The following is a 55,615-nucleotide window of genomic DNA, read 5'->3' on the forward strand; positions in this document are numbered from 1 at the left end:
GTCGTGTTCGGGTGGGCGAGGGCGGCCAAGCGTCACTTTTCAGTGTCGACCAGACCCTTGACGAACCATTTCTGCATCAGGATGACGACCAGCGCCGGCGGAATCATGGCCAGCATGGCGGTGGCCATGGTGATGTTCCATTCGGTCACGCTGTCGCCGCCGCTGATCATCCGCTTGATGCCGATGACGACGGGGTACATGTCTTCCTGCGTGGTAATGAGCAGCGGCCACAGGTATTGGTTCCAGCCGTAGATGAACTGGATCACGAACAGGGCGGCGATGCTGGTCTTGGACAACGGCAGCAGCACGTCGAAGAAGAACCGCACCGGGCCCGCGCCGTCGATGCGCGCGGCCTCGATGAGCTCGTCCGGCACCGTCAGGAAGAACTGGCGGAACAGGAAGGTGGCGGTGGCCGAGGCGATCAGCGGCAAGGTCAGGCCGGCGTAGCTGTTGAGCATGCCCAGGTCTGCCACGACCTTGTAGGTGGGCGCGATCCGGACTTCGACGGGCAGCATGAGCGTGACGAAGATCATCCAGAAAAAGAACATGCGGCCGGGGAAGCGGAAGTACACCACCGCGAACGCCGACAGCAGCGAGATCGCGATCTTGCCGATGGAAATCGACAGCGCCATGATCAGGCTGACGTACATCATGCGGCCGACGGGGGCGCCCGACGAACCGCCGGACGAGCCGCCAAACAGCGCCTGCATGTAGTTTTCGACAAAGTGCGGACCGGGGATCAGCGACATCGGCGCCTGCGCCACTTCCTGAGCGGTCTGGGTAGACGCCACGAAAGTGATGTAGAGCGGAAATGCCACCATCGCCACGCCGCAAAGCAGAATGAAGTGGGCCAGAATATCCAGCCAGGGACGGCGTTCAACCATTGTTATCAGCCTCGAACAAAATCAATACTGCACTTTGCGGTCGACGTACCGGAACTGTACGACCGTCAAGGCAACCACAATGAACATCAGGATCACGGACTGGGCCGCGGACGAACCCAGATCCAGCCCACGGAAGCCGTCGCTGTACACCTTGTAGACCAGGATGGAAGTCGCCGTGCCCGGACCGCCTTGCGTCGTGGTGTCCACAATGGCGAAGGTGTCGAAGAAGGCATAGATGATGTTGACGACCAGCAGGAAGAACGAGGTGGGCGACAGCAGCGGGAACACAATGGTCCAGAAGCGGCGCGCCGGGCTGGCGCCGTCGATGGCGGCGGCTTCGATGAGCGAACGCGGAATCGATTGCAGGCCCGCCAGGAAGAACAGGAAGTTGTACGAGATCTGCTTCCAGACGGCGGCCGCCAGCACCAGCATCATGGCCTGGTTGCCGTCCAGGCGCGGGTTCCAGTCAACGCCGGAGTTGCGCAGCGCCACGGCCAGGATGCCCACGGAAGGCGAGAACATGAACAGCCACAGCACGCCGACGACGGCGGGCGCCACGGCGTAGGGCCAGATCAGAAGGGTCTTGTACAGCCCTGCGCCGCGAATCACGCGGTCGGCCATGACGGCCAGCAGCAAGGACACGCCCAGACCCACGGCAGCCACCAATATCGAGAAGACAGCGGTGACGCGGAAGGAATCGAGGTAGGCCTGTTGCGAGAACAGTTCCATGAAGTTGTCGAGCCCGACGAACTCGGACGACAGGCCGAAGGCATCTTCAAGCCGCATGGACTGCCACATGGCTTGTCCGGCGGGCAGGAAAAAGAAGACCACGGTAATGATCAGCTGCGGCAACAGCAGCAGATAGGGCAGGGTCTTATGCCCAAAGACAACGCGTTTTTCCATAGGGGGTACCCAAGGTACAGAAAAGCGGCGGTTGGAGTAACCGCCGCTTGAAACCGCTTCATAAAAATACGACAGGCTTGAAGCCCCTTTATAACCAGGGCTTCAAGCCTTGCGCTCGTATCCGGATTGGCCGTTAAGTCATTGTCACGCTTGAGAAATGCCGTGAAGCAATCACCCGACGGAGTCCCGGAAAGGGCGCTACTTTACACTCTTCTCAAACTTTTCCAGCAACTCGTTGCCACGCTTGACGATGTTGTCGGCGCCGTCCTTGGCCGCAACCTTGCCGGACACGATGCGTTCGATTTCAGCGTCTTCGATTTCACGGATCTGCGGCAGGAAGCCCAGGCGCAGGCCACGCGATTGCGCGGTGGTTTCCACGTTCAATTGCTTCACGCCGACTTCGGTGCCCGGGTTCTTGTCGTAGAAGCCTTCTTTCTTGGTCAGCTCGTAGGCAGCCTTGGTGACCGGCACGTAGCCGGTCTGCTGGTGCCAGCGGGCGGCGATTTCAGGCGAGGCCAGGAATTGGAAGAAGGCGGTCACGCCCTTGTAGACTTCCGGCTTCTTGTTGGCGAAGACCCACAGCGATGCGCCACCGATGATGGTGTTCTGCGGCGCGCCCTTCACGTCGGCGTAGTAAGGCAGGGTCGAGGTGCCGAATTCGAACTTGGCGTTCTTGGCGATGTTGGCGCGCAGGCCGGACGAGCCGGTGATCATGGCGCACTTGCCGCTGATGAACAGCGAGTTCGGCTCGTCGCCGCGGCCGCCGTACATGAAGATGCCTTCCTTGCCCAGCTTGGCCAGGTTTTCCAGGTGGCGCACGTGCAGCGGGGTGTTGATGGCGATGCGGGCGTCCAGACCACCGAAACCGTTGTCCTTGGTGGCGTAGGGCACGTTATGCCAGGCCGAGAACGTTTCCAGTTGGGTCCACGACGGCCACGAGGTGGTGTAGCCGCATTCCTGGCCGGCGGCCTTCAGCTTCTGGCCGGCGGCGGCCAGTTCTTCCCAGGTCTTGGGCGGATTGTCAGCGTCCAGGCCTGCCTTCTTGAAGGCGTCCTTGTTGTAGTAGAAAACCACGGTCGAGCTGTTGAAGGGCATCGACACCAGCTTGCCGTCCGGCGACGAGTAGTAGCCGGCCACGGCGCCGATGAACGCCTTCGGGTCGATCGGGTTGCCGGCTTCTTCCGACATCTGCTGCACCGGCTTGATGGCGCCCTTGGCGTACATCATGGTGGCGGTGCCCACTTCGAACACTTGCAGGATGTCCGGGGCGTTGCCGGCGCGGAACGCGGCGATGCCGGCATTCATGGATTCGCCGTAGTTGCCTTTGTAGATCGCCTTGACCTGGTAGTCAGGGTTCTTCTTGTTGAAATCTTCGACCAGACCATTGACGCGGTCGCCCAGGGCGCCTTCCATCGAATGCCAGAACTGGATCTCGGGGGCGGCATGCGCGGACGCGCCCGCGAACGCGGCCATGACGGCGGCGAAGGTTAAAGCAATACGGTGGGATCGCATGATGAGGTTGCTCCTGATGGGCGTGTTGTGACCGGGTTGTCCGGACACGGAAAACACGACACCTTATGAATTGTTTGTGACAAAACCGTGACTTTCACATCACTGCAAACGCCTGTCAAATTGTGCGTTTCAGGCGCGAACGAACATTTTCTTTTTTTTCCCCGGCGGATCCGACCGACTACAATGCCGGCCTATGAAAAACGAACTTTCGATTGCGTTCATTGGCGGCGGCAATATGGCGGCCGCTTTGGCCTCCGGACTGGCTGGCAAAGTATGCCCCGCCAAGAGCATCCATGTCATTGACATTAATAAGGATAGCCACGCGGCCTGGCAGGCGCGTGGCATGACCACTGCGGTGGCCCCGGACGAAGCGCTGGCCCGGTGCCGCGTTTGGGTGTTCGCGGTCAAGCCACAGAACATGAAAGATGTTGTGGCGTCCGCGCGTCAGTGGCTGCAAGACGACACCTTGGTGGTAAGCGTGGCGGCGGGAATCCGCGCGGACACGCTGGCGGGCTGGCTGGGATCTCCCGACGCGCCGTTCAAGCGCCTGGTGCGTTGCATGCCCAATACGCCCGCACTGGTGGGCGCGGGCGTGACGGGCCTGGCGGCGCTGGATGGCGTCAGCGAAGCCGATCGCGCATTGGCCGCAAGCCTCTTGGAAAGCGTGGGGCAGGTGGTGTGGGTGGCGGACGACGCCGCGCTGGATGGCGTGACGGCATTGTCCGGCAGCGGCCCGGCGTATGTGTTCCTGTTTCTTGAAGCCCTGGTGGCGGGTGGCGTGAAGGTTGGCTTGACCGAGGCGCAGGCCAAGCAACTGGCCTTGGGCACGCTTGCCGGCGCGACCAAGCTCGCGGCCGAATCGTCAGACCCCTTGTCGGTGCTGCGCGAGCGGGTCACGTCCAAGGGCGGTACCACGGCCGCGGCGCTGGCTGCGTTTGGCGAGGCAGGGTTTGCCGGCATCGTGGAAGACGCCATGGCCGCCGCGGCGCGCCGTTCGCGCGAGTTGGCCGAGGAATTCGGGCAATGACCAAGGCAAGCCAGCTCTTTCCGCCAATGAGCCGTGCGCAGTTCGGCATTGCCGTGCTGTGCATGTTGCTGGTGGTGGTGGGCTCGAACATTCTGGTGCAGGTGCCGCTTAACGATTGGTTGACGTGGGGCGGCCTGTCGTACCCCGTCGCCTTCCTGGTTACCGACGTGTTGAACCGGCGCTTCGGCCCGTCGGCCGCGCGCCGCGTCGTCTGGTTCGGCTTTGCGGCGGCGTTGGTGGTGTCGTTTTGGGTGGCGTCGCCGCGTATTGCGCTGGCGTCGGGCCTGGCCTATATCTGCGCGCAATTGGTGGATATCCAGGTGTTTGACCGTCTGCGCGACCAACGCTGGTGGCGCGCGCCGCTGGTATCGGGCGTGCTGGGCGCGGTGTTGGACACCGCCGTGTTCTTCAGCGTGGCCTTTGCGGCCACCGGCGCACCCTGGACGACCTGGATGCTGGGCGACCTTGCGGTCAAGCTTGTGGTCAACATCAGCATGCTGGCGCCGTTCCGGGCGCTGATGTGGAACCTGGCCAAGCCGGCCAACGCCTGACACCGGGCATCAAAAAAGGACGCGCATCGTGGCGACGTGGTCGCCCGATGCGCGTTTTTTTTAGGCAGGGGATTATGCGGAAATCATTAACTCAATAATCATTAATCGTAAGTCCGGTGTAAGCACTGTATTTAAATGCGTATTCGAACAGTGTATTAATGATTATTCATATATCTGGCGGTGCACACATCATTAAGTTGCGCCAGTCGGAACCGAAGGCAAATTCAGCAAATTTCCCGTATTTTCATGGGCTTGCAAAGCTGATGCGTCACGATTAAAGGTTTGCCGGGAAATATTGGGGATTACACGCAGTGACAGTATGACGGCTAGCTCCCAGAATACCGCCCACACCGTGTTTTTGCCCAAGAAGCCGGCGACGCGCGATACGGATGGCGGGGTATCCACCCGACAGCCCGTTTCAATCAGAGCCGCTCAAAACCTCGCTGGAGAACTCCGCATGAAGTTTCTGAATCGCCTTACCCCGGTAGCCATGGCGCTTGGGGCACTTGCCTTGGCTGGCGCCGCACACGCCGCCGACACCATCAAGATTGGCATTCCCCAGCCCATGACCGGCCCCAACACCCAATATGGCGACCAGATCCAGGCCGGCGCCTTGACCGCGATCGAAACCATCAACGCCAAGGGCGGCGTCAAGGGCAAGAAGCTTGAGCCGATCCTGATCGACGACGGCTGCGAACCCAAGCAGGCTGTTCCGGCCGCCAACCGCGTGGTCAACTCCGGCGCCAAGTTCGCCGTGGCCCATGCTTGCTCGGGCGTCACCGTGGCCGCCGTGAAGGTGTACGAGGAAGAGGGCATTGTCGGCATCACCCCGGGCGCCACGTCGCCGCTGGTGACCGACACCATCAAGCCGCACTTCTTCTTCCGCACCATTGGCCGCGACGACCAGCAAGGCCCGTACGCCGCCAATTACATCGCCAAGACCCTCAAGCCCAAGAACGTCGCCATCCTGCACGACAAGCAAACCTACGGCTCGGGTGTTGCCACCCAGGTCAAGGACGCGCTGGCCAAGCAGAACGTCAATGTGTCGATGTTTGAAGGCATCAACGTTGGCGACAGCGATTACTCGGCCATCATCACCAAGCTGAAGTCGGCTGGCGTGGACCTGGTTTACTTCGGCGGCTACCACCCCGAACTGGGCCTGCTGCTGCGCCAATCGCGTGAACAAGGCCTGAAGGTGCAGTTCATGGGTCCGGAAGGCACGGCCAACCAGGACTTGGTGGCCATCGCCGGCCCGGCCATCGAAGGCCTGCTGGTCACGCTGCCGGCTGACTTCACCAAGCTGCCGGGCAACGAAGGCATTGTGAAGGCCTTCAAGGACGCCAAGCGCGATCCGGACGGCGCCTTCCAGATGCCGGCGTATGCCGCCGTGCAAATCCTGGTCGACAGCATCAACGCCGTGGGCGAAGACCCCGCCAAGGTCGCGGACTACATGCACAAGACTACGTTCAACACCGGCATCGGCAAGGTCGAATACGACGCCAAGGGCGACTTGAAGAATTTCGAGTTCGCCGTCTACAAGTGGGATAAGGACGGCAAAAAGACCCAGCTGTAAACTCGCGATCCGCCGGCGCGGTGCCGGCGTGTAGGGCCTGTTGTCTTCGTTGTGCCGTAATCCGCGTAGCGAAGCGCCAAAAGCGCTGTGCGGCCGGCAGGCGGTGACCACAGGCCCTTAGAAAAACCGCCCAGGTTTCCGGCTCCGGGTCTCTTCACCGGGGCCGGAACCATTTGGAGCAATAGATAATGTCTGACCTCATACCCCAACTTACCCAGCAATTCTTCAACGGATTGTCCCTGGGCGCGATCTACGCGTTGATCGCCATCGGCTACACAATGGTCTACGGCATCATCGGGATGATCAACTTCGCCCACGGCGAAATCTATATGATCGGCGCCTATGTCGGCCTGGTCACCTTGACGGCCATCGGCACCAATAGCGGCTTGCCGATGCCATTCATCATTGCTTCCATGCTGCTCGTCGCCATTGCCGTGACCGGCGTGTATGGCTTTTCGGTCGAGCGGGTTGCCTATCGGCCCGTGCGAGGCAGCCCCCGCCTGGTGGCGCTGATCTCGGCGATCGGTATGTCGATCTTCCTGCAGAACTGGGTGGCCCTGGGCCAAGGCGCGCGCGACATGGCCGTGCCCTCGCTGGTATCCGGCGCCGTGCAGTTCCACATGGGATCCGACTTCGACGTGACGGTGCCGTATTCGCGCATCATGATCATCGTGGTGACGGTGGTGCTGATGATCGGCCTGACGCTGTTCATCAAGTATTCCCGCATGGGCCGCGCCTCGCGCGCCTGCTCGCAAGACATGCACATGGCCAATCTGCTGGGTATCGACACCAACCGCGTGATCTCGTTCACGTTCGTGATGGGTGCAATCCTGGCGGCGGTGGGCGGCGTGCTGATCGCCATCACCATCGGCAAGCTGAATCCCTTCATCGGCTTCCTGGCCGGCATCAAGGCCTTTACGGCGGCGGTGCTGGGCGGCATCGGCAGCATCCCCGGCGCGATGCTGGGCGGCGTGCTGCTGGGCTTGGCCGAGACCTTTGCGGCTGCGTATATCTCGTCGCAGTACAAGGACATCGTGGCGTTCTCGCTGCTGGTCCTGATTCTGCTGTTCCGTCCCACCGGGCTGCTGGGCAAACCTGAGGTGGAAAAAGTCTGATGTCTAAGAACAATCTTAAAAACGCCACGATGGCGGCCGTGCTGACGGCGGTGATCGTTACGCCGGTGTTTGGCCTGCAACTGATTCGTCAGGGTGCGCGCACATCGATGGAACCGAACTGGGGGCTGGTGGCGCTTGCCGCCGCCGTGGTGTTCGCTTTCCAGATGCTGCGGCCCTGGATCGCCATCCCGTTCCGCAAGCTGAAGACGGCGCTGCCGACCTTGCCGGCGGCGCCCGCCAAGACCCACAAGGGGCTGATGCTGTTGCTGCTGGCGATAGCGGTGGTGTGGCCATTCTTTTCGGGCCGCAGTTCGGTTGACATTGCCACGCTGGTGCTGATCTACGTGATGCTGGGCCTGGGCCTGAACATTGTGGTGGGTTTTGCCGGCTTGCTGGACTTGGGCTTTGTCGGCTTCTATGCGGTGGGTGCGTACACGTACGCGCTGCTGTATCACTGGGGCGGCTGGAGCTTCTGGGAAGCGCTGCCGTTTTCGGGCGCGATGGCGGCCTTGTTCGGTTTCGTGCTGGGCTTTCCGGTGCTGCGGCTGCGCGGCGACTATCTGGCTATCGTGACCTTGGGCTTTGGCGAAATGATCCGCCTGCTGCTTATCAACCTGAACACGCTGACGGGTGGCCCGGACGGCATTTCCGGTATTCCGAAGCCCACGGTGTTCGGCCTGGAAATGACGCGCCGCGCCAGCACGGAAGGTGGCACGACGTTCCATGACTTCTTCGGGCTGACGTTCAACAACCAGCACATGGTGATCTATCTGTACCTGATGGCCTTGCTGCTGGCGCTGATTACGCTTGCCGTGTCCACGCGCCTGATCCGCATGCCGGTCGGCCGCGCCTGGGAAGCGTTGCGCGAAGATGAAATCGCGTGCCGCTCGCTGGGGCTGAACCCCACGCGCATCAAGCTGTCGGCGTTCACGCTGGGCGCCACGTTCGCCGGTTTCGGCGGCGCGTTCTTCGCGGCCCGCCAGGGCATGGTGAACCCGGAGTCGTTCACCTTCATTGAATCGGCGCTGATTCTGGCCATTGTGGTGCTGGGCGGCATGGGCTCGCAGGTGGGCGTGATTCTGGCGGCCATCTTGCTGACCGTCTTGCCCGAGCTGGCGCGCGAGTTCGCCGAATACCGGATGCTGATGTTCGGTCTGGTGATGGTGTTGATGATGATGTGGCGTCCGCAGGGGTTGTTGCCCATGAAGCGTCCCCACGTGGAGCTGTCTAAATGAGCGAGGCATTGCTGAAAGTATCCGGACTCACCATGCGGTTCGGCGGCCTCTTGGCCGTGGACAGCGTGGGATTCGAAGTCAAATCCGACGAGGTGTTCGCCATCATCGGCCCCAACGGGGCAGGCAAGACCACGGTGTTCAATTGCGTGGGCGGCTTCTATGCGCCCACCGCGGGCGAGATCATCATGGACGGCAAGCCGATCAACGGTTTGCCCAGCCACAAGGTGGCCCGCCACGGGCTGGTGCGCACCTTCCAGAACGTGCGCCTGTTCAAGCAGTTGACCGTGCTGGAAAACCTGCTGGTGGCCCAGCACACTCAGGTGGAATCCCGGCTGCTGCCGGGCCTGCTGAAGCTCAAGGGCTATCGGCAGTCGGAAGCCGACGCGCTGGCGCGCGCGGCGCAGTGGCTGGATTTCATGGGGCTGCGTGAATTTGCCAACCGCGAGGCGGGCAACCTGGCCTACGGGCACCAGCGCCGCCTGGAAATCGCGCGCTGCATGATCACCAAGCCGCGCCTGCTGATGCTTGACGAACCGGCGGCCGGCCTGAACCCGCAGGAAAAGCGCGATCTGCAATCGCTGATCGACCAGCTTCGGCGCGAGTTCGGCGTTGCCGTGCTGCTGATTGAGCACGACATGAGCCTGATCATGGGCATTTCCGACCGTATTCTCGTCATGGAACACGGCAAGCCCATCACGACGGGCACCCCCGATGCGGTGCGCAACGACGAGCGCGTGATTAAAGCGTACCTGGGGGAGGAATGATGCTTAAGCTGGAAAACATACACACGTACTACGGCGCCATTCAGGCATTGAACGGCGTGTCGGTGGAAGTGAACCAGGGCGAAATCGTTACGCTGATCGGCGCCAATGGCGCCGGCAAGACGACGCTGTTGATGACGGTGTGCGGCAACCCCCGGGCGCGTGAAGGCAAGATCACGTTTGATGGCGAAGACATCACCCAGAAGGACACGCACCACATCATGCGCAGTGGCATCGCCATTTCGCCTGAAGGCCGGCGGGTGTTCAAAGACCTGACGGTTGCCGAAAACCTGATGATGGGCGGCTTCTTTTCGAAGCGCTCGGAGATCGACGCGGGCATCGACCACGTCTATGGCTTGTTCCCGCGCTTGAAAGAGCGCGCGGCGCAACGCGCGGGGCTGATGTCGGGCGGCGAACAGCAGATGCTGGCCATCGGCCGGGCGCTGATGACGCGGCCGCGCTTGTTGTTGCTGGACGAACCCACCTTGGGCCTGGCCCCGCTGGTGATCGCGCAGATCTTCGACATCATCCGCGAGATCCGCGAGCAGGGCGTAACGGTGTTCCTGGTGGAACAGAACGCGAACAAGGCGCTGGGTGTGGCCGATCGCGGTTATGTGCTGGAAAACGGTCGCGTCGTGCTGCAAGACACGGGCGCCAATTTGCTGGTCAACGATCAAGTCCGCAAGGCCTACCTGGGCGGATAAGCATTACGTTGACGGCTTCCCCGCGAAGGGAAATTCGGGCGCATCGGAAGATGCGCTTTTTTTTCGCCCTCGCGTGGAGGTTGCGCGTTGCCGTTCAGGCGGCGATGCGTTGCTTGGCCAGGTCCGCTTCGTAATGCGCGAGGGCCGCGCGGGCCAGCGCGTCGATCGAATCCGTGAGCGTCACGCCCAGGCTGGGGCGCAGCGCATGCGGCACGGCCAGCGGCAGTTCGGTGCAGCCCAGCACCACGGCGTCGGCGCCGCGCGCCGTCAGGCGGGCAATGCACTCGGCAGCGGGGGCGAAGGCTTCTTCCAGGCGGTTGCCCTTGACGGCGCGTATGGACCCCATGCAGTAGCGTTCGACCTCGTCGTCGTCGGGCACGATGCACTCGTAGCCTTGCGCTTGAAGGTGCTGTTGGTACAAGCCCAGTTTCAGCGTGGCGGCCGTGCCCATCAGGCCGATGCGGCCACGCGGCAGCCCAAGGCGGCGCAGGTCGTCGATGACCGCTTCAATGATGTGCAGCACCGGCACGCCCGTGCTGGCCGCGATGTCGGCGTACCAAAGATGGGCCGTGTTGCACGGGATGGCGATCAGTTGCGCGCCGGCTTCCTCAAGAAAGCGCACGCCTTGAACCATATGGGGCAGGGGGCTTTCGCCGCCGGCCATATAGGCGCTGGAGCGGTCGGGAATACGGGGGTCGTTGCGCAACAAGGTGGGGATGTGTTGCTGGTCAATCGCGGCGGGCGTCAGCGCCGCCAGGCGTAGGGCAAAGGCCGCGCCGGCCATGGGCCCCATTCCGCCCAATACACCCAGGTAGCAGCCCTGGGAAAACGTGTTCACTTTATGTACTCCGAACTGATGCATCACCGGGCGTCAATACGTGGCCCGGGCGTTGCGTGCTGGTTTGTTCCCCGTCCCAGACCTGCTTGCCGTTGACCCACACCGCGTGGATGCCCTGGCTTGCCTGAATGGGAGCTGAAAACGTCGCCGTATCCGTCACGGTGGCGGGGTCGAACAGCACCAGGTCAGCATGATAACCCTGGCGCAGCAGGCCGCGCCCGGCGATGCCATATTGGTCAGCCGCCAGGCCGGTCATCTTGTGGATGGCCGCTTCCAAGGACAGCAGTTGCTGTTCGCGCACCATCGTGCGCAACACATTGGTGAAGGTGCCCCATTGGCGTGGGTGCGGGTGGGGGTCAAAAGGCAGGCCGTCAGAGCCGACCATCGTCAGCGGATGCGCGAAGATGCGCTTGACGTCGGCGGGGTCCATCAGAAAGTAGATGGCGCCTGCGGGCGCCAGGCGGGCGACGGCGGCTTCGTCGTCCAGGCCCAGCTCCTGCATGACCTCGGCGAAGGCGCGGCCGGTGGCCTCGGGGTAGCCTTTGGACCACGTGATCATCGTGCGGCTGGCCAAGCGCGCGCGGTCCAGCCGCAGCATGGTGGACGTGGCGGGGTAGGGGTGGCAGTCCAGGCAGACGGGTTGGCTGGCGGCGGCGCGGTTGATCAGGTCCAGCGTTTCGCGGGTGCGGCCGTGGTTGCGTTCGCCGGCCAATTTGTGATGCGAGAACACCACGCGGCAATCGAGTTCGCGGCCAATTAGCAGCGCCTCTTCCATGGCGGGCACGATGTGATCGGCCTCGTCGCGCAGGTGGGTGGCGTACAGGCCGGGGCGGCCCGCTTGCTTGGCTGCCTTCAAGGGCAGGCAAACGTCGATGATTTCATCGGTGGGCGCGGCGCTGGCGGGCGGGTAGAAGGTGCCGGTGGATACGCCGAAGGCGCCCGCGTCCAGCGCTTCTTGCAGCAGGCCGCGCATGGCGGCGCGTTCGCTGTCGTTAGCGGCGCGCGAGGTGTCGTCCATGACGGCCACCCGCAAGGTGGTGTGGCCCACCAGCGGAATCACGTTGACCGCGGCGGGCGTGCTGCGCAGCGCGTCCATCCAGGCGCGGAACGTGGCAAAGCGGAACAGCTCGGCGGGGCCGAGCAGGTCCAGCGGCTGCGGAATGTTGTCGCGCTGAAGCGGCGCGAGGCTGATGCCGCAGTTGCCGGTGACGACAGTGGTGATGCCTTGCGACACCTTGGGCAGCATGTCGGGATGCGCCAGCAGATAGCCGTCATCGTGGGTGTGGGAATCAATGAAGCCGGGCGCCAGCACCTGGCCGCGCCCGTCTATCACCGGCACGCCCGCGGGGTGGGCAAAGCTGCCCACCGCCACGATGCGCTCACCCAGCACGGCCAGGTCGCCCGGCTGGGCGGGGCCGCCCGAGCCGTCGATAAGCGTGGCGCCCGCCACGATGAAGTCAGCCTGCAAGGTGGGCAAGGTCATGAGTGCTTAGTCCAGCTTTTCGATGCCAGCGGTGTCGATGATCTTTTTCCACTTGGCGGTTTCGCGATCAATCAATTGCTTGAATTCCTGCGGCGAGCCGGTGGCGGGTTCAGCGCCCAGCGTGGCCAGGCCGGTACGCACTTCGGGAGCTTGCAGTGCTTTCTGGATGGCGGCATTCAGCGTGGTCACGACTTCGGGCGGTGTGCCCTTGGGGGCGACAACACCACCCCAGGCCACGGTTTCGTAGCCCTTCAGGCCGGACTCATCCAGCGTGGGCACGTCGGGCATCAGCGCCAGGCGCTTCAGGCTGCTGACGCCAATGGCGCGCACCTTGCCGCTGGCAACCAGCGGCGCGGCTTCCGAGGTGTTGACGAACAGGTAGTCCAGGCGGCCGCCCAGCAGGTCCTGGATGGCGGCGGGGCCGCCGTTGTACGGGATGAACATGACGTCCACCTTGGCCATGCTCTTGAAGAGTTCACCGCCCATGTGGCCGGTGGTGCCCACGCCCGATGCGCCGTAGGACAGGCGGCCGGGTTCCTTCTTGGCGCGGTCGATCAGGTCTTGCACGCTTTTGACGGGCGATTCGGCCGGCACGATCAAGGCGTTGTACAGGTCGAACATATGCGCGACCGGGGTCAGGTCCTGGTCCACGTCATAGGGCAGGCGCTTGAACAGCGAGCGGTTCACTGCCAGCGTGTTGATGTTGCCGTAGCCCACGATGTAGCCGTCGGCGGCGGCGCGCTTGATCAGCGAGATGCCGATGTTGCCGGCCGCGCCCGGGCGGTTTTCAATCACCATCGTGGCGCCGGTGTCTTTGGCGATTTGCGTGGTGATCAGGCGCGACAGCACATCGGGCGAACCGCCCGCGGCCGAGGGCACCACGAAGGTGATGGGCTTGTCGGGATAGGTGCCGGCGGCCGAGGCGGTGCCGATCAGGGCGGCGCTGAGCGCCAGCGCGGATACGCTGCGGAAGAAGGTGCGATGCATGGTGGTATTCCCCTTGTTTTGTTGTGGTGACGGGCGCAGATTACACCCGCGTTGCGGCACTGCATCATCGAAAAATGTGGCAATCCTATAATCCGCCGTTATTGGTCAAGGGGAATAAAAATGGATGTGGAAGGCTATGCGGATGAGGTCGGCCCCAGCGCGGGGCGGCCGTTGAACCTGCGTCAGATCGAGGTTTTTCGGGCCATCATGATGTCGGGGTCCATCAGCAGCGCGGGGCGCATGCTGCATGTGTCGCAGCCAGCTGTCAGCCGGGTGCTGGCATTGACGGAAAGCCGCCTGGGCTATCGCTTGTTCGAACGGGTCAAGAGCCGTTTGTCGCCCACGGCCGAAGCGCGCCGGTTGTATGCCGAGGTGGAGCAGGTGTATGGCGGTATCCAGCGCGTGAACGATCTGGCCGCCAGCCTGGGGCAGTCCGGCGCGGGCATGTTGAAGATCGTGGCCAGCGCCAGCTTCGGGCAGCGTCTGATTCCGATGGCGCTTGAGCGCTTCCGCGGTCGCAACGCGGGTGCGCGGGTGGACTACCGCAGCGTCACGTTCGACGAGTTGGCGGCGTACTTCCTGTCGGGGCAGGCGGATATCGGCATTTCGATGCAGCCGCCCGATCATCCCAACCTGACGTCGGTGCGCCTGGCGCAAGTGCCCGTGGTGTGCGTGATGCCGCCGGCCCATCCCTTGGCCAGCCACAAGGTGGTGCAGCCCGAGGATTTTTCGTCCGCCGCCTGGATCGGCTACCCGCGTGACACACCATTGGGACGCGCGCTGCAACCGTTTTTTGGCGAGGGGCCGCGCCATGCCGCGGCGATCGAAGTGCATTCACCGGTCACCGCGTGTTCGTTCGTGCAGCAAGGCCTGGGGCCGGCCTTGGTGGACACCTGGTGCGTGTCGACCGAGCAGTCGGCGCACATGGTGTTGCGGCCCATCGCGCCCGAAGCCAGCGTCGAGGTATGGGCCACGTATTCGAACCTGAGCGCGCCACCGCTGTTGGCGCGCAGGTTTCTGGCAGCGGTGAAGAAAACCTTGGAAGGGGAAGCAGAGGCGGGCTGAGCCTGGGCTGGTCCGCCAGTAGGCTTCCCCCCGTTTGGCTTACCCCGCTTTACAGCCCTTCGGCCTTCAACGCGGCCTGGACGCCCTTGTCGGCTTCCATGCGCTTTTGGAATGCCGCCAGATTGTCTTGGCCGGCCAGATCCACTTCCTTGGCGCGCGCCCAGCGCAGCACCACGTACAGATAGGCGTCCGCGATCGACGGCGCGTCGCCCGCCAGGTACGACTTGCCCGCCAGTTGCGCATCGATTTGCGAGAACAGCTTGGTCAGCAGCTTGGAGGCCGAGCCGGCCAGTTCCTTCTGCGCGCCTTCGTCGCCCAGGAAGCGGGACGCGCCGAAGATCATCGAGAACGTCTTGTGGATGTCGGAATTGATGAAGCCCAGCCAGCGGCGGACTTCGGCGCGCGAGCGGGCGCTGCCGTCGCCCAGCAGCTTGCCTTGCGGCGCTTGTTCAGCAATGTATTCCAGGATGGCGACGTTCTGCGTCAGGGTCCAGTCGCCATCGGTCAACGCGGGCACGGCGCCCAGCGGATTCACCTTCAGAAATTCAGGGCCCTTGAGCGCTTCGCGGCTGAGCGCGTGCGTTTCGTAGGGCTGGCCAACCCACTCCAGAACAATGTGAGAAGCGAGCGAGCACGCGCCGGGCATGTAGTACAGTTTCATGCGATGGGGTCTCCGGAAAGGAAGAACGGGGGGCTCCCGTCCCTGGGCGCTATGGTACGCCACCCGCTGGGGGCTTCGCGCCAGTTTGTCATAGCCGCCGCACCCGCATTCAGCCCTTTGCCGCCGGAGATGTCCATGCAGTCACGCACCGCCGCGAGCACGCGCGCGATCTCATTTTTTTCGGTTTCAACGCTGGTCATGGCGGGCGCCATGGTGTGGGCCAAGCCTGCACATGCAAGCCAGGAGCCGCCCTCCGTTGCCGCGCGTGTGACGCCGGTGGTGGGTGGGCTGGACCATCCCTGGGCCATGGCGTTCCTGCCGGACGGTGGGATGTTGATCACGGAACGGCCGGGCACGCTGCGCTTACTGCGCACGCCGGGCGGCTTGTCCAAGCCGCTGTCCGGGGTGCCGAAGGTGGCCGCGCGCGGGCAGGGCGGCTTGCTGGATGTGGCGCTGTCACCCGACTTTGCGAAGGACCGGTACGTGTACCTGTCGTATGCCGAATCCGATGGCGACAAGAGCGGTACGGCGGTTGGCCGGGGCAGGCTGTCGGACGATGCCAGCGGCCTGGAAGATTTCAAGGTGCTGTTCCGGCAAATGCCGAAGCTGTCATCCGGCCTGCATTTCGGTTCGCGCCTGGTGTTCGACGGCAAGGGCCATCTTTTCATTGCGCTGGGCGAAAACAACCAGCGTCCCACCGCGCAGGATCTGGACAAGCTGCAAGGCAAGGTCGTGCGCCTGAAGCTGGACGGCTCGGTGCCCGAAGACAACCCCTTTGTGGGCAAGACCGGCGCGCGGCCCGAGATCTGGTCCTACGGCCATCGCAACCCGCAGGGCATGGCGATCAACCCGTGGTCGGGTGATCTTTGGGAAAACGAACACGGCCCCCGTGGCGGCGACGAAATCAATCTGGTTCAGGCGGGCAAGAACTATGGCTGGCCGTTGGCCACGCATGGCATCAACTATTCGGGCCTGCGCATTCCCGAGGCCAAGGGCGAAACCGCGCCGGGCACGGAAGCGCCGCTGTTCTGGTGGGCAAAGTCGCCCGCCATCAGCGGCATGGCTTTCTACGATGCCGACCGTTTTCCGTCTTGGAAAAACTCGGTGTTCATCGGCGCCTTGGGTAATCAGAACCTGATTCGCCTGACGCTGGACGGCAACCGTGTCGTGGGCCAGGAATGGCTGCTGGTAGACCGCAAGAGCCGGATACGCGACGTGCGGCAAGGGCCGGACGGCTATGTGTATGTGCTGACCGACGCCTCGCCCGGCCAATTGCTGCGGGTAGCGCCGGCGCAATCTGGAGGGTAAGCGATGAAGACCTACGAGTTGATCGGATCGGCCGGGTGCGGGTCGGCCATTGTCGAGATGGCGCTGGTGCTGGCCAACGTGCCGCACACGCTGACGGACGTGCCCTATCTGAAACCCGGCCCCGAGCGCGACCGCCTGCTGCAACTGAACCCCTTGGGGCAGGTGCCGACGCTGATCACCCCGGAAGGCGAGGTCATGACCGAAAGCGCGGCGATGATCCTGCACCTGAACGACGTGGCGCCGCAGGCCGGCTTGGCGCCATCAGCCGACAAGCCTGAACGGGCGTACTTTCTGAACGTGCTGCTGCGTCTGGTCGGCGCGGTGTACCCCACGTTCACGTACGGCGATATTCCGTCGCAATGGGCGGGCGAGGGCGCGGCGGCGGACTTATTGCGCGAGCGCGTGCATACCCGGCGCGCGGAGCTCTGGAAGGAACTTGAGCAGCAGGCCGGGTCGCCCCACATGTTGGGCCGGCGATTTTCCGCGTTGGACCTGTATGTGACGGTGATGACGCGCTGGCGTCCGGGGCAGGCGTGGTTCCAGGCGGAATGCCCGGCCTTGGCGGCGGTTGCCAGCCAGGCGGCGCTGGAACCAAATGTGGCGCGGGTATTGGCCCGCAATTTTCCCGCGCCTACCGAATAGCCCTTTCCGCAAAGGGCGCAAGGTCCGAGCCGCGGCGCGCGGCCTTAGGCCTTGCCGCGGCGCTTGCTCTTTGCGCGGGCCTCGCGCACGGCGATGTACACACCGCTGCCCGCAATGAAGAGCGCACCCAGATAGGCATAGGCGTCAGGCGCTTCACGCCAGAAAATCCAGCCCAGTATCGTGGCCCAGATCAGGCCGGTGTAGTCGAACGGCGCCACGACCGACGCAGGGCCGATCCGAAAGCCCTGCGTAATCAACGCCAGCCCCAGCGTGCTGAATAGCGCGATGCCGCCGAAGTAAGGCAGATGCTCGACGGTGGGTGTCTGCCATACCCAGGGCAAGCCGACCGCGCTGCACAGCAACTGCCCAAACACGATGTAGAACGTGGTCGTCAACATGCCTTCGCCCCGGCTGATGCCGCGCGCGGTGATCATCATGACCGCGTAGAGCAGGGCCGTGGTCAGGGGATACAGCGTGGCGGCCTGGAATGCCGCCGAGCCAGGGCGCACCACGATCAGCACACCGATAAAACCGGCCAGCACGGCCAGCCAGCGTTTGCCGTCCACGCGCTCTTTCAGGATCAGCACCGACAGCGCCGTCACGAACAGCGGCGCCGCGAAGGCGATGGCGGTGGCTTCGGCCAAGGGCAACGCGCGCAGGCCCAGATAAAAGCAACAGGCCGACACGACGTTGATGGCGCCGCGCACCAGATGCAGCCCGGGATGCGTGGTGCGCAGCACGCGCCGGCCGCCCAGCCACAAGGCCAGCGCCGTCACGAAAGGCAGCGCGATCAGTGCGCGCAGGAACAGGATTTGAAGCGGGTTGTAGTGCTCGCCCAGCCATTTGGCGTTGGCGTCGCTAAGCGTCAGAAAAAAGATGCCGCCCACCACACAGGCGATGCCTGCGAAGGCGGAGTGGTCCCGGGCGGCGGGCAATACAGATGAGGAAGACATCGGAAACCTGCAAGGGCGGCGGTTCCTGCCGCCGTGGGGAAAGGGGACGCGCGAATGAGGTGAGGATCAGCCCTGGGCGCGATAGGCCGCCAGCGCGACCATGGCCCAGGCGGCCAGGAAGGCGGTTCCGCCTAAGGGGGTAACCGCGCCCAGCCAGTGCACGCCGGTCAGCGACAGCGTGTACAAGCTGCCTGAGAACAGCACGATGCCCACAAACATCACCACGCCGGCGGCGGATAGCAAGGGCGAACCGAAGCGGGCGCCCAGCAGTGCGATGACGAACAGGCCCAGCGCGTGGATCAGGTGATACAGCACGCCCGTCTGCCAGACGGACAGCAGCTCTGGCGTCAGCATGCGCTTGAGGCCATGCGCGCCGAAAGCGCCCGCGCCTACCGCCACCATGAGATTCAACGCCGCAAGTATCGTCAACTGCCGGTCCGTCATTGCCAGTCCTTGTAAGTGATCGTGTGTAACGCCGCCTATGATATGCCCAATTTCGGTGCACGCCCGGGCGAACAGACGCGGCTTTGCAGCTTGCGGCTCGATTTCCAAATGGGATATCATAAATTCTGTTTGGTACAGGGTCTCTGGATCCCAGGAGCGCATGATGACCATCGCCATTCCCGGAAAATCGGCCGACAAGCGCGGCGCTGCCGCCACCCGCCCGCCACGCCGCGCAACGGCGCGCGCCAAGCAGTTGTTCCAGGAGCTGGTGGACAGCCCGCTAAGCGATATGGCGCGCGACGTGCGCCGGGGCCTGCCCGCGCAGATGGTGGACGACGCGGCCGATTTCCTGCAAGTGCCCAAGTCCGAAATCATGGCCATCACCGAGGTCAAGGCCGCATCGCTGTCGCGCTGGACCCGGGAAGGGCAGATGCTGCCGCTGGGCGAATCCGATCGGCTGGCGCGCGTGGCCCGCGTAGCGCGCGTGGCGCGTCAGGTGCTGGGCAGCGACGACGAGGCCGTGCAGTGGCTAAACACGCCCGTGCCTGCGTTGGGCAACGTCAAGCCCTTGTCTTTGCTGACGTCGGACGCCAGCAGCCGCATCGTGGAAGACACTCTGGCCCGGGCGGCGGCCGGCGTGTACGCATGAGTGATTTCATTTCCCTGTGGCGCAGCGGCACCACGGCCGGCACGTACCGCGCCGATGACTTGAGCGGGGCGGGGGCGGCGGCGGTGGGCGGGCGCTACAACAGCCCGGGCACGGCGGTGGTGTATACCTCATCCAGCGTGGCGTTGGCGGTGCTGGAAACCGTGGTGCATTTTGCCGTTCGGGCGTCCGAACAAGCCAATCGTTATCTGATCGAAGTGGCCGTGCCGCGTGCCATTCATGATGCCCGCCAGGTGTTGACGGTGAACCAGTTGCAGCGCGATTTCCCGTTCTGGGAGGCGGTGCCGTTTGCCGAAGCCTCGCAGGCGGTGGGCGACAACTGGGTGGAATCCGGCGTGTCGGCGCTGCTTGAATTGCCCAGCGCCATCGTGCCTTATCGCGGCGTGCCCGACTGCAACCTGCTGATCAATCCGGCGCATCCGGATGCGGAACATATCGTGGTGGTGCGGCGCGAACGGTTTGTGTACGACCCGCGCCTGAAAGCCGCATGAACAAAAAAGGGAGCCCCAGAAGGCTCCCTTTGTACCGCCTGGCCAGGCTTCAAGCGGTGGTCAGTACCGCGCGGCCCACCACCTTGCCGGCCCGCAACGCCGCCAATACGCTGTCGGCCTCGGCCAGCGCGTGGCGGTGTACCGGCATGGGGGGCACCTTGCCCGCGCGCACCAATTCCATCAATTCCTGCAATTCCGCCAGGTTGCCGACGTAGCTGCCGATGATGGACATGGCCTTCATGGGAATCAACGCGATCGGCCATGACGAGGCCCCGCCAAACAGGCCGACGATGATGAGTTTGCCGCCCTTGGTCAGGAAGTCGAACGCCAGCGAGGTGGTGGCGGGCGCGCCGACCAGGTCGATCGCGGCCTGAACCGGCTTGCCGCCCGCGGCTTTGATGATCTGCTGCGCGGCGTCCGGCGCGGCGCCGTCGATGGCGGCCAGCGCGCCGGCTTCCAACGCGGCTGCGCGCTTGGCGGGGTCGATGTCGACCACGATGGCGCCCGCGCCACCCAATGCCTTGATCAGCGTCAGGCTCATCAGCCCCAGGCCGCCCGCGCCGAAGATCACCACGGGATGTTCGCGGTAGATGTCCGCGCCGATCTTCTTCAGCGCGGAATACGTGGTCAGGCCCGAGCAGGCGTACGGCGCGATCTGCGCGGGGTCAAGGTCGCCGATGTCGATCAGGTATTTAGGATGCGGCACCACGATGTGGTCGGCGTAGCCGCCCGCGCGGTGCACGCCCAGGCAGGCGGGCGCGCTGCAATGGTTTTCCATGCCGGCCAGGCAAGGCGTGCATTTGCCGCAGCCGATCCACGGATACACCAGGTAGTTCTTGTCGCTGGACAGGCCTTGCGCGTCCGGCCCGGCCGACACCACGCTGCCTACCGTTTCGTGGCCCATCGTCAACGGCAGCGACACGCCGCGGTCTTTAAGGGCCAGGGGGCGGCCCTGGCCCAGGTCGTAGCCGCCTTCCCACAAGTGGATATCGCTGTGGCAGACGCCCGCGGCGCGCACTTTCAACAGCACCTGTGTCCCTTGGGGGGTAGGCGTGGGCTGCTCCATTTCCTGCAAGGGCTCGCGGAAGTTGACGACGCAATAGCACTTCATGGGGATGTCTCCGTTTGGGGTTGTTATAGCCAGCAGCCTACACCCGCGCGCCGTGGCGCGATATTCACTTTTTGATCAGGGGGCATTCGCTGTCGGCCAACGACACGAACACCTTGTCGCCCGGCACCGTGGACAAGATGCGGTAGAAGTCGCCCGGGTACTTGGATTCGGCGGGCTTTTTCACTTCAACCAGATACAGGTCCATGATGACGCGGCCGTCCTCGGGGCGGATGCGGGCATTCTTGATGAGCTTGGTGGTGATGGGCAATTCACGCATCTTCTTATTGACCGCTTCGCCCTCGAAGGTGCCGGCCGCCTGCGCGGCTTGCAGGTAGTGCGTGGTGGCCACATAGCTCAGCGCCTGCACGATGGACGGCGGGCGCGTCACGCCCATCTTCTGTTGCCAGCGTTTGGTCCAGGCGCGGGTGTCTTCGTCGGCGTCCCAGTAAAACCCGGTGGGAAAGGTCAGGCCCTGCGCCACGGGCAGGCCCATGGCCTGGACGTCGTTGATGAAGGTCAGGAAGGTCAACAAGCGCTGCTTGCCGCCGGTCAGGCCGAATTCCTGTGCTTGCTTGATCAGGTTGACAAGGTCACCGCCCGCGCTCGCCAGGCCCACCACTTCTGCCTTCGAGGCCTGTGCTTGCAGCAGGAACGAGGCGAAGTCCAGGGCGCCCAGCGGATGGCGCGTGCTGCCCAGCACCTTGCCGCCCGCTTCTTGCACGAAACGGGTGGCATTGCTTTCCAGCGATTTGCCGAATACGTAATCGGTGGTGATGAAGTACCAGGACTTGCCGCCGGCTTGCACCACGCTTTTCACGACGGCGTTCGACAGGGCGTAGGTGTCGGGCGCCCACTGCGTGCTGAGCGTGCTGCATTGCTTGCCGCTGAAGTCGCCAGCAAAGCCGCCGCTGATCAACGCCGTGCCGCCTTTTTCCCGGGCAACGCCTTGCGCGGCCAGCCCAGCCGAACTGGCGCCGCCGTCCACCACGGCAACCAGGCCTTGCGTGTCGAACCAGCGCCGCACCAGCGCCGAGGCCACGTCCGCCTTGTTCTGGTTGTCGGCGCCCACCACTTCCACGGTCTTGCCCGCCACCTTGCCGCCGAAGTCCTCGACGGCCATGCGCACCGACATCTCGGAACCTTGTCCGCCTAAATCCGAGTAGATGCCCGATCGGTCATTGGATACGCCCAGGCGCACCACATCCGATTGAGCTTGCGCCGCGCAGGCGGCCATCGTGGCGGGCGCGGCCGCCAACAGGGGTTTGATACGCATCTGTCTGTCTCCCCGGCCCGGAAACGAGCCGATTGTTTGAGTTCTTGGTGATGACGCGGAACCGCCGAGGGGGCAGCCGGAATCCTGCCGGCTGAAGTGGAATTCTTGTATGTGAAATTAAATTCCTGTGCAAGAATTTAGGTTCGCCCATATGAAAAGTCAACATAGTGGATTACCTAGCAGATTCGTCGTTTTTGCTCAGGTAGCGCCGCGAAAAAGGTCGCCACCATGGAAGTGAAGCTCGTCGCCCGAACGTTGGATCTGATCGAACTTTTTGCGCAGGCGCGGCGGCCCATGCCGCTGACCGAATTGGCCCAGGGCTTGGGCGCGCCCATGTCCAGTTGCCTGGCCCTGGTGCGCACGCTGGTGGCACGCGGTTATTTGTATGAAGTGCGGCGGCGCGGCGGGTATTACCCCACCGCGCGGCTGCAAGCGCTAAGCGCGCTGATCCAGTCTGGCGACCCCTGGCTGGAACAGGTTCGCCCGCATCTGCTGGCCTTGCGCGATGCGGCCAATGAAACCGTCATGCTGGGCAAGATCCAGGACGGCGCCGTGGTGTTTCTAGACGTGGTGGAGTCCACGCAACCCGTGCATTACGCCGCGCGGCCGGGCGAGCGGCGGCCCTTGCATACCAGTGCCGTCGCCAAGGCGGTGCTGGCGCGGTTGCCGGCGGCGGAACGGGATAGCGTGTTGGCGGCCGCCGACTACACCCGACATACCGAGCGCACGCTGACGACGCGCGAGGCCTTGCTGGCCGAGGTGGCGCGGGTAGAGGAGAGCGGTTGGGCCGCGAACGTCGGCGAAAGCGTGGCGGACCTGACCGGCCTGGCGGTGGCGCTGGATTTGGGCGGGGAATGGTACGCGCTATGCATGGCCGGGCCGACGCCGCGCGTGTGGGAAGCGCGGGATCAGAACCTGGCGCATTTGCAGGATGCCGCGCAAGCTATCCGGCGCGCCCGCGAGGGGTAGCCGGTATTCAAGGGCCCAGGCGCAAAGGCGAAAGCGCCGTAGCGCTCAACTGCCCCGGCGCATCAACGTCGATTTTCCGAACAGGCTTTCGATCAGGTCCACGGCCACTTCCGCCGTCTTGTTGCGCACGTCCAGCGCGGGGTTCAGTTCCACCACGTCCAGCGAGCGCATCAAGCCCGTGTCGGCAATCATTTCCATGCACAACTGCGCTTCGCGGTAAGTGGGGCCGCCGGGTACGGTGGTGCCGACGCCGGGCGCGATGTCGGGGTCCAGGAAGTCCACGTCGAAGCTCACATGCAGGTGCGTGTCGGCATCCAGGCCCGCCAGCGCGGCGTCCATCGTGGCGCGCATGCCCATTTCATCCAGATAGCGCATGTCGAACACTTCCAGGCCGGCCTGGTGCACCAACTGCTTTTCACCTTGGTCCACGCTGCGGATGCCGATCTGGCGTACCCAGCCTGGTTCGATGTCGGGCGTCTGGCCAGACATGCCGGTGATCTCTGCCGGGCCGTAGCCGCACAGGCAGGCCACGGGCATGCCATGGATATTGCCGGTGGGGGTCAGCGCATGGGTGTTGAAGTCTGCATGCGCGTCCAGCCACAGCACGCGCAGCTTCTTGCCGGCTTCCCGGCAATGGCGCGCCACGGCGCTGATGGAGCCGATGCCCAGGCAGTGGTCGCCGCCTAGCAGGATGGGTAGACGGCCCTGGCTGAGTTCGGCGTAGACGGCGTCATGCACGGCCTGGTTCCACGCGGCCACTTCCGCCAGATGGCGATAGCCGTTATGGGGCGGCAGCCAAGGGTTGGCGGGGCCGTAGAGGTTGCCGCGGTCTATCACTTCAAACCCCTGCGCCTCGATCACGGGACCCAGATCCGCCACGCGCAAGGCTTCCGGGCCCATCGACGCGCCGCGAGCGCCCGCGCCGATATCCGTGGGCGCGCCGATCAGGGAGATTTGGGTAGGCAAGGCAACAGGGTTCTGCACGCTGCGGGCTCCGGTGGGGTTCATCATTGGGCGGATAGTACCCTGGCCGTTTGCTTACGTGCTGGGTCAATCATCGCCATTGCGCAACAATGGCTATTGCCGGACACGCGAGCCTGCTGCTGCACAATAGCGGCTGCGCGCCGATCAACCCACCCGCTTGCCCTGATCACCTATCGTTCGCGCGCCGGCTTTGATTCCCTTTGGATGGCTTTCATGCACTTGCATTCGTTGTTTTCCACCCTGACGCGCGGCGCGGCCGTGCTGGCCCTGAGCGTGGCGGCCTGCGCCACGGCCACCGCGCAAGACAAGCCCTTGCGCATCGGCGTGATTGCCAGCGTGGCCAACGAAGCCACCGAGCAAGCCATTGCCCAAGCCAAGAAAGAGGGCCTGGAGGTGCAACTGGTGGAATTCAATGATTGGGTGCTGCCCAACATCGCCGTGGCCGATGGTTCGGTTGATGCCAATTTCTTCCAGCACGAACCGTTTCTGCAACTGTTCAACCAGCGCCGGGGCGCGAACCTGACCCCCATCGCCTATGGTTATTCCACCACCATCGGCCTGTTTTCCAAGAAGCTGAAGAAGGGCGATACGGTGCCGGACGGCGCGACCATCGCCGTGCCCAACGACCCGGTCAACACGGGCCGCGCCTTGCTGCTGCTGGAATCGATTGGCTTGATCAAACTGAAGCCCGGCGTGGCCCACCAGGCCACGCTGCAAGACGTGGTGTCCAACCCCAAGAAGCTGAAGTTCGTGCAGATTGAAGGCTCGCAATCCGCGCGCACCTTTGATGACGTGACGGCGTCGGTCACCTACACCACCTTTGCCAAGCAGGCGGGCCTGAATGAAAAGGATGGGCTGGCGTTCGACAACACCGACCCCGCCAGCATCCGCCGCTACGCCATCCGCTGGGTAACCACGCCCGACAAGGCGCAAGACCCGCGCTTGCTGAAGTTCATTGCCATCTACCAGAACTCGCCCGAGGTCAAAGCGACCTTGAAGCGTTTGTACGGCGACCTGATCACCTTCCCCTGGTAGTCCAGAAGGGACGTTACGCCGCCGCCTCGCGCCGTTCGGCGCGGCGGCCGTTCAAGCGCCAATGCAGGCCCAGCGCGGCCAGGCCCACGACGGCCGATGCGCACACGCCCAAGGCTTCAAAGCCCGCATGCGTGTACAGCGTGCCGGCGACCGCCGTGCCCACGCTGGCGCCCAGATACGTCGTGCAGGTATTCAAGCCCAGCACCGCGCCACGTTCATCGGGCCGTGCGCGCGACAGCAGCAGGACAAGCAGGTTCAAGCTGATCTGCGACGCGGCGCCCCAGAGCACGGCAATGGCCAGTACCGCCGCCAAGGCGTGCGTAGCGGGCAGCAACACCAGATACACCGTGGCGATCGTCGCCAAGGCCAGTGGCAAGGCACGCCGCGGCCCCAGGCGTTCAATCAGCGGCGCGCCGGCAAACCCCGCCAGCATGAAGCCCGCGCCATAAGCGAAGGCGATGAAGCCCACCTTGCCGGCGCTTAGCGCCAACAGTGTGCGGACGTGGTCGGCCAGGAAGGCGTAGACGCCGTAGAACGCGGACGAGAACGCCAGGCACGCCAGCAGCAGCACGGGCACGTCGCGATAGGAAAGCGGGGCAAGCAAGCGCGATAGGCGCAGCGGCGCGGGATTTTCCGCGCGGCGTTCGGGCAGCTTGCGCAGGCCCAGCAGCGCGATCGTGGCGCACAGGGCCAGGGTGCCGTAGGTGGCGCGCCAGCCGACAGCGTCCGAGATCAGCGCGGACAAGGGCACGCCCGCCACCAAGGACACCGACCACCCGGCAATCACGCGCCCCAGCGTGCGCGTCTCTTGCCCGGCAGGCGCCACCAGCGATGCCGAGCCATAGGCCGCGGGCAGGATGACGCCCGCCGCCGCGCCGGCCAAGGCCTGCGCCAAGGTCAGCACGATCCAGTGCGGCGCGGGGGCGGACAGGACCAGGGCCGCGATCAGCACCAGCATGGCGCCCAAGAGCGAACGGCGGATGCCGATGCGGTCGATGCGCGCGGCCAGGAAAAAGGCGCTTGCCGCCGTGGCCGCGCCGTAGGCCGAAATGGCGGTGCTGATGGTCAGCGCCGACGTTGAAAACGAGCGCGCTACGTCGGTCAAGATGGGGCTTAGCGCCAAGCCGTTGGAACCCACGACGCTGACGGCAAACATCAAGGCGGGCACGGCGGACGCGGGGTGGGATTGTCGCTTGCTACGGTTCTGCATGCCGCGAATTTTATTGGAATAAAATAAGGGATTACGCCGATATTTCCTTATTCCATCAAAGTCCGAATGCCGTAAGGCAGAACTTGATTCCGATGCCAGACCTAGACGATCGCGACCGAAAACTATTAACGTTGCTGGCGGACGACGCCACGCCAAGCTACGCCGAGCTAGGCAAATTACTGAACCTGTCGGCCCCCGCGGTGCATGAACGGGTCAAGCGCTTGAAGCGCGACGGGCTGATCAAAGGCATTGCCGCCCGGCTGGATGGCGCGCGCATCGGCCGGCCCTTGCTGGCCTTCGTGCATGTGGACACCGCCAACTGGACGATCACGCAACAGGTGCTGGGCCTGGCCGAGCTGACCGAGGTGGAAGAGATTCACACCATCACCGGCAAAAGCGCCATGCTGCTGAAAGTGCGGGTGCGTGACACGCAGGCGCTTGAGCTGCTGCTGGCCCGCATCCACCAGATTGACGGCATCACCAACACCACCAGCGACATCGCGCTGACCAGCTACCTGGAGCGCGGCCCCTTGCCCGACAACGCGCCGCAGGCGGACTAAGCGCGTCGGCGCGTTGCCATTCAGACGCGCCCCGACGCCGTGCGCAAGCGCAGGCGCGTGATTTCAGACGGCGCGCCCCACCGCGGGGGCGGCCCCCAGTAGCCGGTACCCCGGCTGGTATAGACCCACATCTTGCCTAGCCGATGCAGGCCCGCCGTGAAGGGCTGCTGGAAGCGCACGAAGAACCCCCACGGAAAAAACTGCCCGCCATGCGTGTGGCCCGACAACTGCAAGCTGTAGCCCAGCGGTTCTGCCGCCGCCGCGCTGCGCGGCTGGTGCGCCAGCAGAATCTTGGCGCAGGCGTCGGCGGGGGCGCCGGCCAGCGCCGCCTTGGGATTGCTGCGGTGTTGGGGATCAAACGCGCCGGCGCTGAAATCCGTGACGCCCGCCACCACCACCGGCAAGCCCGATGGGTGGATGACCGCATGCTCGTTCAACAGCACACGCAAACCCATCCGGCGGAATTCGGCGATCCAGGGCGTGGCGCCTGAATAATATTCATGGTTGCCCGTCACCAGGTACACGCCGTAAGTCGCACGCAGCGAAGCCAGCGGGCTGGCTTGCTCGGCCAGATGCTCGACGCTGCCGTCCACCACGTCGCCGGTGATGGCGATGACGTCGGGCAGCAGTTCGTTCACGGCATCGACAATGGCCTGCACGTATTGCTTCTTGATGGTCGGGCCGACGTGGACATCACTGATCTGCACGATGGTGAAGCCGTCCAGATCTTGCGGCAAGCCGGCGATGGGCACGTCCACATCCACCACCCGGGCCCGGCTGCGCGCGTTGTAGAAGCCGACCAGCGTGCCCGCCAATGCCAGTGCGGCAACCGCCCAGGCGCTGTAGCGGCGCAGGTCCAGCCAGGGCAGGCTGGCGTTGGCCAGCAGCGTGACCAGCCACGTCAAGAGCAGGGCGGCGTCGCGGATGACGGTCAAGACGAACAGGGACGAAAACAGCCCCATCGCGATCAACCCGACCCACGCAATGCGATCGCCCCAGGGCGGGTTCACCGAGGAACGGGCCAGCATCCCCATGGGAATCAGGATGCACGACAGCAGCAGGGCGATGATGGCGGCGGCCGCACCAGCGGCGGGCAACTGCGCGTCCGGGATCAAGCGCGCGCCGACATAGACGTGGGCCAGCGCACCCAGTGTCAGAAAGCGCAGGAAGAACGAGGATTGGCGTAGGGACACGGCGGGAAGGGGGCAGGCCAGGGAACCGCCATTCTATGCCGCGTCGCGCTGCCCGGCCGTGTCCGGTTCAGCAACAGGCCGTTCAGTGGTCGCCCGGCCCGTCACGCCAGAGCAAGTCCGCATTCATTTCCCGCAGGCTGTTGATGCCCAGCATTGCCATGTTGCGGTCGACTTCCGCGCGCAGCAGGTGGATGGCGTGCGCCACGCCTGCCTGCCCGCCGACCGCCGCCGCATAGTTGAACGGCCGGCCCACGAATACAAAGCGCGCGCCCAGCGCCAGCGCCTTCAAGACATCGCCACCGCGCCGCACGCCGCTGTCCATCATCACGGTCATGCTGCCCGCCGCGTCAACCACGCGGGGCAGGGCACGCAGCGGCGAGATGGCGCCATCCAGTTGGCGGCCGCCGTGGTTGGACACGATGACGCCATCGGCGCCGTGCTGGCGCGCCAGCGCCGCGTCTTGCGGATGCAGGATGCCCTTGATGATCAAGGCGCCCCGCCCCTGGCGGCGTATGCGCGCCACGTGTTCCCAATTCAGGTGATCGCGCGCGGTGAAGTCGCGCAGCACGGACGCAGACACAATGGGCGCGCCGCGCGTGGCGAATGAATTTTCAAAATGCGGCATGCCGGGGGCCAGCAAGGTGCGCAGGAAGGTACCCGCCAGCCAGCGCGGCCGGGTCAAGCCGTCCCACGCCAGGCGCAGGCTGGGTTTGAGCGGCGTTGAAAAGCCGGTACGCACGTTGTTTTCGCGATTGGCGGACACGGGGATGTCGACGGTCAATACCAAGGTTTCATAACCGGCGCGGCGTGCCCGGTCGACCAAGGCGTCGATTTTTGCGGGATCGCCCGGCAGATAGGCCTGGAACCAGGTGCCGGGCGCTTCGCGGATCACGTCTTCCAGCGCAATGAGCGACGTGCCGCTGAGGATGGCGGGGATGCCTTCGTCTCGCGCGGCGCGGGCCAGCACAACGTCGCCCCGGTACGCCGACAAGGCGCTGATGCCCATGGGGGCAATACCGAACGGCGAGGCGTAGCGGCGTCCGAAAATTTCCGTGCTTTGCGTGCGGCGTGACACGTCAACCAGCACGCGGGGCGCGAAGCTGTATTGGGCGAAGGCGCGGCGGTTGTCGTGCAGCGACTGGTTGTCTTCCGCGGCGCCCGCCACGTAGCCGAAGATAGGCCGGGGCAAGCGCTTGCGCGCCGCGGCTTCAAAGTCATTCAGGCTAAGCATGCGGGCAAGCGCGCGCGGCACGGGGGCGGCTGCGCTGGTGGTCGGCGTGCTGGCAGGCGTAGGAACGGGCAGGGCGTTGGAAGTCATGGCGGGCCGGCAAAAGCCCGTAATCTAACAACCCTGCTTTATCGATGAAAGCGAATAGATTGCGAAATGCTTATTCGCTTTTTGGAATCAACTTGCAGGCGGCGTACAAGCGGGGTGCAAGCGGCGTGCAAGCATCTTCCAAGGCGGTCAGGGCCGCGCCGTGGGCAAGGCCAGCAGTTCGCCCATGCGCACGGGACCCAGCACCGACGGCGTGTCGGCCCAGCGGATCTTGTCCGGGCCAAACAGCACGATCGCGGTCGAACCCAGCTTGAAGCGGCCCATCTCCGCGCCTTTCTCCAGATGGATCGGCGCGCGCGCCGTGGCGTCATAGCGCACCGACTTCACGCGACGCTTGAACGGCGTCACCAGGCCGGCCCAGACCGTTTCAATCGACGCGACGATCATCGCGCCCACCAGCACCACCGCCATGGGGCCGAGCTCGGTATCGAATATGCAGACCACGCGCTCGTTGCGCGCGAACAGGCGCGGCACGTTGCGCGCGGTCAGCGGGTTCACCGAGAACAACCGACCCGGCACATGCACCATTTCGCGCAGCGTGCCGGCCACCGGCATGTGGACGCGGTGGTAGTCCTTGGGCGACAGGTAGACGGTGGCGAATTCGCCGCCCTGGAAAGGCGCGGCGCGTTCCACGTCGCCGCCCAGCAGGTCAACCAGACCATAGCTGTGGCCCTTGGCCTGGAAAATGCGCCCTTGCTCGATGGCGCCCAATTGGCTGATGGCGCCGTCGGCCGGACAGAGCACCGAACCGGGTTCATCGTCCAGCGGGCGCGCGTCGTCTTTCAGCGCGCGGGTGAAGAAGTCATTGAAGCAGTCGTAGGCCAACGGGTCTTCTTGCAAGGCTTCGCGCATGTCCACTCCGTACTTGCGGACAAAGCGCGAAATCATCCAATTCTTGACCGCGGGTTCCCGGCAGTCTGAGGCGTATCCGAAGAAGCGCGACACCAGGTGATGCGGCGCAAGATACTGGCTGGCGAGAAATAGTTGGTCTTTGATCGTCATCTACGAGCGCTGAAAAAACTCGTCCCGCGTACAGCGGGACGGGGTTGAAGGTTGCCGTGCAAGCGACGCATCGAAGGCGCCTGCCGGCAATTCGCGGGATTGTAACGCGATCAGGCGGCTTTGGCGGCCAGTTTGGTTTTGTAGAGCCAGTCTTTGTAGTCGTCCAGGGCGCCATCGAACGGTTTGACGACGCCGTCGGCCACGATGATGAACTCGTCGGTGGTGGCGCGCAGCAGGTGACGGTCGTGCGAGACCAGCATCAAGGTGCCTTCGAATTGCGCCAGCGCCGTGGTCAGCGCCTCACGCGTTTCCAGGTCCAAGTGGTTGGTGGGCTCATCCAGCAACAGCAGGTTGGGGCGCTGCCAGACAATCAGCGCCAGCGCCAGGCGCGCTTTTTCGCCGCCGGAGAAGGGCGCGATGGAACTGGTGGCCATGTTGCCGTTGAAGTTGAAGCTGCCCAGGAAGTTACGCAGCTCTTGCTCGCGCACGGTGGGTGCAAGCTTCATCATGTGCCACAACGGAGATTCGTCGTGACGCAGCATTTCCACCTGGTGCTGGGCAAAGTAGCCGATGGACAGGCCCTTGTTGAACTGCGTGTCGCCGCCCAACGTGGCCAGGTCGCCCGCGATGGTCTTGATGAACGTGGACTTGCCCGCGCCGTTGATGCCCAGGAGTCCGATGCGCTGGCCGGCCTGAAGCGAAAAATTGATGCCCGACACAATGATCTTGTCGGACACGGCCTGCGTGTCTTCGTCTTCCACGCGGTAACCGGCACTGACCTTGTCCATGGTCAGCAAGGGGTTGGGCGCGCGCAGGGGCTCGCGGAATTCAAACGAGAATTCGGCGGCGGCGCGCAGCGGCGCCACTTCTTCCATGCGGGCCAGCGCCTTGATGCGGCTTTGCGCCTGACGGGCCTTGCTGGCCTGGGCCTTGAAGCGGTCAATGAACGATTGCAGGTGCGAACGTTGCCGCATCTGCTTTTCCATCATGCCTTGCGCCAGTTCCAACTGGGCGGCGCGTTGGCGTTCAAACGACGAGTAATTGCCCGAATAACGCTTGAGCTTGCGTTCGTCGATATGGACGATGACGTTGACCACGCCATCCAGGAAGTCGCGATCGTGCGAGATGACGATGAGCGTGCCCGGGTAGCGCTTGAGCCAGTCTTCCAGCCAGATGATGGCGTCCAGGTCCAAGTGGTTGGTGGGCTCGTCCAGCAGCAGCAGGTCAGACGGGCACATCAGCGCTTGCGCCAGGTTCAGGCGCATGCGCCAGCCGCCGGAAAAGCTGGTCAGCGGCAGATGCATCTGCTCTTGAGTGAAGCCCAGGCCGGTCAGCAATTGTTCGGCGCGCGAATGCACCGTGTAGGCATCGGCATCGGCCAGCGCGGCGTAGATGTCGCCCATGCGCAAACCGTTTTCGGCGCTTTCGGGTTCGGCTTCCAATGCCGCCAGTTCCGCTTCCAGCTTGCGCAAGGTGACGTCGCCGTCAATCGCGTATTCGATGGCGGGGCGGTCCAGCGCGGGGGTTTCCTGCGCCACGTAGGCCATGCGCCAGCTTGAAGGGTAGTCAAGGTCGCCCTGGTCGGCGTGCAGCGTGCCGCGCAAAAGGCCGAACAGGCTGGACTTGCCGGCGCCGTTGGCGCCGATGAGGCCGATCTTGTCGCCGGGGTTCAAGAGCAGGTCGACCTTGTCGAGCAAGGGCTTGACGCCGCGCATGAGTGAAACTTGTTGGAAGCGGATCATGAATCTTGGGGCAGGGGGTGACGCGGCAGGCGCGCGGCGAGGCTCCCGCCACAAGGCGCGGCGCAAAAAAGGGAACCGGGTGGTTCGCGCGCGCAGCCATGACACAGCAGGCGGACATCGGCGCGAAAAGGTGAAGAGACGCGCCCCAGGCAAGGGGCGTCGTCCAATCGTGGGCAGTATTGTACCGGGCCGCGCGCATTGGCGCAGACGAAGCCCGTTTTAGGGGCTCAAGCCTCGGAAGCAGTGCCCGAGATAGCCTCGGCCAGGGCAAGCACGCGCTCGGCCTCTTCGGCGTGCAGGTTTTCGACCAGCGCGCCGTCCACCACGGCCACGCCCTGGCCGGCGGCCTGTGCCTGGCGCCAGGCATCCAGACGCTTGCGCGCCAGGGCCAGTTCGCTGTCGGTGGGCGCAAAGGCGGCGTTGGCGGCGGCGATCTGCTTGGGATGGATCAGCGTCTTGCCGTCAAAGCCCTGGTCGCGCCCTTGCTCGCAGGCAGCCGCGTAGCCCGCGTCGTCGTTCAAGTCCAGGTGCACGCCGTCCAGGACCGCCAAGCCGTGGGCGCGCGCGGCCATGACGGCAAGCGATCGCGCTAACAGGGTTTCTTCACGGCCGGGCGTGTGGCGCGCGTGCAGGTCCTTGACCAGGTCGGACGTGCCCACCACGATGGCGGACAGCCGGGGGTGACCGCCTGCAATGGCGTCCAGCCGCAGAAAACCCAGCGGCGTTTCCGCCATGGCCCATAAGGGCAGGTCGGACGGCGCGCCGGCGGCGTCCAGCGCCTGGGCCAGCGCGGCCAGTTGGGCGGCGGATTGCACCTTGGGCAGCAACACGGCGTCGGCGCCGGCCTGCGCAATGGCGACGACGTCGTCGTGGCCCCACGGCGTGTCCAGCGCATTGATGCGCACGATGCACTCGCGGTGGCCGTAGCCGCCTTGCTTCAAGGCCGCGGCGACCTGCGCGCGGGCCTGTGCCTTGGCGTCGGGCGCCACGGCGTCTTCCAGGTCAAGAATCAGGGCATCGGCGTCCAGCCCACGGGCCTTGTCCAAGGCGCGCGCGTTGGCGCCGGGCATGTAGAGAACGGAGCGGCGGGGACGGAGGGCAGGGCGCATGGAAGGAGAGAGCCTGTGAACAAATATCAGGGTTTGGCGCTGCCCACGACCTGGACGGGCGTGGTGCACACATAGCCGACACCATACACGGTGCGTATGCCCAGGTCGCCCGCGGCCTGCGCGCGGAGTTTGCGGCGCAGCCGATGCATGTGCGCGTCCAGCCGATGCGTGTCGTAGGCGTCGATGCTGGCGCCCAGCGCCTCGACCAGGCGGCCCCGCGACAAGGGCAGCGGCGCGGCCTGGATCAGCGCGCCGATCAGCCGGCTTTCGGTGTCGGTGATGTCCACACACACTTGGCCGGGCGACACCAGCGTGCGCCGTGCGGGATCGAATCGCCAGGTGTTGCCACCGGCGTCGTCGGCCTCTGCCGGCACCACGCGCAGTCGTCGCGACAGCGACACCAACGTGGCGCCCAATTCGGCCAGATTCACGGGTTTGGTCAGGTAGTGATCGGCGCCCAGGCTCAGGCCCGACACCTTGTCTTCGCTGAGCAGGCGGCCGGTCAGCATCACGATACCCATCGACGGATAGCGGGTGCGCAATTGCGAGATGCGGGTCAGCGCGTCGCCGTCGGGCAGCATGGCGTCCAGCACCAGGATGCCCGGCGTCACGGACAGCATCAGTTGATCCAGTTCGGCCAGCGATCCGGCCGTGAGGATGGCTTTGTCCAGCCCCAGATCCTGGATGTACTCGACGATCGTGTCGCGCCAGTCGCCGTGATCATCGACAACGATAATCGTCACGGCGCGGTCTCCGCTCGCGTTTGCACGCGACGCGATTCAAGGGCAAACACGCTTTTCGCTCCTGACATGCTACGGGTTCTGTTTGGGATAAGCGTCCGCTGGCGTGGGCACAAGCCAGGCGGCGGAACGCATGAAACGTTTCGTATCGTTGATGCCTGCGGAGAATATCATCATCGATGTCGCGGCGGTGCAGCATGCCGCCTGGATGCCATCCAGTCCAGCGGCAATTTGTGCCTGATCAAACATTGCGCAGGCCGTACAGCGTGCTGGCAAGGGCCGCAGGACGCGCATAGCCGCGCGCCTTATCCACAGAAATTGTGGATAAGACACCCGCGTCTGGTTCCATCCGATTTATGTAGGCAGATATTCGATGGGCACGCCGGCCGGCACCTTGCGCATGCGGTCGCGTTCGATACGCGCCGAGGCAAAGCGCGTCTTGCGCGCGGCCGCGTTTTGCAGCAACACCGACAGTACCGCGCCCTTGTCCTGGATCCACTGTTTTTTGCCGCGCAGCAATTTCATCGCATTCTCGGCGTTGCCCAGGCGGTAAGACATGGCGTTGATCTGGACCGAGGTCTTGCCGTCGAACGCGGCCGGTTCCTGCTCGGTGATGGCGGCGGCATCCAGGTTGCTGCTTTCGTGGTCCACCCGATAGATGAACTTCAAGCCGCTGTGGGGATCTTGCGCCACGATGAGCTTGTCCGAGCCCGAAACATCGGAAAGCATGCCAATGACGGGCGATTCAACCAGTTGGTTGCCGCGCTGTTCTTCCGTGTAGATGAAAATGCTGTGCCGCGCAGCGGAGACTGCGGCGGGAATGAGGGGAGTGCTATCCATACCTGACTTGAAAAGGGCGTACCGGACAACGCAGTCCGGCGATGAAAAGGAACGTGGCGCGGAGCCCGGCGCAAGCCCTAGCGCGGCCAGGCCAGTCGCGCCAGCAGGCGTGATTTGACCGATGGCCAGTCGTCGTCGAGGATCGCGAAATAGACCATGTCGCGCGTGCGCCCCGACTGTGAAATCAGATGCTTGCGAAACACGCCTTCCTCGATTGCCCCAAGGCGCAAAATGGCCGCGCGAGACTGGGCATTGCTCAGTTCCGTCTTGAAAACGATGCGTATGATACCAATTGTTTCAAAAGCGTGCCGAAGTAATAAGAACTTGGCTTCGCTGTTGGCGCCCGAACGTTGGCAGGCCGGCGTCAACCAGGTAGCGCCGATCTCAAGCCGCTTGTGCGCCAGCGCAATGTCCATGTAGCGCGTGGCGCCGATGATCTGCCCGGTGCTTTGCTGCACGATGACAAAGGGCAGGCAGGCGCCCGCCTGCGCGTCTTCCAACGCGCGCGTCACATAGCGCCGCATGTCGTCGACCGTCGCGATGGGTTCCGGCTGCAAACGCCAGAGTTCCGAATGCAGGCCCACTTGCGCCAGCGCATCGGCATGCTGCGCGGCCATGGGTTCCAGGCGCACGATGTCGCCATGGAGCGTGACGGGGTGCAAGGGCGGTAGGGGCATGGCGGGGTCCGGATGGCGGGCAAGGGTCGGGGAAAGCACAGCGCGAGAGCGGCGATTCTACGCTGGCGCGCCCTTGCCGAACACGGGGGGCAAGGCGCAGAATGCGGCGCATGAAAACAGACGTTGTGGTTCTGGGTGCGGGCATCGTCGGCGTCAGCACGGCGCTGCATTTATTGGCGCGCGGACGTTCCGTGGTGCTGCTTGACCGCCGCGGCCCCGGCGAGGAAACCAGCTACGGCAACGCGGGCCTGATCGAACGGGCCAGCGTCATTCCCTATGCGTTTCCGCGTGATTGGCGCAGCCTGTGGCGCTATGCACGCAACAACACGCCCGACGTGAGCTATCACGTGCGCTTTCTGCCGCGCGTGGCGCCCTGGCTGCTGCGCTACTGGTGGCATTCATCGCCCGCGCGGCTGGCGCGCGCGGCTGAAGCGATGCTGCCGCTGATCGAGCGCAGCGTAGCCGAGCACGACGCGCTGAAAGACGATGCGAACCTCTCGCCCTTGTTCCGCCGCACAGGCTGGATCGATGGGGTGCGGTCCCAGGCGGGCCTGGCGCGCGCCGTCGCAGAAGCCGAGTCGCTGGCGCCGTACGGGCTGAACTACCGAGTGCTGGACCGGCAGGCGCTGACGGCGCTTGAGCCGTCGCTGTCCGAGCGCATGGTGGGCGCCGTGCACTGGCTGGACCCTGTCAACGTGTCTGACCCCGGCGCGGTGACGCGGGGGTATGCGGCCCTGTTCCAGCAGCGCGGGGGGCAATTGCTGCGAGGCGATGCGCGCACCCTGAAATCGGCCGGCAGCCAGGGATGGCAGGTGCAAGGCGATGACGGCCGCATCGACGCCCGCGACGTGGTCGTGGCGATGGGGCCTTGGTCACCCGATGTGTTGCGGCCCTTGGGCTACCGCATTCCCATGGCGGTCAAGCGCGGCTATCACCAGCACTTCGCGCTGGAAGACGGCGCCACGCTGACGCACCCGGTAGCGGACATCGACAGCGGCTTTGTCGTAACGCCAATGACGTTGGGTGTGCGGCTGACCACCGGGGCGGAATTCGCGGCGCGCGATGCGCCGCCTTCGCCGATTCAGATTCAGCGTACGCGCGCACTGGCCAGCCAATTGCTGCCCTTGGGCGCGGCGGTTGAAAAAGAACCCTGGATGGGATGCCGCCCCTGCATGCCTGATATGCGGCCGGTGATCGGGCCCGCGCCTCGGCACGCTGGGTTATGGATGGCGTTTGGCCACGCGCATCACGGCTTCACGCTGGGCCCGGTGACCGGCAAGCTGCTTGCCAGCCTGATCACGGGCCAGGCGCCGGACGTGGATCCGGCGCCGTATGCCCTCTACCGCTAAGGAATTTCCTTAGCGCTTGGCGGCGATGGCGCGGCGCTGACGCACGGCCTGCGCCAGGGTGTCCAGCACCGGTTCCGTCTGGGTCCAGCCCAGGCAGGCGTCGGTAATCGATACACCACGGCGCAGGGGCTGGCCGGGCTTCAGGTCCTGGCGGCCTTCTTCCAGATGGCTTTCGATCATGACGCCGGTGATGCGGGCGTCGCCCCGCGAAAGCTGCGCGGCGATGTCCTGGGCCACGTCGATCTGGCGCAGATGCGACTTGTTGGAGTTGGCGTGTGAGCAATCGATCATGACCTGCTCGCGCTGGCCGGCGGCGCGCAGGGCGGCGCAACAGGCGTCAACGCTGGCCGCGTCATAGTTCGGGCCTTGCTTGCCGCCGCGCAGGATCACGTGCGTGTCCTGATTGCCGCGCGTTTCAAAAATGGCGGCCATGCCCATCTTCGTCATGCCCATGAAGGCGTGCTTGGCGCTGGCGGCCACCATGGCGTCGGCCGCAATCTGCACGCCGCCGTCGGTGCCGTTCTTGAAACCCAGCGGGCAGCTCAGGCCAGAGCTCAGTTGGCGGTGGCTGGGGCTTTCGGTGGTGCGCGCGCCGATGGCGCCCCAGGCGATCAAGTCCGCGATGTATTGCGGGCTGAGCAGGTCCAGGAATTCGGTGGCAATGGGCAGGCCCAGGCCGCTGATGTCCAGCAACAATTCGCGGGCGCGGCGCAAGCCTTCGTTGATGCGGAAGCTGCCGTCAAGGCGGGGATCGTTGATGTAGCCCTTCCAGCCCACGGTGGTGCGCGGCTTTTCGAAATACACGCGCATGACGATCAGCAGGTCTTTCTTGTGCTGGTCGACCGCGGCGCGCAACTGGCGCGCGTAGTCCATGGCCTGACCATGGTCGTGGATGGAGCAGGGGCCGACCACGATCAGCAGGCGGTCGTCGCGGCCATGCAGCACGTCGGCGATCTCGGCGCGGCTTTGCTCGACCAGGTTCTGAATGGTGGGGGATACGGGTAACTCGTCCTGCAGGAGCGCGGGCGAAATCAACGGACGCACGGCGCTGATGCGGGTGTCGTCGGTGCGCGTGTTGTCCTGGGTGGAGTCGGCCGTGCCGACCTCGCGGTCGTGCTGGGGGTCGTCAATGCGGGTCAAGGGGGGCTCCGTGCCGTAGATGCGCCAATGCGCTGGATGCGTGATGGTCGCCATTATCGCACTGGCCGCGTAGCCCCGCCGCCGGAGGGCTGCCACCGTCTGGCGGAGCCGGTCGCGTTGCGTATCGACAACGGACCGAGGCAGGACCGGGCAGGTGTTCCCAAACCTACGCCTATCGGCGGGGAAATCGCCGTAGCCCTTTCTTCACAACGACAGATCGCGCGCGAATGCCGTAGCATGAACCCCGATAAAACCAGCGGTGGCCGGCAACGGCCCGCCCTATGAATAACGCCCTATGAATTAGGACGGAACGCAATGCCCAAAACAGACGCCGGCGCCGCGCGGCGGATTCTTCTGGTCGAAGATCACCCCGTTGAACGCGCGTACCTGCAGAACATGCTGCTGGCGTTGGGATACCGGCGCGTTGCCGGCGTGGGCAGCAGCACGGAAGCCATCAGCGCACTGGGCCGCCAGTTCTACGATCTGGTGATCAGCGACATCGTCATGAGCGACGGCGACGGCACGCATCTGCCCAACGAGCTGCGGCGCCTGGTCGACGCGGGCCGCCTGAAAAGCATGCCGCCCATCATCTGGATCAGCAGCCTGAGCGACGAATTGCTGGAGTCTCACGTGCGGCTGGCGCTGCAGGCGGGCTGCCCCTCGGCGCAGGCGCTGTCCAAGCCGGTGTCGCGCACGTCCATGCATCAGGCCGTCAAGGCGGGCCTGGCGGCCGAGGACATGACGACGCCCCAGCAGCAATCGATACGCCGCGAAGTCATCGAAGCCGAATTGGGCCGCGCCCTGATCACGGGCGAGGGCATGAGCGTGGTGCTGCAACCGCAGATGAGCCTGTCGACGGGGAAGGTGGTGGCCGCCGAGGCCTTGTCGCGCTGGGACCATCCCGAGCTTGGATCCATTGCCGCCGCTGATTTCGTGCCCGCCGCGCATCGCCTGGGCATGGACCGGATGTTGTTCCTGCGGGTGACGGATCGCGTGCTGGAAGTGCTGCAAACCTTGCACGCCGAAGATATCGCCGTGCCCATCGCCATCAATGCGTCGTCTTCCACGCTGTGTTCGCGCGACATGCCCGCCGTGCTGGAAAAGCGGGGCGCGCGGGCCGGCCTGCCGGCGCGCTTGGTGAAGGTGGAACTGACCGAGGACGAGCCGGTCAACGATTGGCTGGCCTTGTCGTCGGTCTTGAACCTGCTGCGGGTACGCGGCTTTGAATTGGCGATGGACGATTTTGGGGCCGGCATCGCGTCGATGCGGCTGTTCTCGGCCATGCCGTTTACCGAATTGAAGATCGACCGCGACTTCATCGTGCACATGCACCGCGAAGCCGCGTCGCGTGCCGTGGTGGCCGCCGCCATCGAAATGGGCCGTGTGCTGGGCCGGCGCGTGGTGGCCGAAGGCGTCGAACAAGAGCGCGACGTGCAGCTGCTGCGCGAACTGGGTTGCGACGTGGCGCAAGGCTATGGCTTGTCCATGCCCTTGGAGCCCGACGCATTCATCGATTTCTGCCGCCGCCATTGAGCGGGCGGCGGCGGCTTCAAGGCTTCACTTCAAGGCTTCACCTCACGGCTTCAAATACCCGACACGTCAATGTCGCCGGGATAGTCCACCGAGAACTTCAGCACGGTGTCGCGGGACTTGCCCGGCTCCAGCTCCCATTCCCAGGCCAGCTTGCCGTCTTCTTCGCGCTTGACGTCGCGGTCGGCGGGCGACAGCAGCTTGACCACGATTTTCTCGTTGCGAGACACCGGCAGCCGGTCCTTGAACACCACCTGTTCCTTGGTGGCCTTGTTGTTCTTCACGGTGATCTTGTATTCGTAGGTCACGCGCTTGCCGCTGCCGGAAAACCCCGTGCTTTCGGTAAAGCGATTGACCAACTGGCGCTTGATCGAGATGCCGTCGTCGGCGCCCATCGCCAGCTCGACCTTTTCGCCCGGCATCACCGCCTTGAGAGAACCGGACGCCACAAAGGCGTCGTCCAGGAACGTGTTGAGCGAACCGGCCAGGAAGGGGAAGTCGGTGCTGTTGCTGGCTTGCGCAGTCAGGAACACCGCTTCGCGCAGCGCGGGCGTGGACTGGTACTGCAAGGTGGCGGGCAGCTTGGCCGTGGTGATGGCCACGCGCTGCGAGGTGTTGTCGGACGCCAGCGTGGCCGGGGTCTTGATCTGGAACGACGCGCTGGTGGCGTCGTTCTGCACTTGCGCGGTCTGCACGTCGATGGGCTCCGGCACCGCTTCGTCCATGGCGGCGTCGGCATACGCCTGGCTGCCTGCGAGCGGGGCACGCTTTCTCATCATCTCGCTGCTCACGGCGGGAGCCGGCGCGGCCACGGGGCGGGGCGGTGGCGGGGGCGCCGCCACGTCGATGATCCATGGCGTCAAGGGCGGGGCACCGCCGCCCAGCGCCGGGCGCGCGGTCGACAGTGTCAGCTTCACGTTGTTCCAGTCTTCGCCCGTGTTTTGCCGGACGACGCCGAAATAACCCAGGTCCACGCTGCGGTCGGACGGACGCAAGCGTGCGTCGTAAGCGGGCGTCCAACGCGCGCCGCCTACTGCATACGACACCGCCAGGTCCACCTTGCCCGCGCGCGCCAGGTTCACGCGCAGCGTGACGGTCTTGCTGCGCCGGCTCAATTGGCCTCGCACGATGTTCATTTGGCTTTGCAGCGCGGACAATTCCCGTTCCAGCGCTTCTTTACGTTCGGCAACCTGGCGCAGCCCCGCCAGCGTCTTGCCCAAACTGTCGGCGCTAAGGGTCTGGATGGCTTTCAATTCGTCCAGCGTCAGGCGGGCACTGTCCTTGGACGGCTCGGTGGCGCCTCGCTGCATCATCAGCACCAGCTCGCGCTGGTTCTCCAACACGGCGGCCTCGTCGTCCAGCCCGGCCAACTGGCCTTCCAGTTTGCGGACTTGCTCTTGCAGGGTGCGAACGCGCTCGTTGGTGGCGTCTGCCCGAAAGGCGTCGCGCACCTTGACGTCAAGCAAGGACGCTTGACCGGTGCTCTTGGCGGACACTTGCAGGGAATTTTCCTGCAATGACGCCGGCAGGTTTTCCAGCACCAGTTCATGTTCGCCCGCCGCGAGCTCGCTGCTGGCGGAACGAGTCACCACCGCGCGGTCCTGATACACGGTGACCGCGCCGATGGACGAGCTGAGCGCGGCGGCGGCGCCCAAGCCGGGAAGGGTTGCTAGGGCCAAGGCCAGAAGGGTACGTCGCACGGAGTCACCTATTAACAGGGGTATCAAGAGGAGGTATCAAAGCATCCATCCTTCTCTCAGGGACGGATCGCCGGTAGCGCAATGTACTCTTCTGCCGTGGGCCAGGGTTAACAGAACATGACAAACGCGACAGGGCAATACGCGGCCTGCTCTTCGGCTTATTCTTCGGCTTATTTGTCGGCTTATTCGTCTGCTTATTCTTCGGCCTATTCGTTGGCGGCCGGGCGCTCCGGATGAGCAAGCTGGCGCAGCATCGCCACGGCGTTAACGGCGGCGATAGAGCGGTCATGGCGGCGGTAGGCCATGTCCAGCAGCGCGTGTGGCGCGTCGCCTTTGATCGGCCGATATTCGATTCCTTCCGCGCCCATGTGCCGCATGGCGGCCGGCACCACCGAAATGCCGACACCAGCGGCAACCAGGCTGACGATGGACGCCATCTGCGGCGCTTCCTGGATCACGCGCGGCGCAAAGCCCGCACGCTGGCAAGCCGATTGGATGGCGTCATACAAGCCCGCGCCAATCGGCCGTGGATACAGCACAAAGTCCTCATCGGCCAGCGCGGCAATCGGCACGCTGCGGAGGCGGCTCAGCGCGTGGTCCGGGGGCAGGGCGACCAGCATGGGTTCGTCCAGCACGCGCTCGGACTCGAACTCCGGGTCCAACAGATAAGGGGGGCGTACAAAGGCCACGTCCACCTCGCCCAGCCGCAGGCCGCGCAACAGGGAAATGGTGTTGCTTTCGGTCAGCGTGACGCGCACGTCGGGGTAGCGGTCGCGGTAAGCGCGGATGGCGCGGGGCAGGTAAGGGTGGAAGACGGCGGACGCCGTGAAGCCGACTGTGATGGCGCCGCGCTCGCCGCGCCCCAGCCGACGAGCCGTGTCGATGGCGCGGTCGGCACTGGCCAGAATGGCGCGCGCATCTTCCAGGAACTGGGCGCCGGCCTCGGTCAGGTCCACGCCTCGGGGCAGCCGTAGGAAAAGCGGCGTGCCGATTTCGCGCTCAAGCTGTTGAATCTGCTGGCTTAACGGCGGCTGGCCAATGCCCAACCGGGCCGCCGCCCGCGTGAAATGCAGCTCTTCGGCCACAGCAGTGAAATAGCGCAGGTGTCGTAGTTCCATCGTTTAAAAATATGGTGGGTGCAAGTTTCATATATTGGACATATGAAGGCGAAAAGTCTACTTTTCCTATACGGGTCACGAGCCCGTTTGCCCTTCGAGATTCCAGATGTCTACCCCCTCCGCCAGTTCTTCCACGCCCACGCCCACCGAGTATCTGGCGCGTGGCACCCCCGAACTGCGCCGCGCCCAATGGGCCTTGTTTGCCGCCGGCTTTTCCACGTTTTCGCTTTTGTATTGCGTGCAGCCGCTGATGCCCCTGTTCACCGGCGCGTTCGGCGTGTCACCCGCGCAAAGCAGCCTGGTGCTGTCACTGTGCACGGGCCTGCTTGCCATTGCGATCTTCTTCGTCGGCCTGTTCTCGCAGGCGCTGCCGCGCAAGCGCATCATGGCCTGGTCATTGCTGGCGTCCGCCGTGCTGGGCACCATCGCCGCCGTGGCGCCCGACTGGCACAGCCTGCTGGCCTTGCGCGCGCTGCAAGGCGTGGCGATGGGCGGCGTGCCCGCCGTCGCCATGGCGTACCTGGCGGAAGAAGTAGAACCCGACACGCTGGGCTTTGTGATGGGCCTGTACATCAGCGGCAGCGCATTCGGCGGACTGTCCGGCCGCGTCATCACCGGCCTGGTGTCCGACCATTTTGGCTGGCGCGCCGCCCTGGGCACGCTGGGCGTCGTGGGCATCGTTGCCGCCGCGCTGTTCATGTGGCTGTTGCCGGCCTCACGCCGCTTCACCCCGCAACGCGGGCGCGGCTGGGCTGGCGTGTGGGGCGACGTGCGGGCGGGAGTCGGCGCACACATGAAAAACGGCCCACTGTGCGCGCTGTTCGCCATGGGCGGACTGCTGATGGGCGCCTTCGTCACGGTCTATAACTATGTGGGCTTTCGCCTGTTGCTACCGCCGTTTTCGCTAAGCCAAACCTTCATCGGCTTCATCTTCGTCGTGTACTTGGTGGGCATATTCGCGTCCACCTTCTTCGGCCGCCTGGCCGACCGCCACGGCCGAGGCGCCATGCTGACCGCCGCCACCGGCTTGGCATTGGCCGGGCTGCTGCTGACGCTGTCGGACACACTGGCCATCCTGATCGCCGGCATCGTGGTGTTCACCTTCGGCTTCTTCGCCGCACACGCGGTGGCCAGCGGCTGGGTCGGCCAGATGGCACGCGGCTACAAGGCGCTGGGCGCATCGCTGTACTTGCTGGTGTATTACGTGGGGTCCAGCGTGCTGGGCGCCTGGGGCGGACACTTCTGGGCCGCCAGCCAATGGCCAGGCGTGGCCGCGATGGCCGGCGGCCTGTTAGCGATCGCGCTGGCCATCAGCGCGGGCTTGGCGTGGCGGACGAGCGGGGTGCGCGGCTCGGATGTCAATCACCCGGGCTTGCTGCGTAGATGAACCTGCCTGCCTTTGTGATCAACAAAGATGACGCCCTTGTCCATGCCGGCATAACGATAGAAGTAGCGGGTGCTGGATTTGACGGGCCGGGTGTCGTAGGCTGATAGATCGGCGCCTGGGGCGCATAGGCGTTCGACTTCTTCGGGCCAGCGGAAGGAATTGGCTTTGTGCTTGATCCAGCGGTCGAGGAGGGGTTTGAGGGTGAAGAGGTTGAAGAGGATGTCGTAGATATTGAAGATATCGGTCCATCTGCCGGTTTTGGTTACCGTGTTGTCGCCGGTGGGTTTGCGGACTAGGCCCCTTGCCACAAATTTCGGATCGGCTTCAATGGCCTTCAGCCCATGCTCCATGTAGCGGCGGATGAATTCCAGGCGGTGAAGGTTCTTGTCGAAGAACAACTGGTCATGCGCATCAAAGTCGCCTTCAACGATAAGCGGCCTTTTGCTCTTTCTGATGCTGTCGGGATCTTGGGACGACAGTTGCATCATTTCCAGGTAGGGCAGTGGGAAACATAAGCGTAGCGTGTAGCCGTGCCCGAATTCGGTGTAGGGCCGCACATCGCGCCACGGCAGGTGCAGCACCGTATCGCCATAACACACGTGCACTAATTGTGCTTGTCGGTTAAATCGGATACGCGACGTGGCCGCATTGGTTCCCAACCACAAGAACGCCGCTGCCATCAGGAAAAATGGAATACAGATGAGGGCGCCCTTGTGCTGGTACTCCCCGAACAGGGGGGCGAGGATAAATACGGTGGTCACGGAAACGGACACGCCAGCCGTCGACAGTTGCAGCAAGAACGTGATCTGTCCTTCCGTTCGCGGCTCAATATATTGATCGTTGAACTGCACTGGATCGGACACGTCTTCGGTAAGCCAGAGCTGCTCGGGATCCATGGCGTAGCGAATGTCCGGCAAGGCGGCGTAATCCCCGCTCTCGTCGAGGCGTTCGCATTGACGCTTGAATTCGACGGCGGCATCCGGGATGGTTGCGGGGTCGATGGTGCGAATATTTTTCACCATGACGAGCTTGCCTCCATCACGTAGTCGGCGTCCGTGAAACCATTGGGGCGATAGTTCACCGTCGTCGTTCCGAACAAGGCGTTCGTGGCGATTTTGATGACGCCGACGCCGTCGATCACGTTGACCTGGTCAGGGTCGTCGTGGCGTACCGCGCGGCCGGATAGCTCACCCAAGCCCGGGGCCTGCTGCTGACTGATCGAGAATTGGCTGGTTTGCGACCGCCACCCTGGCAAGAAAACCGAGACCATGCGGACATCGTCCGGCAGTCCTAGGGCCGCGGCTAGCCTCGCTTTTACGGAGGGAGCCAAGACCTTGGAAACGGCGAAATCGTTCTTAATGCTGGGAGCCTGAAACAAGCGATGGAATTCCTGCAACTCTTCTTCATCGCTGGCGAAGGGCGCCATGCCGCCCGGTATCCCCCACACACTGCGGCGGATCCATGCATCGGTCCTTGCCTCGTCGACTGCGGTTTGGTGAACATGGCGAAGGCCAAGATAAAGCGCCTCGACTCCAAGAAGGATCCACCCGATCGTGCCGGCGCTTAGTCGAGCCACCCCCGCCGTGCCTTTCAGCAGTAATGAGCTTGATTCTGCCAAGCTAATGACAGTCCGAGGACGTAGCCTTCCCAACAGGTGCAAGAAGCCAACCCCGCCGGCGGCAAATTGCACTGAGCCGCTGACGAAGCTGATTGTCGCGACTTGGCCGCTCTCTTCCACTGCGGCGTGCCACCAGTCCTTTGTTCCAATCGCCATTGCGGCCACAGCGGCTACCCCAATCGCTATCAACTCCCACCGCTTCGCCGCCCCATCAAACGCCCCGGCCAGCTCCATCTCCCCCCGCACCTTCGCCAGATCCCGCTGCTTCTCAAACCGGAACCTCGTCATCGTGGCCCCCGCCGCGCCAACTCCCAGAACCTTGCCGGTGGCGTTCAGCGCGTTACCCAAGCTCATGCCATCTTCCTGCCCCAGCGCCTTGAACGCTTCCCCCGCGCTGTATACCGTGGCGAACGCCGCGACGCCGCCTAGTGCCAGTCGGGCGTTGTGCCAGAAGCGCAAGCGCTCCGGTAGTCTTTGGCCTTGCGCCAGCCGTTCCTGCACGTCTTCGGTGTCATACAGCGTGACCAGGGTTTGCGCGGCGCGGTCCACTGTCTGTGGGCGAAAACCGTTGACGCCTGTGAGGCCCAGGCTTGCGCGCATCCAATTGCCTACCTCGCGCAGCGGTACTTCGTGGGCGCGCGCCAGATTGCCGTCCAGCACTTCCATGATGGGCCGGTAGACGCTGGTCCAGTATGCGCCGGGCGAGGTCAATTGCCCGTGTGCGACCAGTGCGCCCAGCATCACGCTCAGTTGATGGGACGCTCCGTCGGCCGGTATTGTCGTTAGTACTTTTTGCAGCGCGGCCAATGGTGCATCGACCGCTGCCTTGGCGACGATGACTGTGCCCAGCTCGGTGTGGTCAAGCATGGTTTGCGCGACTCGCTTGGTATAACCAAGCACTTCCGGTGCGCCCAGTACTGCTTTCTTGAGCAGGCCGATCGGGCCGCTGGGTTCCACTTGCTTGAGCAGGAAATCGTGGCCGGCTTTGCAGTGGATGAGCCCGGGCAAGGTGTGTCCGACCAGGCAGCGCAGGTCCAGGTAGCCCGTGGCATCGGACGCATGGGATTCGACGAGTACGTCGTAGACCTTTTGATGGGTGTTGAACAAGGTCCAAAGGTCGGCGGCGGCCAGTACAACCTTGTCTGTGTAGTCTTGCAGCCGTCGCGGATGCTGCTTGATGAACTCCACGCGCTCAGTGTTGCGCGCGTGGGCGATACGTTTGCGGTGCGCGGCCAAGCGCGCGCGGTTGGCACGTTCGTTGGCGGCCATTACGGCAGGCCCCGTTGCGCCCGAGGGCATGGCGCTTCCGATTGGATCGTTACGCGCCACCTGACTGCCCGCAGCCTGGCCCGCCAAATCGCCTAACTGGTCAATCATTTCCGATACCCGCAATTTGCGGGCCGCGTCCGCGCTGTACGTATGCAGGTCCGCCAGCCGGCTGCCGACCAACACGTTCAGTTCGCTCAACAGTCCCGCCAGATCGCGCACGACCACGGCTTGCGGCTCGACGTCGGTGCGGGGCCGTGTGGCGGCGGTCATGGCGTTCAGGATGGATGGGATGCTGTCCGTGTGGGGTTGGCTTTCGCTCCAGTCATAGTTGCGCTGCGCGCTTGGGGCCAGTTCGCGCACGTGCGCAAGCAATGCCGCCGGGAAGGCGTGCTGTTGTTTGCCGCCGATGGGTTTGACCGGGGTGGCCAGCAGGGTTTGCCAACTTGATGTGTCGTTCTCGATGTCCCATAGCACGGCGTGGCTGAGCAGGGTGTCGCTGACCAGCACGTGCAGGGTGTCGTCTTGCAGATCGGGCGGCGCCAGCAGAAAGCGCGCCGCGCCCGCTTCGTCGGGCACGGCTTTGCGTCCGGGCACGTCACCGTCGTAGTCCGCTTCCGTCCACCAGATCGGCGCGAAGCGGATGTTGTCGGTGACTTGGTAATGGCGTGTCCACATCCGACCTTCTTCGCGCGAGAGCAGATACACATAGCTGCGCGGCCGCAGTACCCGCAAGCCGTAGGCTTTGCCGTTGCTCAACGCCGGATAGGCGGCGGTACTCAGCGTGGGGAACACCTTCGCATCGAAGGGTTCGTCTGTGATGCCATAGCGCAGGGGATACAAGGGGATGCCGCGCTGGCAAGGTGGCGGGGATATCGCCTTGCCCAGCCGCTTGGCGCTGGGGTGGGGCGGTTGCAGCGCCTTGGGGCATTGCAGGTGAATCATGGTCGGTTTCCTGATGCGAGGCCGGCGGTGATCTTGTTCAGCCGGAGCTGGGCTTGATTCAGGCGCAGTTGTCCGGAGACCTCGCGGCGTGCGAGGTTCGCGCGCAATTCGGCATCGTTCTCAAAGGGCGATTGGGGAAAGCGCAGGCGCAGCGTGATGTAGTGGCGGACGTCGCGCTCAAGTTGCAGGTTGATCTGCCCGGCCTCATCGGCAAACAGCGCGATTTGGTGCAGCAGCTTGGCGTGGGCTGTCGGGTTGCTGGTCGCGAGATCGGCGGGCACGTGTCGGCGCGCTGTCTCGCGCATGAAGTAATCGAAGCTGGCGCGATTGACCGCATCTTCATCATCCGAAGACAGCGCGAAGCCTTCATGGTCGAACGCCGCGTCACTGGACGCAGGGATATCCGCTTGCAACCATTGCGCGCCCGCCTCGTCGGCGCTGCGCCAGATCAGCCCCCGGATGGGCCCCATCAAATCCGCCAGGCGATGCGTTGATAGACCTTCGCAAAGCTCTTCCAACTGGCGGGTGGCCGTCAGGTTGAAGCGCATCGCCAAGCCGTCGGGCGCTTGCATCAGATGCAGCTGCTTCAGGTACGTGCTGCCCGGCGCGTCATCGCCGGCAAACAACAGCACACCCAACTGCCGGGGAGCCCAATCGTCAACGAAGGCTTGCAGCAAGGGCGCGGTGACAGGCGTCAGCAGCGGACCATGGCGAAAGCCTGGCGGCTGGTACTCCCAGTTAGTGCCGCGCCATAACCAGTGATGATCGAATCCGGGTTTCAGCGCGGACACCTCGTGCTCCAAGGTGGCGGACCGTGCGCCATCAAGCCAAAGCCAGGCAGTGCCGGATCCGGTGCCCGTACTGGTATCAAGCCCGGTCAGGCTCTCCATGCTGGGCGCTTGCACGACGCGCACGGTCCGGCGGGGCCAGCCGGCATGTTCAAGGTCGGACATCATCACGCGCCTCGCATGCCGCAAGGGCAGGGCACACGTGGGCAGGTGCCGTCCGCGCGCAGTGCACAAAGCAGGTCCATGGCAAGCCCGGGGGCAGGGGAACCCGCCATCGATGGGGCGCTGGCCGCGCCGGCTTGCTGGCTTAGCGGGCCTTTGAAGACGATTGCGCTGGCGTCCAGGGTGATACCGGACCCATCAATCGTGATCGTGCCACCCGGCCCCTTGATCACCACGCTTTGCGCCGCCTGCAATTCCAGCGTGACCGTCTTGCCTTCGATCCGCTCGCCGGCATGCACCTGGAAATGGCCTTGCACCTTGTGTTCAACATGGCCGCCGGTTTCTATCCAGTGATTCGCGCCCGTCTTGTCGCGGCGGTTGTTGCCCACGTCTTCCGTGCGGTCGCGCCCGGTGGCAATGGTGTGGTTGCGGTCGATGGTCAGGAAGTCGTTTTGCCCGATGGCGTGGCGCCGGTCCTGCCCGATGTTGACCTGTTCGTCGTTGCCCACCGTTTCGCTGCGGTCATGACCAATGGTGATGGTTTCATCATGCTCGACCTGTTCGGCACGGTCGTTGCCGACGAAGGTGGTTTCGTTGTGGTTCACATGGATGTTCTGGTCTTTCTGCGCGTGGATGTAGATCTCTTCCTGATCGCGTTCGTCCTCGAAGCGCAGTTCGTTATAGCCCTCGCCCTTATGCGTCTGGCTCTTGATCGTCATGCGCGTCTTGTGACGCGGCAGTTCGTAGGGCGGCGGGTTGATCGACCGGTGGGTCCTACCCGTGACGATCGGCTGCGAACTATCACCGTCCAGAAAGCTGACGATCACTTCCTGGCCGATGCGCGGAATGGCCATATGGCCCCAGCCGGCGCCCGCCCAGTTCTGCGACACGCGGATCCAGCACGAGCTGTGTTCGTTGTTCCTGCCCAGCCGGTCCCACGGAAACTGCACCTTGATGCGGCCGTATTCGTCGCAATAGATTTCTTCGTTGGGCGGGCCGACCACGCTGGCGATCTGCGGGCCGTCGACCACGGGCTTGCGGCTGGGCGCGGGCTTCCAGTCGACCTTGTCGGGCACGATGTCGGCGGTGTAGCCGTAGCGCGTGCCATGTTCCGCGCCCGCGCTGTCTTCTTCCTGGCTGGTGTGCTGCACGCCGTGGTGGCGCATGCGCACCGGACGCCAACCCTGGTTCCAATCTTCGCGCGGGTGGCCGGTCAGGTCGAAGGCCACCCCGGGAATCAGGCGGGCGTCGTCACCCTGCACCTGCGCCATGCGCGCGTCGCGGCGCAGGCCCAGCAAGCGGCTTTGTGTGAAGGGCTTGCCGGCCTCGTCGCGCTTGTAGCGGCCGGGATAGTCGTAGCGTTCGTAGCGGCGATCTTGATGCTGCAAGTCGCTGGCCACGTGCGTGTGTTCCTGGTCGTACTGCGGGTGGGTGTAGGTGTAGTCGCGCTGGGTTTGGCGCGCGGTGCGCAGTTGCTCGGTGTAGGTGAAGCGGCGCAGCGCGGGCTGAGCAGGGTCGCCGCCGGCTAATGGTTGGTAGACGACCGGGCCGCCGGCGATTTCCCCATGGATGTAGATGCGGTCGCCGTGGACCAGGCGATGGCTCTGGTCCGTATGCACATAGCGATGGAAATAGCCTTCCTCGGCGGCCAGCCGGGTGACGAAGTCCAGGTCGGTTTCACCGGCTTGCACGCAGTATTCGCGCGGCAGGTGCTGGTTCGTGGTGATCTGTTCGTAGTCGGTGATGTGGTGGCGCTTGAAGACATCGGCCAGGATTTCCGGCACGGACAACTGCTGATAGATGCGCCAGTCCGAACACAGCGCCAGGCGAGACAGCGAGGGTTCCAGCACGGCGCGGTAGCGCGTGCGCCGAAAGCCCGTGTCGCCTTGCTCGAAGGCGGTGACGATGCCATGGACGTGACGTACCGCCGTATCGCCCCGCCACAGCGTGAAGAGCGCCGTCTGGTCCAGCATGGCGCCGAAGTCGATGGCGGGGTTGAAGCTGGACAAGTCCAGCTCCAGCCGATAGGTCTCGGACAGGGCTTCGTCCAGCGTGAATTCAATGACGTCGAATTCGACGCCGCGCGCGGACGACACGAAGGTAAAGCGCAGATCGGATGAGTGGGGCATGGTGGGGTCACTAGGCAGACGGGCAAGAAGAAACCGCGGTTGCGCAGGCATCTACCTGCGCAGCCGCGGCGGCGTGCCTTAGCTTTCCAGCGGTTTACGCCAGTCGTCCGAGGCTTCCGTGCCCGCGATCTCGTGCGTCCACGTGATCTTGCGGTAGGCCATGGCCACCTTGATCAGCTGCGTGAAGTCCGACTTGCTGGGGTCTTGCGCGTGCGGCAGCACGCTGGTGATGTCCACAATGGTGGCGTCTTCCAACGCGGTGGTGAAGAAGTGTTCCTGCTTGCCGTCGATGGACGTGCGGTACCACTTCACTTCCACCTCGGGCAGCATTTCACCGGAGGCCAGCGCGTGATACAGCAAGGGCGTAGCCTTGTTCAGCGCGCTGGTGAAGATGAAGGGCTTGTGCACACGCTGGCCCGACGGCTGGCCGCTTTGCGGGTCGGTCGGGGTGTTGACGCGGTGCTCAATTTCCTGGACCAGGATCTGGTCTTCGTGCCCTTCGACATATACGTTGCCGACCGAATCAGCGGTGAAGGCGCCTTCAGTGATGTTGCCCTGGGTTTTGCCCGAAATGCTGATATAGGCGGGAGTAGGCATGATGTTTCCTTAGTCGTCGTAGTACATGGCCGTTGCGGCCGGATACTTCCCGAGGGAAGCGCTACGAGGGACTAATGCAACATCCGTGCCAGGTATTGAAATTGAAAAATAAACGTATATAGATCAATAGCTTGAAAGAAAAATAGGACGATTCCGATACGGCTTTCCAACGCTGATTTCCTAGAAATAGCCGTTTTTCCAGAGGAAACGAGCCAGATCTGACCCGATTAAAAATAAGCCTTTAAGAATCAATGGCTTGCGGTGGGTCAAATTTGGCCTGATCGGGCCAAATCTGGCCCGGGCCAGCGCGTGGCGCGGAACGCCGCCTGGCAAACCACGTTCGAAGCCAGACATAATTCAGCTTCTATCCCTTACAGCGAGTCCCACATGTTTTCCCATGTTTGCATTGGCATCCGCGACTTCGACCGCGCGTTTTCCTTCTACGCGGCGCAGGCCGAGGCGCTTGGACTTGATCTTCGATTTATCGATCGCAAGGTGCCCTGGGCGGGCTGGCAACCCACAGGTGGGGGCCGGCCGTTATTCGTAATCACCGCGCCCTATGACGGAAAAGCCGCTGAACCGGGCAACGGACCGATGACGGCATTTCTGGCGGAGGACCGGGCAACCGTGGACCGCTGCCACGCGCTGGCCTTGTCGTTGGGCGGCACGTGTGAAGGCCCGCCCGGGTTGCGGCCCGATTACCACGCGAATTATTACGGGGCTTATTTCCGGGATGCCGACGGCAACAAGATCTGCGTGTGTTGCCACGGCCCGGAAGAAACGCCTACGGCTTAACGCCGCACGAGGGATGGCGGCGCGGGCGACGCTAACGGGTTGCGCTCGGCCAACGTGGCGTCCATGCCTTGGCTCAATGCCGACAACAGCACATGAGGCGCCAGCTTCAGTTGCGCCAGCAGCACGCTGCTGCGCGCCAGGCGGGGCAACGCCGCCGGTTCCAGGTCTGCCAACCACTGGCTTGTCTTGGGCGACATTTGCAGGCGACTTAGCTCAACGGCATCGCCGCTGCGCGCGATGCGCTGCAGCAGTAGCAAATACATGAGGTTGGCTTCGTGGATATCGCGCAGAAGTTCGGTGGGATTCGGCATCGGGCACTCCACTGCGTAGAGTCCGCCAGCCGGCCGAGACCGGGGCGAAAGGCGCGCGGCGTTCTCGGGGGAACGTCTATTTCAGGCCCGGGACGGGCTGGCGTGCCGATATGTTTGTGGATCATATTTAAGCGACGCAGGCACGTCAGTAATGGATTTCCCTGTGCGCGATGGGGCCGGACCCTCGCCACTTAAAAGCGAAGCGTGCTCATTAGGTCATCTGCCAGACAGGTTGCGTCACTCATGGCGCATACTGGCGGGTCAAGGACCACTGCACACGCACGGGCAAGCAATGCGCGCGGGTGGACAAGCCCGAGGCGCGTGGCGCCTTGCAGGTGGAGACGGGGCAGGATCGGTAGCGTCGCGTTACCTTGCGTTTCGGCATCGAGACGAGGCCCCGCAATACAGTACACGCAGGAAAAGGGGCAGACATGTTGAAAAAGCAGGATCGCGTATCCCATCCGTGGACGGATACGCTGGCCCGTCTGGAGGAAGAACGGATCATGTTGCAGCGCATAGCGGCGGGTATGCCGCTGGCGCACGTGTTCGAACACGTCTTGCACGCCATCGAAGCGCAGTCCAGTACTGAGCTGCGCGCGGCGATCGCGCTGATCGACGAAACGGGACACTATCTTATCCACAACGCCGCGCCGAGCCTGCCCCTGGAGTTCAGCGCGGCACTGCAACGCACGGCCATCGGACCCAACGTGGCCTCTTGGGGCACGGCCGCCTACACCGGCAAGCCGGTTTATGTGGAAGATATTGCCTCGCACCCCGACTGGAAGAACTGGCGCGACCTGGCGCTGGCGCATGGCTTGCGAGCCTGCTGGTCCACCCCGATCAAAGCGCCCGACGGCCGCTTGCTGGGCGTGTTCTCGAACTACTACGGCGTCGTTCGATCGCCATCCGACCATGATATCGACGCACTGGCGATGGTGACGCGCAGCGCCGCCTTGGCCATCGAACGCCACATGACGGATGCCGCGCTGCGCGCGAGCGGTGAGCGCTGGCGCGCCATGTTCGACGGCATGCAAGAGGCCTTCTTTCTTAGCGAGGCCTTGCGCGACGATGATGGCCGTATCGTGGATTTCCGCTTTCTGGAAGTGAACCCCGCCTTCGAACGGCAAAGCGGCATGAAAGAGGGCGACACGCTGGGCCATACGCTGCGCGAAATGATCCCCGGCGTTCCGGGGCAGATCATGGATGCGTTTGCCCAAGTGGTCGAAACCGGCGAACCCACCCAGTTCGAATTCGCGGTGCCGGGGCCGAAAGAAGCATGGTACGAGGCCCGCGCCCGCAAAGATGGCGATGACCGGATGATGGCCTTGTTCCTGGACGTTACTGCCCGCAAGGTGGCCGAGACGGAATTGTGGGAAGGGCAGCATCGCAAGAATTTCCTTTTGTCGCTGGTTGACCGTATGCGCGCCTTGCATCATCAAAGCGAGATCGAACACGCCGCCTGCGCGGGCCTGGGCCAGCATCTTGCCCTGGGGCTGGCCGCGGTGCTGGACTGGCCGGGTGAAGGCCAACCGACCACGCTGTCGGCCAGTTGGCGGTCCGAGGTCGACATGGCGACGCAGCAGGCGCTGGTCCCCGAACAGCTAGGCGAGGATTTTCACGCCGCGATGCGCAAGGGCCGCACGGCGTATCTGCAACCCATGGTGGCGGAGCAGGGCGGTGAGGTCCGGCCGTCCGCGATCGTGGTGCCGATGCGCCGCTGGGGCCGGCAGGGCGGCGCCTTGCTGGTGCGGCCGCTGGCCACCAGCCGCCTCAAGGCGGGCGACGTGGCGTTTCTGGAAGAGGTCTGCGAACGCTTGTGCGATGCCGTCGAGCGCTCGCAATATGCCCGCACGCTGGAACAGCGGGTGGAAGATGCCATTGCGGAACGCGATCGCATCTGGCGCCTGTCGCCGGAACTGTTGGCCGTGGTCGACGGCCAGGACCGCTTTGTGAGCGTCAACCCGGCGGTGCGGCCGATCCTGGGCTGGAGCCCGGAACAATTCCTGTCGATGGGCCTGAACGAACTGATCCATCCCGATGACCTGGCCGCCACGCGCGCAACGATTGCGCTGGCCGCGGAGGGCAATCCGGCGCAGACCGTCCGCCATATGGAAAACCGGTTGTTGACACATGATGGCGCCTACCGCTGGATCACCTGGAGCATGTCCTGGTCGCAAGACAATCTGTACATGACCGGCCGAGACGACACCGACCTGAAGGTCCAGGCCGAGACCTTGCGCGATACCGAGCAGGCGTTGCGGCAGTCGCAAAAAATGGAAGCCGTGGGTCGGCTGACGGGCGGCATCGCGCATGACTTCAACAATATGCTTCAGGGCATCACGGGCGCCCTGTACCTGATTCAGCGCAAGCTGGCGGCCGGCGCGCCGGAGCAGGCGCAGCGCTTCATCAACGTCGCCATGGATTCCGCGAACCGCGCCGCGCATCTGACCCAACGTCTGCTGACGTTCTCACGGCGCCAACCCATCGACCCAAAGCCGTTCAGCGTGGCGCCCACGCTGCAATCCATGGGCGACCTGTTTCATCGCTACACGGGCGAGGGTGTGCGCCTGCAGTTCAAGCTGGCGCCGGACCTGTGGACCGTGCGGTGCGACCGCAACCAGTTTGAAAATGCGCTGCTGAACCTGGTCATCAACGCTTGCGACGCCATGCCCAATGGCGGCGAGCTGACCGTTGCGGCGTTGAATACGCAACTGGATGAGACCACGCTGCGTCCTTATCCCGGCGTCAGCCCAGGAGAGTTCGTTGAAGTCTCCGTCACGGACGTGGGCTGCGGAATGTCGCCGGACGTGCTGGCCCATGCCTTCGATCCCTTCTTCACCACCAAGCCCTTGGGCGAGGGCACGGGGCTGGGCCTGTCGATGATCTACGGGTTCGCCAAGCAGGCGGGCGGCATGGCGGTATTGGAAAGCGTGGGGGGCCAGGGCACCACGGTCAGGCTGCTGCTGCCGCGTTATGACGGCGCCCCGGACGCCGCGCAACGACCCGAACCCGCTGCCCACCGCGCGCAAGACAATGCGAAGCCGTCGGTGGTCGTGCTGGTGGAAGATGACGACAATGTGCGCGACATGGTTAACGAATGCCTGGCTGAACTGGGCATGCAGGTGTTGACCGCGTCCGATGGCGAAGCCGGCTTGGAACTCGTGTTGCGCACGACCGATATCGACCTGCTGGTCA

Annotated in this window: 51 protein-coding genes and 1 pseudogene (1 of these 52 cut by a window edge); 21 read left to right on the top strand and 31 right to left on the bottom strand. The window is 64.2% G+C overall.

The window, feature by feature from the left end; genetic code table 11:
* Nucleotides 1–32: 32 nt before the first annotated feature.
* The 3 genes from ugpE to ugpB form a co-directional block, all read right to left on the bottom strand.
* Nucleotides 33–884, bottom strand: coding sequence for a sn-glycerol-3-phosphate ABC transporter permease UgpE (gene ugpE / locus ACE04A_RS16650; RefSeq protein WP_259247658.1), 852 nt, complete (start codon nt 882–884; stop codon nt 33–35).
* A gap of 21 nt (nt 885–905) precedes the next feature.
* Nucleotides 906–1,787, bottom strand: coding sequence for a sn-glycerol-3-phosphate ABC transporter permease UgpA (gene ugpA / locus ACE04A_RS16655; protein ID WP_050444673.1), 882 nt, complete (start codon nt 1,785–1,787; stop codon nt 906–908).
* A 198-nt stretch (nt 1,788–1,985) separates the two neighbouring features.
* Nucleotides 1,986–3,299, bottom strand: coding sequence for a sn-glycerol-3-phosphate ABC transporter substrate-binding protein UgpB (ugpB, locus tag ACE04A_RS16660; protein ID WP_485820316.1), 1,314 nt, complete (start codon nt 3,297–3,299; stop codon nt 1,986–1,988).
* 193 nt (nt 3,300–3,492) lie between these two features.
* On the opposite strand from ugpB, the gene proC reads away from it, so the two are divergent.
* The 7 genes from proC (at nt 3,493) to ACE04A_RS16695 (ending at nt 10,265) form a co-directional block, all read left to right on the top strand.
* On the top strand, nt 3,493–4,326 hold the full coding sequence (gene proC / locus ACE04A_RS16665) for a pyrroline-5-carboxylate reductase (protein ID WP_279996195.1): 834 nt from the start codon (nt 3,493–3,495) through the stop codon (nt 4,324–4,326).
* Nucleotides 4,323–4,877: a queuosine precursor transporter gene (locus tag ACE04A_RS16670; protein ID WP_259247647.1), complete on the top strand. Its 555-nt coding sequence runs from the start codon at nt 4,323–4,325 to the stop codon at nt 4,875–4,877. The genes proC and ACE04A_RS16670 overlap by 4 nt, the downstream gene beginning before the upstream one ends.
* A 457-nt stretch (nt 4,878–5,334) precedes the next feature.
* Entirely contained in the window at nt 5,335–6,450 is a 1,116-nt protein-coding gene (locus tag ACE04A_RS16675; protein WP_279996196.1) for a high-affinity branched-chain amino acid ABC transporter substrate-binding protein, read from the top strand.
* A gap of 188 nt (nt 6,451–6,638) precedes the next feature.
* Nucleotides 6,639–7,565, top strand: a complete 927-nt coding sequence (gene livH / locus ACE04A_RS16680) for a high-affinity branched-chain amino acid ABC transporter permease LivH (protein ID WP_100855845.1) — start codon at nt 6,639–6,641, stop codon at nt 7,563–7,565.
* The gene (locus ACE04A_RS16685; RefSeq protein WP_279996197.1) at nt 7,565–8,800 is read left to right on the top strand and encodes a high-affinity branched-chain amino acid ABC transporter permease LivM; all 1,236 of its coding nucleotides are present in this window, start codon (nt 7,565–7,567) and stop codon (nt 8,798–8,800) included. The genes livH and ACE04A_RS16685 overlap by 1 nt, the downstream gene beginning before the upstream one ends.
* Nucleotides 8,797–9,564, top strand: a complete 768-nt coding sequence (gene livG, locus ACE04A_RS16690; protein ID WP_259247636.1) for a high-affinity branched-chain amino acid ABC transporter ATP-binding protein LivG — start codon at nt 8,797–8,799, stop codon at nt 9,562–9,564. The genes ACE04A_RS16685 and livG overlap by 4 nt, the downstream gene beginning before the upstream one ends.
* Entirely contained in the window at nt 9,564–10,265 is a 702-nt protein-coding gene (locus ACE04A_RS16695) for an ABC transporter ATP-binding protein (RefSeq protein ID WP_259247634.1), read from the top strand. The genes livG and ACE04A_RS16695 overlap by 1 nt, the downstream gene beginning before the upstream one ends.
* 94 nt (nt 10,266–10,359) lie before the next feature.
* On the opposite strand, the gene cuyB is transcribed toward ACE04A_RS16695, so the two are convergent.
* Genes cuyB through ACE04A_RS16710 form a run of 3 tightly spaced genes read right to left on the bottom strand, consistent with a single transcriptional unit; the run spans nt 10,360 to nt 13,573 of the window.
* Nucleotides 10,360–11,103 carry a cysteate racemase gene (gene cuyB / locus ACE04A_RS16700; RefSeq protein ID WP_485820317.1) on the bottom strand — a complete coding sequence of 248 codons (744 nt, stop codon included), beginning with the start codon at nt 11,101–11,103 and terminating at the stop codon, nt 10,360–10,362.
* A 1-nt stretch (nt 11,104) separates the two neighbouring features.
* Nucleotides 11,105–12,586: an N-acyl-D-amino-acid deacylase family protein gene (locus tag ACE04A_RS16705; protein WP_485820318.1), complete on the bottom strand. Its 1,482-nt coding sequence runs from the start codon at nt 12,584–12,586 to the stop codon at nt 11,105–11,107.
* A gap of 6 nt (nt 12,587–12,592) precedes the next feature.
* Complete coding sequence (locus tag ACE04A_RS16710; RefSeq protein WP_448718781.1) at nt 12,593–13,573, bottom strand: Bug family tripartite tricarboxylate transporter substrate binding protein; 981 nt, start codon at nt 13,571–13,573, stop codon at nt 12,593–12,595.
* A 120-nt stretch (nt 13,574–13,693) separates the two neighbouring features.
* On the opposite strand from ACE04A_RS16710, the gene ACE04A_RS16715 reads away from it, so the two are divergent.
* Nucleotides 13,694–14,638, top strand: a complete 945-nt coding sequence (locus ACE04A_RS16715; RefSeq protein WP_259247618.1) for a LysR family transcriptional regulator — start codon at nt 13,694–13,696, stop codon at nt 14,636–14,638.
* Between the two features lie 49 nt (nt 14,639–14,687).
* Here ACE04A_RS16715 and ACE04A_RS16720 read toward each other — a convergent pair whose 3' ends face one another.
* On the bottom strand, nt 14,688–15,299 hold the full coding sequence (locus ACE04A_RS16720; RefSeq protein WP_438859327.1) for a glutathione S-transferase family protein: 612 nt from the start codon (nt 15,297–15,299) through the stop codon (nt 14,688–14,690).
* Nucleotides 15,300–15,509: 210 nt separating this feature from the next.
* On the opposite strand from ACE04A_RS16720, the gene ACE04A_RS16725 reads away from it, so the two are divergent.
* The gene (locus tag ACE04A_RS16725) at nt 15,510–16,607 is read left to right on the top strand and encodes a PQQ-dependent sugar dehydrogenase (protein WP_279996203.1); all 1,098 of its coding nucleotides are present in this window, start codon (nt 15,510–15,512) and stop codon (nt 16,605–16,607) included.
* Nucleotides 16,608–16,610: 3 nt separating this feature from the next.
* Entirely contained in the window at nt 16,611–17,249 is a 639-nt protein-coding gene (locus ACE04A_RS16730; protein WP_259247607.1) for a glutathione S-transferase family protein, read from the top strand.
* A 44-nt stretch (nt 17,250–17,293) separates the two neighbouring features.
* Here ACE04A_RS16730 and ACE04A_RS16735 read toward each other — a convergent pair whose 3' ends face one another.
* Entirely contained in the window at nt 17,294–18,202 is a 909-nt protein-coding gene (locus ACE04A_RS16735) for a DMT family transporter (protein WP_447988931.1), read from the bottom strand.
* Between the two features lie 66 nt (nt 18,203–18,268).
* Complete coding sequence (locus tag ACE04A_RS16740) at nt 18,269–18,646, bottom strand: DUF423 domain-containing protein (protein ID WP_050444688.1); 378 nt, start codon at nt 18,644–18,646, stop codon at nt 18,269–18,271.
* Nucleotides 18,647–18,809: 163 nt separating this feature from the next.
* Between ACE04A_RS16740 and parS the strand changes: the two genes are divergently transcribed.
* Both parS and ACE04A_RS16750 read left to right on the top strand, forming a co-directional pair.
* Nucleotides 18,810–19,295 carry a type II RES/Xre toxin-antitoxin system antitoxin gene (gene parS / locus ACE04A_RS16745; RefSeq protein ID WP_100855834.1) on the top strand — a complete coding sequence of 162 codons (486 nt, stop codon included), beginning with the start codon at nt 18,810–18,812 and terminating at the stop codon, nt 19,293–19,295.
* Nucleotides 19,292–19,804, top strand: a complete 513-nt coding sequence (locus ACE04A_RS16750) for an RES family NAD+ phosphorylase (RefSeq protein WP_485820319.1) — start codon at nt 19,292–19,294, stop codon at nt 19,802–19,804. The genes parS and ACE04A_RS16750 overlap by 4 nt, the downstream gene beginning before the upstream one ends.
* Nucleotides 19,805–19,853: 49 nt before the next feature.
* Here ACE04A_RS16750 and ACE04A_RS16755 read toward each other — a convergent pair whose 3' ends face one another.
* Complete coding sequence (locus ACE04A_RS16755; protein WP_485820320.1) at nt 19,854–20,915, bottom strand: alcohol dehydrogenase; 1,062 nt, start codon at nt 20,913–20,915, stop codon at nt 19,854–19,856.
* 64 nt (nt 20,916–20,979) lie between these two features.
* A complete protein-coding gene (locus ACE04A_RS16760; RefSeq protein ID WP_485820321.1) occupies nt 20,980–22,188 on the bottom strand; it encodes an ABC transporter substrate-binding protein in 1,209 nt (402 codons plus the stop codon).
* Nucleotides 22,189–22,416: 228 nt separating this feature from the next.
* On the opposite strand from ACE04A_RS16760, the gene ACE04A_RS16765 reads away from it, so the two are divergent.
* A complete protein-coding gene (locus tag ACE04A_RS16765; protein ID WP_448718782.1) occupies nt 22,417–23,157 on the top strand; it encodes an IclR family transcriptional regulator in 741 nt (246 codons plus the stop codon).
* A 45-nt stretch (nt 23,158–23,202) separates the two neighbouring features.
* On the opposite strand, the gene rocF is transcribed toward ACE04A_RS16765, so the two are convergent.
* Nucleotides 23,203–24,165: an arginase gene (rocF, locus tag ACE04A_RS16770; RefSeq protein WP_279996204.1), complete on the bottom strand. Its 963-nt coding sequence runs from the start codon at nt 24,163–24,165 to the stop codon at nt 23,203–23,205.
* Between the two features lie 189 nt (nt 24,166–24,354).
* Here rocF and ACE04A_RS16775 point away from each other — a divergent pair, with 189 nt between their 5' ends.
* Complete coding sequence (locus ACE04A_RS16775; protein WP_259247595.1) at nt 24,355–25,176, top strand: MetQ/NlpA family ABC transporter substrate-binding protein; 822 nt, start codon at nt 24,355–24,357, stop codon at nt 25,174–25,176.
* Between the two features lie 13 nt (nt 25,177–25,189).
* Here the strand turns inward: ACE04A_RS16775 and ACE04A_RS16780 are convergent, their stop codons facing one another.
* A complete protein-coding gene (locus ACE04A_RS16780) occupies nt 25,190–26,386 on the bottom strand; it encodes an MFS transporter (protein ID WP_485820322.1) in 1,197 nt (398 codons plus the stop codon).
* A gap of 92 nt (nt 26,387–26,478) precedes the next feature.
* Here ACE04A_RS16780 and ACE04A_RS16785 point away from each other — a divergent pair, with 92 nt between their 5' ends.
* Nucleotides 26,479–26,946, top strand: a complete 468-nt coding sequence (locus tag ACE04A_RS16785) for an Lrp/AsnC family transcriptional regulator (protein ID WP_100855828.1) — start codon at nt 26,479–26,481, stop codon at nt 26,944–26,946.
* A 20-nt stretch (nt 26,947–26,966) separates the two neighbouring features.
* Here the strand turns inward: ACE04A_RS16785 and ACE04A_RS16790 are convergent, their stop codons facing one another.
* From ACE04A_RS16790 to ACE04A_RS16825, 8 genes are all read right to left on the bottom strand, one after another.
* Entirely contained in the window at nt 26,967–28,139 is a 1,173-nt protein-coding gene (locus ACE04A_RS16790; protein ID WP_485820323.1) for a metallophosphoesterase, read from the bottom strand.
* Nucleotides 28,140–28,221: 82 nt separating this feature from the next.
* A complete protein-coding gene (locus ACE04A_RS16795) occupies nt 28,222–29,457 on the bottom strand; it encodes an alpha-hydroxy acid oxidase (protein ID WP_485820324.1) in 1,236 nt (411 codons plus the stop codon).
* Between the two features lie 147 nt (nt 29,458–29,604).
* Nucleotides 29,605–30,477: an archaetidylserine decarboxylase gene (gene asd, locus ACE04A_RS16800; RefSeq protein WP_259247582.1), complete on the bottom strand. Its 873-nt coding sequence runs from the start codon at nt 30,475–30,477 to the stop codon at nt 29,605–29,607.
* Between the two features lie 110 nt (nt 30,478–30,587).
* Nucleotides 30,588–32,219, bottom strand: coding sequence for an ATP-binding cassette domain-containing protein (locus ACE04A_RS16805; RefSeq protein ID WP_485820325.1), 1,632 nt, complete (start codon nt 32,217–32,219; stop codon nt 30,588–30,590).
* Nucleotides 32,220–32,446: 227 nt separating this feature from the next.
* Nucleotides 32,447–33,328: an HpcH/HpaI aldolase/citrate lyase family protein gene (locus ACE04A_RS16810; protein ID WP_448718786.1), complete on the bottom strand. Its 882-nt coding sequence runs from the start codon at nt 33,326–33,328 to the stop codon at nt 32,447–32,449.
* Nucleotides 33,329–33,354: 26 nt separating this feature from the next.
* Nucleotides 33,355–34,071: a response regulator transcription factor gene (locus tag ACE04A_RS16815; protein ID WP_259247563.1), complete on the bottom strand. Its 717-nt coding sequence runs from the start codon at nt 34,069–34,071 to the stop codon at nt 33,355–33,357.
* Nucleotides 34,072–34,422: 351 nt separating this feature from the next.
* Nucleotides 34,423–34,908: a hypothetical protein gene (locus ACE04A_RS16820; protein ID WP_259247561.1), complete on the bottom strand. Its 486-nt coding sequence runs from the start codon at nt 34,906–34,908 to the stop codon at nt 34,423–34,425.
* Nucleotides 34,909–34,985: 77 nt separating this feature from the next.
* Nucleotides 34,986–35,585, bottom strand: coding sequence for a GNAT family N-acetyltransferase (locus ACE04A_RS16825; protein WP_448718787.1), 600 nt, complete (start codon nt 35,583–35,585; stop codon nt 34,986–34,988).
* A 110-nt stretch (nt 35,586–35,695) separates the two neighbouring features.
* Between ACE04A_RS16825 and ACE04A_RS16830 the strand changes: the two genes are divergently transcribed.
* Complete coding sequence (locus ACE04A_RS16830; protein WP_448718788.1) at nt 35,696–36,934, top strand: NAD(P)/FAD-dependent oxidoreductase; 1,239 nt, start codon at nt 35,696–35,698, stop codon at nt 36,932–36,934.
* Nucleotides 36,935–36,943: 9 nt separating this feature from the next.
* Here ACE04A_RS16830 and ACE04A_RS16835 read toward each other — a convergent pair whose 3' ends face one another.
* Complete coding sequence (locus ACE04A_RS16835) at nt 36,944–38,074, bottom strand: 3-deoxy-7-phosphoheptulonate synthase (protein WP_448718789.1); 1,131 nt, start codon at nt 38,072–38,074, stop codon at nt 36,944–36,946.
* 315 nt (nt 38,075–38,389) lie between these two features.
* Here ACE04A_RS16835 and ACE04A_RS16840 point away from each other — a divergent pair, with 315 nt between their 5' ends.
* Entirely contained in the window at nt 38,390–39,607 is a 1,218-nt protein-coding gene (locus ACE04A_RS16840; protein WP_485820326.1) for an EAL domain-containing response regulator, read from the top strand.
* A gap of 50 nt (nt 39,608–39,657) precedes the next feature.
* Here the strand turns inward: ACE04A_RS16840 and ACE04A_RS16845 are convergent, their stop codons facing one another.
* The gene (locus tag ACE04A_RS16845; RefSeq protein ID WP_448718791.1) at nt 39,658–41,304 is read right to left on the bottom strand and encodes a mucoidy inhibitor MuiA family protein; all 1,647 of its coding nucleotides are present in this window, start codon (nt 41,302–41,304) and stop codon (nt 39,658–39,660) included.
* Nucleotides 41,305–41,510: 206 nt separating this feature from the next.
* Nucleotides 41,511–42,422: a LysR family transcriptional regulator gene (locus ACE04A_RS16850; protein ID WP_448718792.1), complete on the bottom strand. Its 912-nt coding sequence runs from the start codon at nt 42,420–42,422 to the stop codon at nt 41,511–41,513.
* Nucleotides 42,423–42,528: 106 nt separating this feature from the next.
* Between ACE04A_RS16850 and ACE04A_RS16855 the strand changes: the two genes are divergently transcribed.
* Nucleotides 42,529–43,809, top strand: a complete 1,281-nt coding sequence (locus ACE04A_RS16855) for an MFS transporter (protein ID WP_259247547.1) — start codon at nt 42,529–42,531, stop codon at nt 43,807–43,809.
* Here ACE04A_RS16855 and ACE04A_RS16860 read toward each other — a convergent pair.
* The 6 genes from ACE04A_RS16860 to ACE04A_RS16885 form a co-directional block, all read right to left on the bottom strand.
* A complete protein-coding gene (locus tag ACE04A_RS16860; RefSeq protein WP_448718794.1) occupies nt 43,785–44,831 on the bottom strand; it encodes a hypothetical protein in 1,047 nt (348 codons plus the stop codon). The genes ACE04A_RS16855 and ACE04A_RS16860 overlap by 25 nt on opposite strands.
* Nucleotides 44,825–47,638 (bottom strand): toxin VasX, encoded by a 2,814-nt coding sequence (locus ACE04A_RS16865; RefSeq protein WP_448718795.1) that lies wholly within the window; start codon nt 47,636–47,638, stop codon nt 44,825–44,827. The genes ACE04A_RS16860 and ACE04A_RS16865 overlap by 7 nt, the downstream gene beginning before the upstream one ends.
* Nucleotides 47,635–48,528 carry a hypothetical protein gene (locus ACE04A_RS16870; RefSeq protein ID WP_448718796.1) on the bottom strand — a complete coding sequence of 298 codons (894 nt, stop codon included), beginning with the start codon at nt 48,526–48,528 and terminating at the stop codon, nt 47,635–47,637. The genes ACE04A_RS16865 and ACE04A_RS16870 overlap by 4 nt, the downstream gene beginning before the upstream one ends.
* Nucleotides 48,529–48,593: 65 nt before the next feature.
* Nucleotides 48,594–50,717 carry a type VI secretion system Vgr family protein gene (locus ACE04A_RS16875; RefSeq protein ID WP_448718797.1) on the bottom strand — a complete coding sequence of 708 codons (2,124 nt, stop codon included), beginning with the start codon at nt 50,715–50,717 and terminating at the stop codon, nt 48,594–48,596.
* Nucleotides 50,718–50,795: 78 nt separating this feature from the next.
* Nucleotides 50,796–51,314, bottom strand: coding sequence for an Hcp family type VI secretion system effector (locus ACE04A_RS16880; protein ID WP_046803329.1), 519 nt, complete (start codon nt 51,312–51,314; stop codon nt 50,796–50,798).
* 180 nt (nt 51,315–51,494) lie between these two features.
* Nucleotides 51,495–51,668 carry a hypothetical protein gene (locus ACE04A_RS16885; RefSeq protein ID WP_485820327.1) on the bottom strand — a complete coding sequence of 58 codons (174 nt, stop codon included), beginning with the start codon at nt 51,666–51,668 and terminating at the stop codon, nt 51,495–51,497.
* A gap of 33 nt (nt 51,669–51,701) precedes the next feature.
* Between ACE04A_RS16885 and ACE04A_RS16890 the strand changes: the two genes are divergently transcribed.
* Complete coding sequence (locus ACE04A_RS16890; protein WP_259247531.1) at nt 51,702–52,109, top strand: VOC family protein; 408 nt, start codon at nt 51,702–51,704, stop codon at nt 52,107–52,109.
* Here the strand turns inward: ACE04A_RS16890 and ACE04A_RS16895 are convergent.
* The gene (locus tag ACE04A_RS16895; protein WP_485820328.1) at nt 52,106–52,420 is read right to left on the bottom strand and encodes a flagellar transcriptional regulator FlhD; all 315 of its coding nucleotides are present in this window, start codon (nt 52,418–52,420) and stop codon (nt 52,106–52,108) included. The two genes, ACE04A_RS16890 and ACE04A_RS16895, sit on opposite strands and share 4 nt — an antisense overlap.
* A 215-nt stretch (nt 52,421–52,635) precedes the next feature.
* Between ACE04A_RS16895 and ACE04A_RS16900 the strand changes: the two are divergent.
* Nucleotides 52,636–52,779: pseudogene (locus ACE04A_RS16900) on the top strand (DUF2325 domain-containing protein); the annotation flags it as partial.
* Between the two features lie 72 nt (nt 52,780–52,851).
* Nucleotides 52,852–55,615 carry the 5' portion of a PAS domain S-box protein gene (locus ACE04A_RS16905; protein ID WP_485820329.1) on the top strand. The gene runs 242 nt beyond the window's last position, so only the first 2,764 of its 3,006 coding nucleotides appear in the window; its start codon is at nt 52,852–52,854; its stop codon lies beyond the right edge, outside the window.

This window comes from Achromobacter colocynthidis (genome assembly GCF_057334535.1).

What these genes read in the sequence shown, in the direction of transcription:
- ugpA (WP_050444673.1), bottom strand. Translation starts at nt 1,787, where the DNA reads ATGGAAAAACGCGTTGTCTTTGGGCATAAGACCCTGCCCTATCTGCTG.
- ACE04A_RS16780 (WP_485820322.1), bottom strand. Translation starts at nt 26,386, where the DNA reads ATGCAGAACCGTAGCAAGCGACAATCCCACCCCGCGTCCGCCGTGCCC.
- ACE04A_RS16785 (WP_100855828.1), top strand. Translation starts at nt 26,479, where the DNA reads ATGCCAGACCTAGACGATCGCGACCGAAAACTATTAACGTTGCTGGCG.
- ACE04A_RS16685 (WP_279996197.1), top strand. Translation starts at nt 7,565, where the DNA reads ATGTCTAAGAACAATCTTAAAAACGCCACGATGGCGGCCGTGCTGACG.
- ACE04A_RS16795 (WP_485820324.1), bottom strand. Translation starts at nt 29,457, where the DNA reads ATGACTTCCAACGCCCTGCCCGTTCCTACGCCTGCCAGCACGCCGACC.
- ACE04A_RS16775 (WP_259247595.1), top strand. Translation starts at nt 24,355, where the DNA reads ATGCACTTGCATTCGTTGTTTTCCACCCTGACGCGCGGCGCGGCCGTG.
- ACE04A_RS16755 (WP_485820320.1), bottom strand. Translation starts at nt 20,915, where the DNA reads ATGAAGTGCTATTGCGTCGTCAACTTCCGCGAGCCCTTGCAGGAAATG.
- ACE04A_RS16875 (WP_448718797.1), bottom strand. Translation starts at nt 50,717, where the DNA reads ATGCCCCACTCATCCGATCTGCGCTTTACCTTCGTGTCGTCCGCGCGC.
- ACE04A_RS16850 (WP_448718792.1), bottom strand. Translation starts at nt 42,422, where the DNA reads ATGGAACTACGACACCTGCGCTATTTCACTGCTGTGGCCGAAGAGCTG.
- ACE04A_RS16750 (WP_485820319.1), top strand. Translation starts at nt 19,292, where the DNA reads ATGAGTGATTTCATTTCCCTGTGGCGCAGCGGCACCACGGCCGGCACG.
- ACE04A_RS16820 (WP_259247561.1), bottom strand. Translation starts at nt 34,908, where the DNA reads ATGGATAGCACTCCCCTCATTCCCGCCGCAGTCTCCGCTGCGCGGCAC.
- ACE04A_RS16880 (WP_046803329.1), bottom strand. Translation starts at nt 51,314, where the DNA reads ATGCCTACTCCCGCCTATATCAGCATTTCGGGCAAAACCCAGGGCAAC.
- ACE04A_RS16715 (WP_259247618.1), top strand. Translation starts at nt 13,694, where the DNA reads ATGGATGTGGAAGGCTATGCGGATGAGGTCGGCCCCAGCGCGGGGCGG.
- livG (WP_259247636.1), top strand. Translation starts at nt 8,797, where the DNA reads ATGAGCGAGGCATTGCTGAAAGTATCCGGACTCACCATGCGGTTCGGC.
- ACE04A_RS16760 (WP_485820321.1), bottom strand. Translation starts at nt 22,188, where the DNA reads ATGCGTATCAAACCCCTGTTGGCGGCCGCGCCCGCCACGATGGCCGCC.
- ACE04A_RS16710 (WP_448718781.1), bottom strand. Translation starts at nt 13,573, where the DNA reads ATGCATCGCACCTTCTTCCGCAGCGTATCCGCGCTGGCGCTCAGCGCC.
- ACE04A_RS16675 (WP_279996196.1), top strand. Translation starts at nt 5,335, where the DNA reads ATGAAGTTTCTGAATCGCCTTACCCCGGTAGCCATGGCGCTTGGGGCA.
- parS (WP_100855834.1), top strand. Translation starts at nt 18,810, where the DNA reads ATGACCATCGCCATTCCCGGAAAATCGGCCGACAAGCGCGGCGCTGCC.
- ACE04A_RS16735 (WP_447988931.1), bottom strand. Translation starts at nt 18,202, where the DNA reads ATGTCTTCCTCATCTGTATTGCCCGCCGCCCGGGACCACTCCGCCTTC.
- ACE04A_RS16885 (WP_485820327.1), bottom strand. Translation starts at nt 51,668, where the DNA reads ATGTCTGGCTTCGAACGTGGTTTGCCAGGCGGCGTTCCGCGCCACGCG.
- ugpE (WP_259247658.1), bottom strand. Translation starts at nt 884, where the DNA reads ATGGTTGAACGCCGTCCCTGGCTGGATATTCTGGCCCACTTCATTCTG.
- ACE04A_RS16870 (WP_448718796.1), bottom strand. Translation starts at nt 48,528, where the DNA reads ATGGAGAGCCTGACCGGGCTTGATACCAGTACGGGCACCGGATCCGGC.
- ugpB (WP_485820316.1), bottom strand. Translation starts at nt 3,299, where the DNA reads ATGCGATCCCACCGTATTGCTTTAACCTTCGCCGCCGTCATGGCCGCG.
- ACE04A_RS16825 (WP_448718787.1), bottom strand. Translation starts at nt 35,585, where the DNA reads ATGCCCCTACCGCCCTTGCACCCCGTCACGCTCCATGGCGACATCGTG.
- ACE04A_RS16895 (WP_485820328.1), bottom strand. Translation starts at nt 52,420, where the DNA reads ATGCCGAATCCCACCGAACTTCTGCGCGATATCCACGAAGCCAACCTC.
- ACE04A_RS16720 (WP_438859327.1), bottom strand. Translation starts at nt 15,299, where the DNA reads ATGAAACTGTACTACATGCCCGGCGCGTGCTCGCTCGCTTCTCACATT.
- ACE04A_RS16810 (WP_448718786.1), bottom strand. Translation starts at nt 33,328, where the DNA reads ATGCGCCCTGCCCTCCGTCCCCGCCGCTCCGTTCTCTACATGCCCGGC.
- ACE04A_RS16860 (WP_448718794.1), bottom strand. Translation starts at nt 44,831, where the DNA reads ATGGTGAAAAATATTCGCACCATCGACCCCGCAACCATCCCGGATGCC.
- ACE04A_RS16705 (WP_485820318.1), bottom strand. Translation starts at nt 12,586, where the DNA reads ATGACCTTGCCCACCTTGCAGGCTGACTTCATCGTGGCGGGCGCCACG.
- livH (WP_100855845.1), top strand. Translation starts at nt 6,639, where the DNA reads ATGTCTGACCTCATACCCCAACTTACCCAGCAATTCTTCAACGGATTG.
- asd (WP_259247582.1), bottom strand. Translation starts at nt 30,477, where the DNA reads ATGACGATCAAAGACCAACTATTTCTCGCCAGCCAGTATCTTGCGCCG.
- ACE04A_RS16725 (WP_279996203.1), top strand. Translation starts at nt 15,510, where the DNA reads ATGGTGTGGGCCAAGCCTGCACATGCAAGCCAGGAGCCGCCCTCCGTT.
- ACE04A_RS16890 (WP_259247531.1), top strand. Translation starts at nt 51,702, where the DNA reads ATGTTTTCCCATGTTTGCATTGGCATCCGCGACTTCGACCGCGCGTTT.
- ACE04A_RS16805 (WP_485820325.1), bottom strand. Translation starts at nt 32,219, where the DNA reads ATGATCCGCTTCCAACAAGTTTCACTCATGCGCGGCGTCAAGCCCTTG.
- ACE04A_RS16730 (WP_259247607.1), top strand. Translation starts at nt 16,611, where the DNA reads ATGAAGACCTACGAGTTGATCGGATCGGCCGGGTGCGGGTCGGCCATT.
- ACE04A_RS16830 (WP_448718788.1), top strand. Translation starts at nt 35,696, where the DNA reads ATGAAAACAGACGTTGTGGTTCTGGGTGCGGGCATCGTCGGCGTCAGC.
- rocF (WP_279996204.1), bottom strand. Translation starts at nt 24,165, where the DNA reads ATGAACCCCACCGGAGCCCGCAGCGTGCAGAACCCTGTTGCCTTGCCT.
- proC (WP_279996195.1), top strand. Translation starts at nt 3,493, where the DNA reads ATGAAAAACGAACTTTCGATTGCGTTCATTGGCGGCGGCAATATGGCG.
- ACE04A_RS16695 (WP_259247634.1), top strand. Translation starts at nt 9,564, where the DNA reads ATGCTTAAGCTGGAAAACATACACACGTACTACGGCGCCATTCAGGCA.
- ACE04A_RS16865 (WP_448718795.1), bottom strand. Translation starts at nt 47,638, where the DNA reads ATGATTCACCTGCAATGCCCCAAGGCGCTGCAACCGCCCCACCCCAGC.
- ACE04A_RS16670 (WP_259247647.1), top strand. Translation starts at nt 4,323, where the DNA reads ATGACCAAGGCAAGCCAGCTCTTTCCGCCAATGAGCCGTGCGCAGTTC.
- ACE04A_RS16840 (WP_485820326.1), top strand. Translation starts at nt 38,390, where the DNA reads ATGCCCAAAACAGACGCCGGCGCCGCGCGGCGGATTCTTCTGGTCGAA.
- ACE04A_RS16855 (WP_259247547.1), top strand. Translation starts at nt 42,529, where the DNA reads ATGTCTACCCCCTCCGCCAGTTCTTCCACGCCCACGCCCACCGAGTAT.
- ACE04A_RS16765 (WP_448718782.1), top strand. Translation starts at nt 22,417, where the DNA reads ATGGAAGTGAAGCTCGTCGCCCGAACGTTGGATCTGATCGAACTTTTT.
- ACE04A_RS16740 (WP_050444688.1), bottom strand. Translation starts at nt 18,646, where the DNA reads ATGACGGACCGGCAGTTGACGATACTTGCGGCGTTGAATCTCATGGTG.